The organism is Klebsiella sp. 1SOBk5mer (assembly GCF_046603115.1).
Lineage (GTDB): Bacteria > Pseudomonadota > Gammaproteobacteria > Enterobacterales > Enterobacteriaceae > Klebsiella > Klebsiella quasipneumoniae.
This window is the reverse complement of the sequence record NZ_JBKIUU010000009.1, coordinates 57,672-113,266: the sequence shown is the minus strand read 5'-3', so window position 1 is coordinate 113,266 and position 55,595 is coordinate 57,672. Positions and strand designations below refer to the sequence as shown.

The 55,595-nt window shown below is 58.2% G+C and carries 55 protein-coding genes (2 of these 55 cut by a window edge); 23 read left to right on the top strand and 32 right to left on the bottom strand.

The annotated features are described in order from the left end of the window. The 4 genes from ACLH1U_RS19505 to pmbA all read right to left on the bottom strand — a co-directional run. A protein-coding gene (locus tag ACLH1U_RS19505) for an SFCGS family glycine-rich protein (protein ID WP_032454653.1) crosses the window boundary here: on the bottom strand, positions 1–207 show its 5' portion. 156 nt of this gene lie to the left of the window's left edge; only the first 207 of its 363 coding nucleotides appear in the window; the start codon lies at positions 205–207; its stop codon lies off the left edge, out of view. A gap of 10 nt (positions 208–217) precedes the next feature. Then, on the bottom strand, positions 218–556 hold the full coding sequence (locus ACLH1U_RS19500; protein ID WP_004206500.1) for a PRD domain-containing protein: 339 nt from the start codon (positions 554–556) through the stop codon (positions 218–220). Between the two features lie 288 nt (positions 557–844). Next, positions 845–1,231, bottom strand: coding sequence for a cytochrome b562 (cybC, locus tag ACLH1U_RS19495; RefSeq protein WP_002886893.1), 387 nt, complete (start codon positions 1,229–1,231; stop codon positions 845–847). A gap of 36 nt (positions 1,232–1,267) precedes the next feature. Next, complete coding sequence (gene pmbA, locus ACLH1U_RS19490) at positions 1,268–2,620, bottom strand: metalloprotease PmbA (protein WP_032429082.1); 1,353 nt, start codon at positions 2,618–2,620, stop codon at positions 1,268–1,270. 95 nt (positions 2,621–2,715) lie between these two features. Here pmbA and yjgA point away from each other — a divergent pair, with 95 nt between their 5' ends. Beyond that, the gene (yjgA, locus tag ACLH1U_RS19485) at positions 2,716–3,267 is read left to right on the top strand and encodes a ribosome biogenesis factor YjgA (RefSeq protein WP_004206498.1); all 552 of its coding nucleotides are present in this window, start codon (positions 2,716–2,718) and stop codon (positions 3,265–3,267) included. Between the two features lie 970 nt (positions 3,268–4,237). After that, positions 4,238–5,446 (top strand): aldose 1-epimerase family protein, encoded by a 1,209-nt coding sequence (locus tag ACLH1U_RS19480; RefSeq protein ID WP_023291750.1) that lies wholly within the window; start codon positions 4,238–4,240, stop codon positions 5,444–5,446. 42 nt (positions 5,447–5,488) lie between these two features. On the opposite strand, the gene ACLH1U_RS19475 is transcribed toward ACLH1U_RS19480, so the two are convergent. Together ACLH1U_RS19475 and mpl are read right to left on the bottom strand one after the other, a co-directional pair. Next, a complete protein-coding gene (locus ACLH1U_RS19475) occupies positions 5,489–6,016 on the bottom strand; it encodes a GNAT family N-acetyltransferase (RefSeq protein ID WP_023291749.1) in 528 nt (175 codons plus the stop codon). A 66-nt stretch (positions 6,017–6,082) separates the two neighbouring features. Next, positions 6,083–7,456: a UDP-N-acetylmuramate:L-alanyl-gamma-D-glutamyl-meso-diaminopimelate ligase gene (gene mpl / locus ACLH1U_RS19470; protein ID WP_044525197.1), complete on the bottom strand. Its 1,374-nt coding sequence runs from the start codon at positions 7,454–7,456 to the stop codon at positions 6,083–6,085. Between the two features lie 175 nt (positions 7,457–7,631). Between mpl and fbp the strand changes: the two genes are divergently transcribed. Continuing rightward, the gene (gene fbp / locus ACLH1U_RS19465; protein ID WP_065882706.1) at positions 7,632–8,630 is read left to right on the top strand and encodes a class 1 fructose-bisphosphatase; all 999 of its coding nucleotides are present in this window, start codon (positions 7,632–7,634) and stop codon (positions 8,628–8,630) included. Positions 8,631–8,674: 44 nt separating this feature from the next. Here the strand turns inward: fbp and yjfF are convergent, their stop codons facing one another. The 4 genes from yjfF to ytfQ form a co-directional block, all read right to left on the bottom strand. Further along, the gene (yjfF, locus tag ACLH1U_RS19460; RefSeq protein ID WP_002886825.1) at positions 8,675–9,673 is read right to left on the bottom strand and encodes a galactofuranose ABC transporter, permease protein YjfF; all 999 of its coding nucleotides are present in this window, start codon (positions 9,671–9,673) and stop codon (positions 8,675–8,677) included. Beyond that, complete coding sequence (ytfT, locus tag ACLH1U_RS19455) at positions 9,660–10,685, bottom strand: galactofuranose ABC transporter, ATP-binding protein YtfT (protein WP_023291747.1); 1,026 nt, start codon at positions 10,683–10,685, stop codon at positions 9,660–9,662. The genes yjfF and ytfT overlap by 14 nt, the downstream gene beginning before the upstream one ends. A 10-nt stretch (positions 10,686–10,695) precedes the next feature. Then, entirely contained in the window at positions 10,696–12,198 is a 1,503-nt protein-coding gene (ytfR, locus tag ACLH1U_RS19450) for a galactofuranose ABC transporter, ATP-binding protein YtfR (RefSeq protein WP_008807146.1), read from the bottom strand. A gap of 123 nt (positions 12,199–12,321) precedes the next feature. Continuing rightward, the gene (ytfQ, locus tag ACLH1U_RS19445) at positions 12,322–13,278 is read right to left on the bottom strand and encodes a galactofuranose ABC transporter, galactofuranose-binding protein YtfQ (protein WP_002886769.1); all 957 of its coding nucleotides are present in this window, start codon (positions 13,276–13,278) and stop codon (positions 12,322–12,324) included. Between the two features lie 403 nt (positions 13,279–13,681). Between ytfQ and ppa the strand changes: the two genes are divergently transcribed. Together ppa and ACLH1U_RS19435 are read left to right on the top strand one after the other, a co-directional pair. Further along, positions 13,682–14,212 (top strand): inorganic diphosphatase, encoded by a 531-nt coding sequence (ppa, locus tag ACLH1U_RS19440; RefSeq protein ID WP_002886766.1) that lies wholly within the window; start codon positions 13,682–13,684, stop codon positions 14,210–14,212. A 74-nt stretch (positions 14,213–14,286) separates the two neighbouring features. Continuing rightward, a complete protein-coding gene (locus ACLH1U_RS19435; RefSeq protein WP_101862395.1) occupies positions 14,287–15,474 on the top strand; it encodes a hypothetical protein in 1,188 nt (395 codons plus the stop codon). Positions 15,475–15,618: 144 nt separating this feature from the next. On the opposite strand, the gene ACLH1U_RS19430 is transcribed toward ACLH1U_RS19435, so the two are convergent. The 3 genes from ACLH1U_RS19430 to tamA are packed head-to-tail and all read right to left on the bottom strand — an operon-like array spanning position 15,619 to position 21,472. After that, positions 15,619–15,963 carry a gamma-glutamylcyclotransferase gene (locus ACLH1U_RS19430; protein WP_002886724.1) on the bottom strand — a complete coding sequence of 115 codons (345 nt, stop codon included), beginning with the start codon at positions 15,961–15,963 and terminating at the stop codon, positions 15,619–15,621. Positions 15,964–15,965: 2 nt separating this feature from the next. Then, on the bottom strand, positions 15,966–19,742 hold the full coding sequence (gene tamB, locus ACLH1U_RS19425) for an autotransporter assembly complex protein TamB (RefSeq protein WP_368764170.1): 3,777 nt from the start codon (positions 19,740–19,742) through the stop codon (positions 15,966–15,968). Continuing rightward, positions 19,739–21,472 carry an autotransporter assembly complex protein TamA gene (gene tamA, locus ACLH1U_RS19420; RefSeq protein WP_032454648.1) on the bottom strand — a complete coding sequence of 578 codons (1,734 nt, stop codon included), beginning with the start codon at positions 21,470–21,472 and terminating at the stop codon, positions 19,739–19,741. Before tamA ends, tamB begins: the two co-directional genes overlap by 4 nt. Before the next feature lie 209 nt (positions 21,473–21,681). Here tamA and msrA point away from each other — a divergent pair, with 209 nt between their 5' ends. The 5 genes from msrA to araC all read left to right on the top strand — a co-directional run bounded on the left by msrA (position 21,682) and on the right by araC (position 28,202). Continuing rightward, positions 21,682–22,320 carry a peptide-methionine (S)-S-oxide reductase MsrA gene (gene msrA, locus ACLH1U_RS19415; RefSeq protein ID WP_085551697.1) on the top strand — a complete coding sequence of 213 codons (639 nt, stop codon included), beginning with the start codon at positions 21,682–21,684 and terminating at the stop codon, positions 22,318–22,320. 180 nt (positions 22,321–22,500) lie between these two features. Then, positions 22,501–23,838 carry a hemolysin family protein gene (locus ACLH1U_RS19410; protein ID WP_023291742.1) on the top strand — a complete coding sequence of 446 codons (1,338 nt, stop codon included), beginning with the start codon at positions 22,501–22,503 and terminating at the stop codon, positions 23,836–23,838. Positions 23,839–24,038: 200 nt separating this feature from the next. After that, entirely contained in the window at positions 24,039–25,271 is a 1,233-nt protein-coding gene (locus tag ACLH1U_RS19405; protein ID WP_032454642.1) for an oligosaccharide MFS transporter, read from the top strand. Between the two features lie 18 nt (positions 25,272–25,289). Further along, positions 25,290–27,299, top strand: coding sequence for a beta-galactosidase (locus ACLH1U_RS19400; protein WP_072421247.1), 2,010 nt, complete (start codon positions 25,290–25,292; stop codon positions 27,297–27,299). Between the two features lie 30 nt (positions 27,300–27,329). Next, a complete protein-coding gene (gene araC / locus ACLH1U_RS19395; RefSeq protein ID WP_023291739.1) occupies positions 27,330–28,202 on the top strand; it encodes an arabinose operon transcriptional regulator AraC in 873 nt (290 codons plus the stop codon). A 61-nt stretch (positions 28,203–28,263) separates the two neighbouring features. On the opposite strand, the gene ACLH1U_RS19390 is transcribed toward araC, so the two are convergent. After that, entirely contained in the window at positions 28,264–28,470 is a 207-nt protein-coding gene (locus ACLH1U_RS19390) for a DUF1107 domain-containing protein (protein WP_002886707.1), read from the bottom strand. Between the two features lie 323 nt (positions 28,471–28,793). On the opposite strand from ACLH1U_RS19390, the gene ACLH1U_RS19385 reads away from it, so the two are divergent. After that, positions 28,794–29,351: a YtfJ family protein gene (locus ACLH1U_RS19385; protein ID WP_105491310.1), complete on the top strand. Its 558-nt coding sequence runs from the start codon at positions 28,794–28,796 to the stop codon at positions 29,349–29,351. Here the strand turns inward: ACLH1U_RS19385 and cysQ are convergent. After that, entirely contained in the window at positions 29,341–30,084 is a 744-nt protein-coding gene (gene cysQ, locus ACLH1U_RS19380) for a 3'(2'),5'-bisphosphate nucleotidase CysQ (RefSeq protein WP_023291737.1), read from the bottom strand. The genes ACLH1U_RS19385 and cysQ overlap by 11 nt on opposite strands. Positions 30,085–30,276: 192 nt before the next feature. Here cysQ and cpdB point away from each other — a divergent pair, with 192 nt between their 5' ends. Continuing rightward, positions 30,277–32,220, top strand: coding sequence for a 2',3'-cyclic-nucleotide 2'-phosphodiesterase (gene cpdB, locus ACLH1U_RS19375; protein WP_374014407.1), 1,944 nt, complete (start codon positions 30,277–30,279; stop codon positions 32,218–32,220). Between the two features lie 128 nt (positions 32,221–32,348). Here the strand turns inward: cpdB and ACLH1U_RS19370 are convergent, their stop codons facing one another. Next, on the bottom strand, positions 32,349–32,720 hold the full coding sequence (locus tag ACLH1U_RS19370) for a winged helix-turn-helix transcriptional regulator (RefSeq protein WP_032429258.1): 372 nt from the start codon (positions 32,718–32,720) through the stop codon (positions 32,349–32,351). 90 nt (positions 32,721–32,810) lie between these two features. On the opposite strand from ACLH1U_RS19370, the gene ACLH1U_RS19365 reads away from it, so the two are divergent. The 4 genes from ACLH1U_RS19365 (at position 32,811) to ytfE (ending at position 36,354) form a co-directional block, all read left to right on the top strand. Then, positions 32,811–33,659: an SDR family oxidoreductase gene (locus tag ACLH1U_RS19365; RefSeq protein WP_032454639.1), complete on the top strand. Its 849-nt coding sequence runs from the start codon at positions 32,811–32,813 to the stop codon at positions 33,657–33,659. 78 nt (positions 33,660–33,737) lie between these two features. Then, a complete protein-coding gene (locus tag ACLH1U_RS19360) occupies positions 33,738–34,562 on the top strand; it encodes an AraC family transcriptional regulator (RefSeq protein ID WP_023291733.1) in 825 nt (274 codons plus the stop codon). A 75-nt stretch (positions 34,563–34,637) separates the two neighbouring features. Further along, entirely contained in the window at positions 34,638–35,609 is a 972-nt protein-coding gene (locus ACLH1U_RS19355) for a DMT family transporter (protein ID WP_032454638.1), read from the top strand. Between the two features lie 82 nt (positions 35,610–35,691). Further along, a complete protein-coding gene (ytfE, locus tag ACLH1U_RS19350; protein WP_032454637.1) occupies positions 35,692–36,354 on the top strand; it encodes an iron-sulfur cluster repair protein YtfE in 663 nt (220 codons plus the stop codon). A gap of 104 nt (positions 36,355–36,458) precedes the next feature. Here the strand turns inward: ytfE and cycA are convergent, their stop codons facing one another. Both cycA and fklB read right to left on the bottom strand, forming a co-directional pair. Continuing rightward, positions 36,459–37,862 (bottom strand): D-serine/D-alanine/glycine transporter, encoded by a 1,404-nt coding sequence (cycA, locus tag ACLH1U_RS19345; protein WP_023291730.1) that lies wholly within the window; start codon positions 37,860–37,862, stop codon positions 36,459–36,461. Between the two features lie 305 nt (positions 37,863–38,167). Then, a complete protein-coding gene (gene fklB, locus ACLH1U_RS19340) occupies positions 38,168–38,788 on the bottom strand; it encodes an FKBP-type peptidyl-prolyl cis-trans isomerase (RefSeq protein WP_002886687.1) in 621 nt (206 codons plus the stop codon). A 219-nt stretch (positions 38,789–39,007) separates the two neighbouring features. Between fklB and ACLH1U_RS19335 the strand changes: the two genes are divergently transcribed. After that, positions 39,008–39,682, top strand: a complete 675-nt coding sequence (locus ACLH1U_RS19335; RefSeq protein WP_072421242.1) for a LysM-like peptidoglycan-binding domain-containing protein — start codon at positions 39,008–39,010, stop codon at positions 39,680–39,682. 108 nt (positions 39,683–39,790) lie between these two features. Here ACLH1U_RS19335 and rplI read toward each other — a convergent pair whose 3' ends face one another. From rplI to rpsF, 4 genes are read right to left on the bottom strand one after another with little or no spacing between them, the layout of a single operon-like run. Continuing rightward, on the bottom strand, positions 39,791–40,240 hold the full coding sequence (gene rplI, locus ACLH1U_RS19330; RefSeq protein ID WP_004206464.1) for a 50S ribosomal protein L9: 450 nt from the start codon (positions 40,238–40,240) through the stop codon (positions 39,791–39,793). A 41-nt stretch (positions 40,241–40,281) separates the two neighbouring features. Then, on the bottom strand, positions 40,282–40,509 hold the full coding sequence (gene rpsR / locus ACLH1U_RS19325; RefSeq protein WP_000135199.1) for a 30S ribosomal protein S18: 228 nt from the start codon (positions 40,507–40,509) through the stop codon (positions 40,282–40,284). A 4-nt stretch (positions 40,510–40,513) separates the two neighbouring features. Further along, the gene (priB, locus tag ACLH1U_RS19320) at positions 40,514–40,828 is read right to left on the bottom strand and encodes a primosomal replication protein N (RefSeq protein ID WP_002885722.1); all 315 of its coding nucleotides are present in this window, start codon (positions 40,826–40,828) and stop codon (positions 40,514–40,516) included. A 5-nt stretch (positions 40,829–40,833) separates the two neighbouring features. After that, positions 40,834–41,229 (bottom strand): 30S ribosomal protein S6, encoded by a 396-nt coding sequence (gene rpsF / locus ACLH1U_RS19315; RefSeq protein WP_008807174.1) that lies wholly within the window; start codon positions 41,227–41,229, stop codon positions 40,834–40,836. A 341-nt stretch (positions 41,230–41,570) separates the two neighbouring features. Here rpsF and ACLH1U_RS19310 point away from each other — a divergent pair, with 341 nt between their 5' ends. Then, positions 41,571–41,846 (top strand): DUF1471 domain-containing protein, encoded by a 276-nt coding sequence (locus tag ACLH1U_RS19310; protein WP_004206463.1) that lies wholly within the window; start codon positions 41,571–41,573, stop codon positions 41,844–41,846. 149 nt (positions 41,847–41,995) lie between these two features. Continuing rightward, positions 41,996–43,189 carry an MFS transporter gene (locus tag ACLH1U_RS19305; protein WP_072421240.1) on the top strand — a complete coding sequence of 398 codons (1,194 nt, stop codon included), beginning with the start codon at positions 41,996–41,998 and terminating at the stop codon, positions 43,187–43,189. 63 nt (positions 43,190–43,252) lie between these two features. On the opposite strand, the gene ACLH1U_RS19300 is transcribed toward ACLH1U_RS19305, so the two are convergent. Genes ACLH1U_RS19300 through ulaA form a run of 6 tightly spaced genes read right to left on the bottom strand, consistent with a single transcriptional unit; the run spans position 43,253 to position 47,662 of the window. Next, positions 43,253–43,939 carry an L-ribulose-5-phosphate 4-epimerase gene (locus ACLH1U_RS19300; protein WP_085551705.1) on the bottom strand — a complete coding sequence of 229 codons (687 nt, stop codon included), beginning with the start codon at positions 43,937–43,939 and terminating at the stop codon, positions 43,253–43,255. After that, on the bottom strand, positions 43,939–44,793 hold the full coding sequence (locus tag ACLH1U_RS19295; RefSeq protein ID WP_048336491.1) for an L-ribulose-5-phosphate 3-epimerase: 855 nt from the start codon (positions 44,791–44,793) through the stop codon (positions 43,939–43,941). Before ACLH1U_RS19295 ends, ACLH1U_RS19300 begins: the two co-directional genes overlap by 1 nt. A 9-nt stretch (positions 44,794–44,802) precedes the next feature. After that, positions 44,803–45,453, bottom strand: coding sequence for a 3-keto-L-gulonate-6-phosphate decarboxylase UlaD (ulaD, locus tag ACLH1U_RS19290; RefSeq protein ID WP_023291725.1), 651 nt, complete (start codon positions 45,451–45,453; stop codon positions 44,803–44,805). Positions 45,454–45,466: 13 nt separating this feature from the next. Beyond that, positions 45,467–45,934 carry a PTS ascorbate transporter subunit IIA gene (ulaC, locus tag ACLH1U_RS19285; RefSeq protein WP_023319570.1) on the bottom strand — a complete coding sequence of 156 codons (468 nt, stop codon included), beginning with the start codon at positions 45,932–45,934 and terminating at the stop codon, positions 45,467–45,469. Positions 45,935–45,943: 9 nt separating this feature from the next. Further along, positions 45,944–46,249 (bottom strand): PTS ascorbate transporter subunit IIB, encoded by a 306-nt coding sequence (ulaB, locus tag ACLH1U_RS19280; RefSeq protein WP_023291723.1) that lies wholly within the window; start codon positions 46,247–46,249, stop codon positions 45,944–45,946. 12 nt (positions 46,250–46,261) lie between these two features. Beyond that, complete coding sequence (ulaA, locus tag ACLH1U_RS19275; protein WP_023291722.1) at positions 46,262–47,662, bottom strand: PTS ascorbate transporter subunit IIC; 1,401 nt, start codon at positions 47,660–47,662, stop codon at positions 46,262–46,264. 363 nt (positions 47,663–48,025) lie between these two features. On the opposite strand from ulaA, the gene ulaG reads away from it, so the two are divergent. Both ulaG and ulaR read left to right on the top strand, forming a co-directional pair. After that, a complete protein-coding gene (ulaG, locus tag ACLH1U_RS19270; protein ID WP_411299404.1) occupies positions 48,026–49,090 on the top strand; it encodes an L-ascorbate 6-phosphate lactonase in 1,065 nt (354 codons plus the stop codon). Between the two features lie 107 nt (positions 49,091–49,197). Further along, on the top strand, positions 49,198–49,953 hold the full coding sequence (gene ulaR, locus ACLH1U_RS19265; protein WP_004206453.1) for an HTH-type transcriptional regulator UlaR: 756 nt from the start codon (positions 49,198–49,200) through the stop codon (positions 49,951–49,953). Here ulaR and yjfP read toward each other — a convergent pair. After that, positions 49,950–50,666, bottom strand: coding sequence for an esterase (gene yjfP / locus ACLH1U_RS19260; protein WP_101862389.1), 717 nt, complete (start codon positions 50,664–50,666; stop codon positions 49,950–49,952). The two genes, ulaR and yjfP, sit on opposite strands and share 4 nt — an antisense overlap. Before the next feature lie 209 nt (positions 50,667–50,875). Here yjfP and bsmA point away from each other — a divergent pair, with 209 nt between their 5' ends. Beyond that, the gene (bsmA, locus tag ACLH1U_RS19255) at positions 50,876–51,184 is read left to right on the top strand and encodes a biofilm peroxide resistance protein BsmA (protein WP_023291718.1); all 309 of its coding nucleotides are present in this window, start codon (positions 50,876–50,878) and stop codon (positions 51,182–51,184) included. 137 nt (positions 51,185–51,321) lie between these two features. Then, the gene (gene yjfN, locus ACLH1U_RS19250; RefSeq protein WP_004206450.1) at positions 51,322–51,597 is read left to right on the top strand and encodes a DUF1471 family protease activator YjfN; all 276 of its coding nucleotides are present in this window, start codon (positions 51,322–51,324) and stop codon (positions 51,595–51,597) included. Here yjfN and ACLH1U_RS19245 read toward each other — a convergent pair. From ACLH1U_RS19245 to rnr, 3 genes are all read right to left on the bottom strand, one after another. Continuing rightward, positions 51,588–53,225: an isovaleryl-CoA dehydrogenase gene (locus tag ACLH1U_RS19245; protein ID WP_101862388.1), complete on the bottom strand. Its 1,638-nt coding sequence runs from the start codon at positions 53,223–53,225 to the stop codon at positions 51,588–51,590. The genes yjfN and ACLH1U_RS19245 overlap by 10 nt on opposite strands. A 124-nt stretch (positions 53,226–53,349) precedes the next feature. Then, positions 53,350–54,081: a 23S rRNA (guanosine(2251)-2'-O)-methyltransferase RlmB gene (rlmB, locus tag ACLH1U_RS19240; protein WP_002885669.1), complete on the bottom strand. Its 732-nt coding sequence runs from the start codon at positions 54,079–54,081 to the stop codon at positions 53,350–53,352. A gap of 79 nt (positions 54,082–54,160) precedes the next feature. Then, positions 54,161–55,595: the 3' portion of a ribonuclease R gene (gene rnr, locus ACLH1U_RS19235; RefSeq protein ID WP_411299403.1), read on the bottom strand. The gene runs 1,004 nt beyond the window's last position; 1,435 of the gene's 2,439 nt are visible here — the last part of the coding sequence; its start codon lies off the right edge, out of view; the stop codon is at positions 54,161–54,163.

Sequence of the window (55,595 nt, the reverse complement as noted above, 5' to 3'; positions counted from 1 at the left end):
GGTCTGGGCGGTGATGGCGCCGGCGCCGCCGCTGCCGCAGAAGGAGATGCCGAAGGTGGCGTTTTCCGCTTTCATCATGTCGCCAAGCTTCATGTCGGCAGCAACGCCAGGGACGACCACTGCACGTGCGCCGGCTTTCTCTGCGCCTGCGGCGACTTTTTGGCCTTTACCCAGACGGTCGCCAATAACTACGGTGATTTGTTCCATGTTTTGCTCCTTACAGGTTTTCTTTTGCGACTTCGAAATGGACGGAGAGCAGCCAGGCCTCTTCATCAGGCAGGTTGCCGAACTGCGCGACCACTTCGCGGGCCAACGTCATTGAATCTGGTGAAATCTCTTCGAACAGGCTGGCATCCACTTCCGGCAGCGGTTCCCCGCTGATTGACCGGTGGGCCATCGCCCGCACGTGGGAGGTCAGCATTTGCTCCTGAACGTCGTTAGGGACGATGCCGTGACGGCTTAACAGGGCAAAAACCTGCTGCAGCATCTTGTCAGCCAGGCGTTCGGTCTGCGCTGCCTGCTCCCCTACGTCGTGTATTACCGCTCCGTTATTCACTTCTGATACCCCGCTGATGTCTCTGGGAATCAAAGTAGCGCCGGGGGATGGGAGTTTGTAGCGAGTTGTTTTCCACTTCGAAGTGGAAAGGGAGACGGCAGGCGTGATCGACCCCACACATTCACTGGAAAAATGAAAAAACAGCAATTATGGCGTGAGACGTATCACAACAATGCGCGTGAATGTGCAGCCCGCGGCTGCGGAAAGGCCGGAAAAAGAGATCGAAAAGTGTGATATCGGTAGGCTTTCAGGCGGGAGACATCGGCTGATGCCTCCCGAAAACGGCAGTTAGCGGTACTTCTTATGGTAGGTGTTGCGGGTGGTTTTAAACTCCTCCGCGGCGGCCTGCGCCTCTTTCACCTTGCCTTCATTCGCCAGCTTCAGCGCGCCGTCGATCTGGCCGATCAGAATATCCAGACCGTGACGGTAATCTTTCATCTCAGCGCTGTCGGCCGCTTTGCCTTCCAGCTTCGGCGGCGTCTCTTTCTGGGCATCAACCGCGGCGGTACGCATCTTATTCAGCGCCGCTTTCAGTTCGCCGGCGTCGGAGGTTTTCTGTACCACTTGCAGATTTTCTGCCAGAGTGTCCATGTCTTCGCCCAGGTCGGCGAAGGCCGAGGCTGAACCGAGCGCAAAAGCAGAGACAGCCAGCATCGCTAACAGTTTTTTACGCATTGCTCACTTCCTTTTTATTATTTAAGCAAACAGGTGTTATTGCCCGGCGATTTTCATCTCCGGCAGCAGCACAGAACCGCACTGAATGTTGCTGCGCGTTTCAATATCATCGCCGATGGTCACGATATTACGCCACATTTCTTTCAGATTTCCTGCAATGGTGATCTCACTGACAGGATATTGAATTTCGCCATTTTCTACCCAGAAGCCGGATGCGCCGCGTGAGTAGTCGCCAGTGACGCCACTGACACCCTGCCCCATCAGTTCGGTAACCACAAGACCGGTGCCCATCTCTTTAAGCATCTTTGCAAAACTCAGGCCGCGGCCGTTGATGCGCCAGTTATGGATGCCGCCGGCGTGGCCGGTGCTTTTCATCCCCAGCTTGCGGGCGGAGTAGTTGGTCAGCAGCCACTGGGTCAGCACGCCGTCTTTGACGATATCGCGACGCTCAGTGCGCACGCCTTCGCTGTCGAACGGCGTGGAGGCCAGTCCTTTACGCAGGTGCGGATGCTCTTCAATGGTCAGCCACTCCGGCAAAATTTGTTTGCCCAGCGAATCGAGCAGGAAGGTGGATTTGCGGTATACCGAACCACCGGCAATCGCTCCGACCAGGTGGCCAAACAGCCCGGTCGCCACTTCATTGGCGAAAATCACCGGCGCCTTCATGGTCGACAGCTTACGCGGCGCGAGGCGCGACAGGGTGCGGCGGGCGCACTCTTCCCCGACCCATTCCGGGGACTGCAGATCCTCGATCGCCCGGCCAATGGTATAGGCGTAGTCGCGTTCCATGTCGCCGTCATCTTCCGCGATCACGCAGCTGGAAAGGGAGTGGCGAGTCGAACAGTAGCTCTGCAGCATGCCATGGCTGTTGCCGAACACTTTGATGCCGTAGTGGCTGTTAAAGCTGCCGCCTTCGGTGTTGGTGATGCGTTTATCGGCCTTCAGCGCCGCTTGCTCTGCGCGGGCGGCCAGTTCGATGGCCTCATCCGGGGAGACCTCCGCCGGGTGGAACAGGTCCAGATCCGGGGCGTCAAAGGCCAGCAGCTCTTTATCCGCCACGCCGGCGAAGGGATCCGGGGAGGTGTAGCGGGCGATATCCAGCGCCGCCTGCACGGTGCGGGCGATGGCGTCCGGGCTGAGATCGGTGGAAGAGGCGCTGCCCTTGCGGTTCTGGTGGTAAACCGTGATGCCTAACGCCCCATCGCTATTGAATTCTACATTCTCCACTTCGCCATAGCGGGTGCTGACGCCGATGCCCGTCGTCTTGCTGACGGAGACTTCCGCGCCATCGGATTTACCTGCCGCCAGTTCCAGCGCCGTGGTCACGGCCTCTTCCAGCGTCTTACGTTGCTGGGCAACTTGAGAGATCACTTTCATTGCTAATGCCATAATGTAAGAAGGAGTTAACTGAAGTCTAACAGAGAACCGTTTTTCAGTGCGCGCCTTAACTGGTAACATTAGCCTCTTTTTTTAAGGAGCCTGAGATGACAAAGCAGCCCGAAGACTGGCTCGACGACGTTCCCGGTGATGATATCGAGGATGAAGACGATGAAATTATCTGGGTCAGTAAGAGTGAAATTAAGCGCGACGCGGAAGAACTGAAGCGTCTTGGCGCGGAACTCGTTGACCTGGGGAAAAACGCGCTGGATAAAATTCCGCTGGATACTGACCTGCGCGACGCCATCGAACTCGCCCAGCGAATCAAAAAAGAGGGTCGCCGCCGCCAGCTGCAGCTTATCGGTAAGATGCTGCGCAATCGCGATGTCGATCCGATTCGTCAGGCGCTGGATAAGCTGAAAAACCGCCACAACCAGCAGGTTGCGCTGTTCCACAAGCTGGAGCAGATCCGTGACCGACTGATTGACGACGGGGATGACGCCGTAGCTGAAGTGCTGAACCTGTGGCCAGATGCTGACCGTCAGCAGCTGCGTTCCCTGATCCGCAATGCGAAGAAAGAGAAAGAAGGCAACAAACCGCCGAAATCCGCGCGCCTGATCTTCCAGTATCTGCGCGAACTGGCGGAAAACGAAGGCTAATTCCCGCCGCTTTTGCCGCACAAGTCACCCGGATGGCGGCGCGCTGCGCCTTATCCGGGCTACTCCGCTTTGTCTGGTGGCGGCTACGCCTTATCCGGCCTACGGAAGGCTGCTGAACCTGAGTTATCAAACAGTTGCTCGACTCTGTAGGCCCGCGCAAGCGCCGCGCCGCCGGGCAGGCTGTATCCTACGCTATTCCCGTTGTTGTGCCGGATGGCGGCCAGGCCTTATCCGGCCTACGGAAGGCTGCTGAACCTGAGTTATCAAACAGTTGTTCAACTCCGCAGGCCCGCGCAAGCGCCGCGCCGCGCCGCCGGGCAGGCTGTATCCTACGCCGTTCCCGTCGTTGTGCCGGATGGCGGCTACGCCTTATCCGGCCTACGGAAGGCTGCTGAACCTGAGTTATCAAACAGTTGCTCAACTCCGCAGGCCCGCGCAAGCGCCGCGCCGCCGGGCAGGCTGTATCCAACGCCGTTCCCGTCGTTGTGCCGGATGGCGGCTACGCCTTATCCGGCCTACGGAAGGCTGCTGAACCTGAGTTATCAAACAGTTGCTCGACTCTGTAGGCCCGCGCAAGCGCCGCGCCGCCAGGCAGGCTGTATCCGGCGCGTTCCCGTCGTTGTGCCGGATGGCGGCCAGGCCTTATCCGGCACACCTCCCCCTTCTTCAACGCAAGCATCGCGTCAGCAGGGGGTTCCCCGCTGCCTCCCCTGAGCCCCCAAGTCCACACAACGAGACTGTCGTTTATTGCCTTCTCTAAAGCTGAATCGTTAAAGCTAAAAGCAATGCAGATCACGTCTTGTGGTGATAATTAAGCATGGTTTATCACAATAATACGACGACTATCGCATTTAACATCTTAAAAACGGCCACTTTCTCACCAGGTGAGGCGCTTCACATTTTAATCACCCCCATGCCGGTAGATTTCACACGTCAATGACACAATCGATTCAGCAAAAAGGGAATAAAAATGAAAAAGACACTGGTTCTGACGGCTATCGCTCTGCTGGTTTCTGGCTCTGCCGCGGCAAAAACATGGGTGCTGACGAATGCTGAAGAGGGCATGGATAAAGGAAACTGGCAGATCGGCAGCGATCAGCTGAAGGTGAAAGACCATGCGTTCAGCATTGAGCAGAAAGTCCTGCACGGCGGCAAGCAGGAAGGCAGCAAAATCCTCACCATTCGCAGTAAAGACGGCCTGACCATCACCCTCAGCCCGACGCGCGGCATGAACTTGCTGCGAGTGGAAGGCTTCGGCAGCCGGATGGGTTGGGATTCGCCGGTCAAAGAGGTTGTTAACCCGGCGTTTATCAACCTGGAGAGTCGCAACGGGCTCGGCTGGCTGGAAGGGTTCAACGAAATGATGGTCCGCTGCGGCTATGAGTGGACCGGCCATCCGGTGACCGCGGACGGGCAAATTTATACCCTGCACGGCAAGGCAGGCAACACGCCGGCCTCTCTGGTGGAGGTAGAGGTGGCCGACAGCGCGCCGTATGAAATTCGCGTCCGCGGGCTGGTGAAAGAGAGCACCTTCAAAAAAGCCGATCTGCAAACCATGACCGAGCTGCGCTATATCCCGGGCAGCAACAGCTTCAGCCTGCACGATGTCTTAACCAATCACGCCGACTATCCGCATGATTACCAGATCATCTACCATAGCAACTTCGGCACCCCGATCCTGGAAGAAGGCGCGCGTTTCCTCGCCCCGATGTCCAGCATCAGCCCGTTCAATGATTACGCTAAGAGCGGATTAAAAACCTGGCAAACCTATCAGGGGCCGACCAAAGACTTTGACGAGATGGTGTTTAATATTCAGCCGCTGGCCGATGAAAATCACCAGACGCTGGCCGCCGTGGTCAACAAAGCGGGCGATAAAGGAGCTTCCATTCAGTTCGACACCCGCCAGCTGCCGGTCCTGACGCTGTGGAAAAACACCGACACCGTCAAACAGGGCTATGTCACCGGTATCGAGCCGGGGACCAGCTACGCCTATCCGGTGACCATTGAACGCGAGCAAAAACGCGTAAAACAGCTGCAGCCGGGCGCCAGCGCGCAGTTTGATCTGACCTACACCCTGCTGCATGACAGTGCCCAGGTGGCCGCCGTCGAGCAGAAAATCGCGCAGATTCAGGGCGACAATAAAGTGGCGGAGAACGACACGCCGATCGCCAAAGAGTAAAAATACCCCAGCCGAACGCCCGGAGCGGTACGCCGCGCCGGGCTACGCCCGCCCCATCACCTCGCGCCCGAGATCCCGGGCAAACTGCTGATACTGTCGCTCATCGATCGGCTGCGGGTAGCTCAGCACCAGCAGTTCATGATCCGCGATGCCCTGATGATAGGTCGGATGACGATGCGCCCAGGGGTTAGCGTGGAATCCCATCGACTGATAAAAGCGCAGCCGTTTATGGGCGATCTCGCTGCTCAGCGGATCGATTTCCAGAATGGTCAGCGGCGCGCGCGTCAGGATCTGCGCCAGCAGCTGTTTACCATAGCCGCGGGAGCGCAGCGTATCGTCGATCGCCAAATGTTCGACATAACAGTAGCCGGCAAACTGCCAGCAGCCGCTGAGGCCGATAAATACGTCCTCATCGAACCACGCCTCCAGCGCGTAGTGCGCGTTGCTCAGCGCCTGACGTTTGGCCTCGCTTTCGCGCTGCTCGTGCCACGGAAAGGCGCGCGCGTAGAGCGCGTCCAGCATGGCGAAATGGGGCGAGTCGGTAGAAAGTACGCTTTCGCGGGTCAGCATCACACCATCCCTGTTGGTAAAAACAAAACTGCCCTCACGCGGAGGGCAGTGACCGGAGGCGGGACGTTACTCTGTCGCGGCCGCTTTTTGCGCCAGTTTATCCAGCAGCTTTTGATGAATGCCGCCGAAGCCGCCGTTGCTCATCACCAGGATATGGTCGCCAGGATGGGCGGTTTTGACCACCATCTCCGCCAGGGTATCGACGTCGGCGCTCCAGTGAGCCGGCTGGACGCAGGCTTCCGCCACTTCCGCCACCTGCCACGGGATATGCTGCGGCTGCAGGAGGAACACCTCATCGGCGCGGCCAAGAGACGGCGCCAGATCGTCTTTGCAGACGCCCATTTTCATGGTGTTAGAGCGCGGCTCCAGCACGGCGAGAATGCGCGCGGTGCCGCCCACTTTGCCGCGCAGCGCCTGCAGCGTAGCGAGGATGGCCGTCGGATGATGAGCGAAATCGTCATACACGGTGACGCCGTTGGCTTCGCCGCGCAGCTCCAGGCGACGGCGGGCGTTGATAAAGCTGCCCAGCGCGTTCGCGGCATCCGCCGGCAGTACCCCGACGTGACGCGCCGCGGCAATGGCCATCAGGCCGTTATGCATATTATGCTCGCCGACCAGCGCCCACTTCACCTCGCCGACCTTTTCACCGTCGAACAGCACTTCCCACTGCGAGGCGTCAGCGTTCAGCTTCCTCGCCTGCCAGTGGCCCTGCTCGCCCACCAGCTCCTGCTCGCTCCAGCAACCCATCGCCATCACCTGCTTCAGGTTGATGTCGTTCTCCGGCAGGATAATTTTGCCTTTGCCCGGCACGATGCGCACCAGATGGTGGAACTGCTTCTGAATCGCCTTCAGGTCGTCAAAGATATCCGCGTGGTCGAACTCAAGGTTGTTGAGGATCAGCGTCCGCGGGCAGTAGTGAACAAATTTGGAGCGCTTGTCGAAGAAGGCGCAGTCGTATTCATCCGCTTCAATGACGAAGAACGGGCTGTCGCCCAGGCGCGCAGAGACGTCAAAATTGCCCGGCACGCCGCCGATCACGAAGCCCGGCTGGTAACCGCAGGCTTCAAGGATCCAGGTCGCCATGCCGGCGGTGGTGGTTTTGCCGTGGGTCCCGGCGACGGCCAGCACCCAGCGATCGCGCAGCACGAAGTCGTGCAGCCACTGCGGGCCGGACATATAGGGAATATTGTTTTCCAGCACCGCTTCAACGCACGGGTTGCCGCGAGTCATGGCGTTACCGATGATCACCAGATCCGGCCGGGGCTCCAGCTGGCTGGGGTCATAGCCCTGAATTAAATCAATCCCCTGGTTTTCCAGCAGGGTGCTCATCGGCGGATAGACGTTAGCATCCGACCCCGTTACCTCATGACCGAGGGAGCGCGCCAGCATGGCCAGGCCCCCCATAAACGTGCCACAGATTCCTAAAATATGAATGCGCATTCGTCATTTCCTTCTCTTATCCGGGGCACATTTTACCCATATCCCGGGCCCTGGCGAAATGCATTTCAGGCGAATCTGTATTTTGCTGGCGCGATTCACTAGTGCGCACTTTTTTGATTCTTTGTTAAGATTGTTGCGTTCGTTTTACTCAACATAAAAATGCAGGGAACGAGTTATGAAAACGTTAGGTGAGTTTATTGTTGAAAAGCAGCACGAGTTCTCCCACGCCACCGGTGAGCTGACTGCTTTGTTGTCAGCAATAAAGTTGGGCGCCAAGATCATCCACCGCGATATCAACAAGGCCGGTCTGGTCGATATCCTGGGTGCCAGCGGTGCTGAAAACGTTCAGGGCGAGGTGCAGCAAAAACTCGATCTGTTCGCGAATGAAAAATTAAAAGCCGCACTGCGAGCACGCGATATTGTTGCCGGGATCGCCTCTGAAGAAGAAGATGAGATTGTCGTCTTCGAAGGGTGTGAACACGCCAAATACGTGGTGCTGATGGACCCTCTGGATGGCTCCTCTAACATCGACGTTAACGTCTCTGTTGGTACGATCTTCTCTATCTACCGCCGCGTGACGCCTGTTGGCACGCCGGTGACAGAAGAAGACTTCCTGCAGCCGGGTAACCGCCAGGTCGCCGCCGGCTATGTGGTTTACGGTTCCTCGACGATGCTGGTGTATACCACCGGCTGCGGCGTCCACGCCTTCACCTACGACCCGTCCCTCGGCGTCTTCTGTCTGTGCCAGGAGCGCATGCGCTTCCCGGAGAAGGGCAATACCTACTCCATTAACGAAGGCAACTACATCAAATTCCCGCAGGGCGTGAAGAAGTACATTAAGTACTGCCAGGAAGAGGACAAAGCGACGCAGCGTCCTTATACCTCACGCTATATCGGCTCGCTGGTGGCGGACTTCCACCGCAACCTGCTGAAAGGCGGCATCTACCTCTATCCAAGCACCGCCAGCCACCCGGACGGCAAGCTGCGCCTGCTGTATGAATGCAACCCGATGGCCTTCCTCGCCGAACAGGCGGGCGGTAAGGCCAGCGATGGTAAAGAGCGTATTCTGGATATTGTTCCGGAAAGCCTGCACCAGCGCCGCTCCTTCTTCGTCGGCAACAACCACATGGTGGAAGACGTCGAGAACTTTATTAAGTCGTTCCCGGACGCCTAAGCGCCCTGCCCGCTCCTCCCGCGCCTGCGGGAGGAGCCTCTCTCTTAGCGACTCCCCGCCCCGCTCACCCGCGTGACCGCCGCATTCTGCCGGTTTTCCCACAGCACGGTCAGCCCACGCTGCAGCGCGATAAAGATAAACAGCAAAATGCCGATGGCGATTTTGGTCCACCATGAGCTGAGGGTGCCGTCGAAGTTGATATAGGTCTGAATCAGCCCCTGGATCGCCACCCCGAACAGGGTTCCCAGCACAGTGCCGACGCCGCCGCTGAGCAGCGTGCCGCCGATCACCACCGAGGCAATGGCGTCCAGCTCTACGCCGACGCCCGCCAGCGCATAGCCCGCCTGGGTATAAATGGAAAAGACGATCCCGGCCAGCGTCGCCAGCCCGGTGGAAAGCATATAGATACGGATCGTGGCGCTGCGGGTGGAAATCCCCATTAAATTCGCCGACGTCGCGTTGCCGCCAATGGCATACACCTGGTTGCCGAAGCGGGTGCGGTGGGCGACAAAAATACCGGCCACCACCACCAGCAGCATCAGCAGCCCCATGGCGCTGAGGCGTCCGCCGCCGGGAATAGTCCATGCCAGCCCGGACAGGGTGTCGTACACCGGGTGGTTAATTGGAATCGACTCCTCTGACACCAGATAGCTCACGCCGCGCAGGAAGAACATGCCGGCGAGGGTGATGATAAAGGCCGGGATCTTCAGGGCGTCAATCAGCAGCCCCATAAACGCGCCGAAGGCGCAGCCCATCACCAGCACCAGCGGAAACGCCACCAGCGGTGATATTCCCCAAAAGCCAATCGCTTTGGCGAGAAAGACGCCGGTAAAGGCGATCACCGACCCGACAGACAGATCGATCCCGCCGGAGAGGATCACGAAGGTCATGCCCACGGCGATGATCCCGAGGAAGGCGTTATCCGTCAGGATATTGCAGATCACCCGCGTCGAGGCAAAGCCGGGGAATTGCGTCAGGCAGTAGAGATAGCCCAGCACAAACACCGCGAGGGTGATCATCAACGGTAAATTACGTTTTATCATGGCCGCGTACCCCTTTCAGTAAACCGATAAAGCGCGGCGACTGGACAATCAGTACGCACAGCACCACCACCGCTTTCACCACCTGGTTGAGCTCCGGCGGGAAGCCGGAGAGCAAAATCCCGGTGTTCATTCCCTGGATAATCAGCGCCCCCACCACCGACAGCAGCAGGTTGAAGCGCCCGCCCATCAGCGAAGCGCCGCCGATGACCACCGCCAGAATGGCGTCCAGCTCAAGCCATAGCCCGGCGTTATTGGCATCCGCGCCGCGAATGTCCGCCGCCACGATGATCCCGGCGATCGCCGCGCAGACGCCGCTCAGGACATAGGCCAGCATCACCACGATGCGGGTATTGACGCCGGCGTTTTTCGCCGCGCGGATATTGATCCCTACCGCTTCGATAAACATGCCCAGCGCCGTTTTGCGGGTAAACAGCCAGAACAGCAGCAGGGTCGCGGCGGCGATGATCACCGGCGTCGGAAACAGGAGGAACGATCCGCTGCCGAGCCACGCCAGCGCCGGGGAATCAAAGGTGACGATCTGCCCGGCGGTGATCAACTGCGCCACCCCGCGTCCGGCCACCATCAGGATCAGCGTCGCCACAAAGGGCTGGATCTTAAGGACCGCCACGAGAATGCCGTTCCATAGCCCGGCCAGCGCGCCCGCCGCCAGCGAGGCCAGCAGCACCACCGGCAGGCTGTGACCGGCGACGGTCATCGAGGCGGCCGTCGCGCCGGCTATCGCCATCACCGCCCCCACCGACAGGTCGATGCCGCCGGTGGCGATCACCAGCGTCATGCCGATGGCCAGCAGCGCCACCGGGGCGGCGCGGTTGAGAATATCGATTGGGCTGCCAAACAGGCGGCCATCCTGGAGCACTACCTGATAAAAATGGGGCGCCACCAGGCTGTCGACCAGCAGAACCAGCAGCAGGGCAATGATCTGCGGGGTGCCCTTCGGCCAGGTGAAGCGTCGCTTCTCCGGGCCGGTTTGCGAAAGAGATCGAGGCATCATGGGTTACTCCTTATGCCGCAATTGCGTTCATGATCGCCGGTACAGAGAGCTCGGCGAGCGGGATCTCGGCCACCTGCCGGCGATCGCGCATGATAATGACCCGATCGGCGTAACCCACCAGCTCCTCCAGTTCAGAGGAGATGACCAGCAGCGCGAGGCCATCGGCGCAGAGGGTTTCAATCAGGCGAATGATTTCCGCATGGGCGCCGACGTCGATGCCGCGGGTCGGCTCATCGAGGATCAGGAACTGCGGTTTGGTCAGCAGCCAGCGGGAAAGCAGCACCTTCTGCTGGTTGCCGCCGGAGAGAAACTCGATCGGCTGCTCCGCGCTGGGGGTGCGGATCCCCAGCTGGCGAATAAAGCGCTCGGCGATCTCGTTCTGTTCGCGCCGGGGTATCGGCCGCAGCCAGCCGCGCTGCGCCTGCAGGGCGAGGACGATATTTTCCCGCACCGAGGCGGCGGCGATAATGCCGTCGGTTTTGCGATCCTCCGGACAGAAGCCGATCCCGAGGCAGGAGGCCTGATGCGGAGAACGCAGGGTTTGCGGTTTGCCTTTGATCCACGCCTTCCCGCTGTCCGCCGTTTTAATACCGAAGATCACCTCGGCGGTTTCCGTGCGGCCGGAACCCAACAGGCCGGCGAGGCCAACGATTTCGCCCGGACGCACCTGCAGGTCGAACGGGGCGATGGTGCCTTTTTTACCGTAGCCTTCAAATGCCGCCACCGGCTTATCGCTCAGCAGGGTTCGGCCCGCCCGCTGCAGGGCGTTGTGGTCCAGTTCGCGGCCCAGCATCATTTTCACCAGCTCAATCTGCGGCAGCTCGCGGGTCTCGCGGCAGCCGACGAAGCTGCCGTTGCGCAGCACGGTAATGCGGTCGCTGACCGCATAGACCTGGTCGAGAAAATGGGTGACGAAGATCAGGCTGACGCCGTTATCCCTGAGCTGGCGCATCAGGGTAAACAGCATCTCCACCTCCTGGGTATCGAGGCTGGCGGTGGGCTCGTCGAGGATCAGCACTTTGGCCGACAGGTCGATGGCCCGGCAGATAGCGACGATCTGCTGCATCGCCACTGAAAAGCGGTTCAGCGGCTCGCGCACATCGAGGGAAAAGCCGTAGGAGGCCATCAGCGCCGTCGCCCTGGCCTCCATCTCTTTCCGCCGCAGCAGGCCAAACCGCCGCGGCTCACGGCCGATGAACAGGTTATCCGCCACCGACATATTGGGCAGCAGGTTCACTTCCTGGTAGACAGTGCCGATCCCCAGCTGCTGGGCATGGGCGGTATTTTTCGGGGAAATGGCCTGGCCTTCCAGCCAGATAGTGCCGCGATCGGCATGGTAAACGCCGGTAAGCGCTTTGATCAGCGTCGATTTCCCGGCGCCGTTTTCGCCCAACAGGGCCATGATTTCGCCGCGCCGCAGGCTAAAGTTGACGTTATCCAGCGCCTTAACGCCGGGGAAGAATTTACTGAGTCCTTCGGTGCGAAGGATCTCCTGGTGTGCCTCGGCGCTCATAATCGATATCACCTTCAAATGATGTCAGGTTGCCCCGGTTCGCGCTGTGCTTGCCGGGGTTGCTGGAACGCTGCCTGTTACCCTCTCCGGCTGAGGAGAGGGGCGGGATGAGGGGCTATCCACTCAGTAGCCCATATTTTTCTTCTTCTCTAACTCTTCTTTCGCCGTATCCGGCAGATACAGCGTCGATTTGGTAATGGTCAGCTTCTCCGGCAGGGTGCCGTCTTTTTTGTATTTCTCCAGCGCATCAAACGCCGGGCCGGCCATATTTGGCGTCAGCTCGACGCTGGCGTTGGCTTCACCGGCGATCATCGCTTTATAGATATCCGGCACGCCGTCGATGGAGCCGGTCAGAATATCTTTGCCCGGCTTCAGGCCAGCTTCTTTAATGGCCTGGATGGCGCCGATGGCCATATCGTCGTTATGAGCGAATACCATGCAGATGTTTTTGCCGTTATTCTCAGCCTTGATAAAGCTCTCCATAACCTCTTTCCCTTTGCTGCGGGTGAAGTCGCCGGACTGAGAGCGGATGATTTTGATATTCGACGCTTTGGCGATGGCGTCAGCGAAGCCTTTCTTACGGTCGATGGCCACGCTGGCCCCGACGGTGCCCTGCAGTTCCACGACGTTACACGGCTTACCGTCGACGGTTTTCACCAGCCAGTCGCCAATCAGTTGACCTTCCAGCACGTTGTTGGCGGTCACGGTGGTCATGTAGAGATCTTTATCTTTCACATCAATGGAACGGTCGAGGAGGAAGACCGGGATTTTGGCCTCTTTCGCCTCTTTCAGCACCGGCTCCCAGCCGGTAGCCACCACCGGCGCAATGAAGATCGCGTCTACCCCCTGGGCGATAAAGGAGCGCACCGCTTTGATCTGGTTTTCCTGTTTTTGCTGACCATCGGCGATCTTCAGCGTGATACCGCGCTTGGCGGCTTCCTCTTTCGCGACGCTGGTTTCTGCCGCACGCCAGCCGGATTCAGAACCGACCTGCGAAAAACCTACGGTTAGCGGGGCAGCTATCGCCATAGACGACATAGCTGCGGAAACTGCTGTGACAAGAAGTAAGCGCTTCCACATAAGGGTATCCTCGTAGGGTTATTGTTGGTTAAAGTCTCACCTGCGGACAAACTATAGACAATCGGTGATGTAACTGAATGCGTTACATCACACTTCAAAAAAGTAAATGAGATGTTAATGACGGCCCCATTGCCCAGCGGAGAGCCGATAAGGCTTCGCAGGGAGCGCGGCTGTTGCGGTTTATGACGTTTTTTTAAGCGGTTTGATAAATCAATCACATGCAATGAAAACGGTTACATAAATTTATTCATGATGTGGCTATGTTTATGGATTTTCATGCCATTATTGCGCGCAAAATTCAGAGCACTCCACGGCGAGATCGGGAAAAAGAAGCGAAGACATTCGATGTGAGTTGGCTATAATACCGAGCACTTGTTTGCCATACATTTTAAAGGAAACAGACATGAGCTTACTCAACGTACCTGCGGGCAAAGATCTGCCGGAAGACATCTACGTCGTGATCGAGATCCCGGCGAACGCAGATCCCATCAAATACGAAGTCGACAAAGAGAGCGGTGCACTGTTCGTTGACCGTTTCATGTCCACAGCGATGTTCTATCCGTGCAACTACGGCTACATCAACCACACCCTGTCCCTGGACGGCGACCCGGTTGACGTGCTGGTCCCGACCCCGTACCCGCTGCAGCCGGGCTCCGTGATCCGCTGCCGTCCGGTTGGCGTTCTGAAGATGACCGACGAATCCGGTGAAGATGCGAAACTGGTTGCGGTACCGCACACCAAGCTGAGCAAAGAATACGATCACATCAACGATGTGAACGACCTGCCGGAACTGCTGAAAGCCCAGATCACTCACTTCTTTGAGCACTACAAAGATCTGGAAAAAGGCAAGTGGGTTAAAGTCGACGGTTGGGACAACGCAGAAGCGGCGAAAGCTGAAATCGTTGCCTCTTTCGAGCGCGCTAAGCAGAAGTAATTCTGTCTCAGGCAGGGTCATACCCTGCCTGATTGCGGCACGGATAGCCGCGATAACACCATGGAGGGTGTCCCGTGAAAAGCGTTCGCTATTTCACTCTTAACTTTTCTGGCTTCACAACCGCCGCCTCTGAAAAACAGGGGTATCTGCGCCTTATCGCCGGCGACCATGTCTTTTATACCGATAAACGCTATTTTAACGCCCCCTCGCTTTTTGACCGCCTGAAGACCCATCAGCCTCTGTATCTCGGCGCCCGCCGCCTGGACAACGGCAGTTACTGGATCCACTGGCTCAGCGATGGCGAAACGCTCCTTGAGCCCAGTCAACGCGTCAAGCGCTGGGCCCGGCCGCTGCTGATTATCAGCCTGCTGACACTCATCGTCTCCCTTATTCCGCTCCTGGTGAGCGCCTCAGAATGGGCAAAGTTCGGCTGCGGCATTATCGCGGTACTGGCCTTCATCGCGCTGTTAACCGGGCTCTGCGAGCGGCTGTTCCACCCGGCGCTAAAACGGCACCCCGCCATGCGCGATCTGCTGGCGAAGATGGCGCAGGCCCGTCGCCGCGACTTTTCTTTTTGCCAGCCGCTACCCGCAACGCCGCGGGCCGTCCGCCGGTCGGCGATGCCTTTTACGCATGCCCTGCCGGAACGCTATGCGGCTAAGACAGACATCATCACCGATACCCACTTTAAGAAGTGGTATGCGGGCAATCCTACGCGGGAATATCACGGCCTCGGGATACAATGCGGTGCCCTGCCGCTGGCCTTCTGGTGGCAGGCAGGCTGCGCTAATTTCGCGCTGCATCCTGTTCTCTATCGTCGTCAGCCACCGTTTCTAGCCACTGGCGATCGTATCGTCGCCGTATACGAGCGCGACAGCCGGGCGATCCATGCGCTATACAATGCCAGCGACGGCGCGGCTTATGTAAAAAACCATCCGCTCTATCCTGGACGCAGACAGCTGTCGCTGCTTTATTACCTGTTTTACGGCCTCGCGCTGGTGATGTATCTGCTATTTCTCGGGGTAGAAATCATCAGCGCCCTTCAGTCTGGCCGGCGCGTCTGGTGGCAGGTTCAGGATTCACTGGACATGCTGTCCTTACTGTTACTCTGCTTTGGCGGGATACTGGCGGTACTGGAGCTGATTGGCCCAACGGCCTGGTTATTGTCACACCGGGTGGCTGACTGGCTGAAGCTGCGATCGGCGATGCGGCGTTACCTGCGGGAGGCAGCCCCCCAAACCACGCCCGAGGAGGTCATGTAATGTTCAGCACCCCAACACGACGATTATTATTCCTCGCGCTGACGACGCTGGCTTCCACGATGTGGCTGGCGAGAGATTATCTGCCGCTCTGGTAAGAGGCGGGCGCAGAAAAAACAACGCCACCCGAAGGTGGCGCTGTCGTGGTTAATACTGGTCGCGATCCAACCAGTTGCCGTTCGCTATCAACGTACAACCCTCAACGGAACGTTGATAGACATACATCCATGCGCTGCCGTAAGGCGTCTGAATCAGGTGGCGCGCATACTCGCCCCCCTTGGTGCGGAGCGCATCCAGTTCGGCCAGCGTCGATGCATCAATACGATAAACTTCACCATGTACTGTGCCTTCGCCGGGCACCGCGCCTGGATAGTGGCCCAGGCTGTACAGCTGATAATCGTCGACACTATGAGCGCCCAGCCACTGGGCGTTGGTCATCCAGTGGCTGTTGCCTTGTTTGCGTCGTAAACTGCCGTAAACAAATATTCGCATTGCTAAAACTCAAACTGATAGAGCAAATCGAGCGCCTGGTCGATGCCAGACACCGCTTCCACATATAGCTTAGGCATCAGGCGATAACGTAAAGTCAGCGTCGCCAGGGAATCGAAGATACCGACCCCGTATTTTACCTGCAGACCCGGCAGTACATAGCCGCTGACCACCACCTGGGAAGAGTCGCCTACCCCTTCGGTGTCCAACGCCAAATTGCTTACGCCAAACGTCTCGCCGATTTTACCCACAACCTGACCACTTTGTGCAACCCCCATACCAATAAGCATTGAGGTCATCGCGGCGCTATCGCTCTGTCCGCTGCTCAAACCCTGGCCGCGCAGCAGATAAGAGAGCGCTTCCTGCTGGGACATAACCGGGTCGGAGAAGATCTCCGCTTTCGGCTGATCGGCGGAGCCGGTGACGCGAACGCCGGCGATCACGTCGTCTTCGGTGGCATCCGGGTTACGAATCGCTTCGATATTCAGCAACGGCTGATCCGGCGGACCGGAGAACAGCAGCTCCCCTTTGCGCACAATCAAATCCTGGCCATAGGCGTGGAAGCGGCCGTCCGGAATATTGATCTGCCCGTTGAGTCCCAGCCCCTGCTTATCCTGCGCCACTTTCAGATCGCCGGTCAGACGCGCTTTCAGACCGAAGGCTTCCAGACGAACGTTGTTGCCGACGTGGATCGTCAGGTTGCTGTTGATCGGGATCCCGGCGCTCTGCTGCTTAATCGGCTTGAGGTTTTTGTCGAGCATCACTTCGTCCGACGACACGCCGACCGCGCTCTCCGGCACCTCGTTGACCACGATCCGCGCCCAGGGCACATCCACCTTGCCATCGAGGTTGAACAGGCTTGGCGTGGCGGTAAACACCACGTCCGGCGATACATCAAGACGGACCATCGGCGGCACAGTGATCCGCACCCGGCTGCCTTTCGCCGCAATCTGCGCCCGCCAGTTATCGATCTGCGTCCAGTCGGCGTCCCCGCTAAGGGCGATTTGCCCCTGACGGGTGTTCACCGTCCCCTGCAGGGTCGAGCGCGTGCCGTTGAAGTTCATCGCCAGCTGGCTCGGCTGCATATCAAACGGCATAAAGTTGCCGTCGATATCCACCCCGCTTAGCTGCATCTGGCCGAACAGCTGCGGACTTTTCACGTTGCCGCCCAGGCGCAGACGGGCGTTGAGCCGTCCCTCCGCCTTTTCACCGCGGGCGAAAATCGGGTTGATCATCGCCAGCGAGAAGTTGCTGATATTGACGTCGCCGCCGAGGTTACGCCGCCCCTGCGGGTCGGTGACCTGCACCTGCCCATCCAGCTGGCCATTGTTGGTCAGGCGGATAAGCCAGCCCAGCTCCGCGCGATTGTTATGCAGGTCGGCGCTGAGGTTCAGCGTATCGAACGCCACCGGCAGCGGGGCGTCATTGACCACCTGGGTCACTTTGACGTTGCGCCCGCTGAGGGTCACTTTGCCCTGCGGCAGCCCCTCTTTAGTGGTGTCCCAGCTGACATCGGCATTACCGGTAAACACGCCGCTGGCCTGGGTCGCCTCCGGCATAAACGGCTTAAGCATCGCCAGGTCGAAGCGGTTGAGATTCACCCGCGCCCGCCCGCTGGCGCCCGCGTCAATGGTCTCAGGCACGCAGAGTTCGGCGTTCGGGTTGGTCCAGCAGTGTGGCCCGATGCTGATTTTCTGCTCCTGGTTACGGTAGTCCAGCGCAATACTGCGCGTCAGCGCTACCGGCCCCACCGGCGTCTGGAAGCGGGTATCGCTTAGCGCGCCTCTCCAGCGCTCGGCCTGACGATCGAAGCTGCCCGCCAGCGCCAGCTGGCCGGAAACCGGATCGCCCTGCACCCGCAGCCGCAGCTCATGTTGCTTCTCAGTGCCTTTGGCATTGAGCTGCACCAGGCTGATATTCACCCCCGGCTGGCTGATGCGATCCACCCGCACGTCCAGGTTGCCGCCAATCTGATCGGTGGATTTCACATCCCCTTTGACGTTGACCTGGGCGATGCTCAGCTCCTGCCAGCGCAGCGCCCGGGCGGTGATGTCCGCCAGCAGCTGCGGCGCATCGACAGTGCCGCGCACTTTCACCAGCCCCTTCGCCGTCCCGCCGAGCCCCGGCAGCGCATTATCCAGGTGCGGCGCATCGATGGTGGCGTCGAGATTCAGATCCTTCACCCCCAGCTCGCCTTTGATATCGGCGCTGTTCGGGCCTAACGCCAGATGCAGCCCCGGGATCTTCCACTGCAGATAGCTGTTGCCCTGCAGCGAGCCGGAGACATCCACCTTGTTCTGTTTCACGTTGCCGGTAATTTTCAGCTCCGGCACCGACATCTGCCAGCTGCCGCCGTACAGGCTGCCCTGGGTCTTGATCCTGCCGTTGAGCTTCGACGGCCAGTCCGGCACCTCTTTGGCGGTGTTGATGCCATCGAGGGTCAGCTCGCCGCGCCAGCTGATCGCCTGCTGCCAGTCGAGGAGCGCCTTCAGCTCGGTTTTCCCTTCCAGGGCATTGACCGTCAGCTTGTCGAGATTGATCTGCCGCTCATTGCCTTTGGCGTTGAGGGCGATTTTCGCCGGCGGCAGCGACTGGCCTTTCACCGCGGTGGAGAAGGCCAGCGCGTAGTCGGTCATTTTGCCGCTGAACTTCAGCTGGACGTCGTCGGCCTGGAACTGCTTCTCGCCGCTGAACGGCCAGGCGAGCTGCTTGCTCTTCAGCTCCATATTGAGCGGCAGCCCGGCCTCCGCCAGCTGCGCGTCCGCCCGCAGCGTGGCCGCTACCGGCCCGCTTAAGTCCACCCCGACCTTAAGCGTTTTACGTATCTCGCCGCCCACCTTCAGCTGCACTTTCTCCCCTTTCATCGGGTCGACGTTCAGCGTTCCGGCGAGGGTGATGTCTACCGGCCAGTTATCCTGCAGCTGGGCGCTGCCCGAGGCGGTGACTTTGCCCTGATCGGAGTCGATATCGAGGGCGTCGAGCTTCATCTGCCCGTCGATACTGCTGACTTTCAGCAGCAGGTTATACACGGTGATATCGGTATCGCCGGTGAGGCGCAGCTGCTCGCCGCGGAACGCCTCAATATTGAGGTTCAGCGGCAGATGGACGTCGGTCATCGCCGGCAGCACCGGCTGCGAGAAGAGGTCGGTCATCGTCTCGCCGAGCGGTTTTTCCTGCGGCTGCGGGTTGTCGATTTTCGGTTCAACCACCTGCTCCTGCGCCACTTTCGCCACCTTCGGCAGGGCGATCAGCAGCCCCTGCAGCGAGGTCGGCGTCAGGGTCAGGTTTTTCTCCTGCCAGTTCAGGCCGGTGGAAAAATCGCGCACAGAGACCGCGGTATCGTCGATTTTGACGTTGACGTTATGCAGCGCGACGCGGCTGAGGGCGATCGGATAAGGGGTGGAGAGATTCAGCGGCCCGCTGTCCTCTTCCTCGACCGGCGCAGAGGGCGGCATCTTCTTCGTATCGACGGCGACGTAAATATCGCGCAGCGAGATGTCGTTTACGCACAGACTGCTGTCCCACAGGCAGCGCAACCTGACGCTAAGATGAAACTGGCCGGCGGTGACCGCCACGCCGGGCTGCTCATAGCGGACATTATCGAGGGTTAAATCACGCCAGCCGCCGGTCACTTTGCCGATTTCCAGCCCCGGTACCCAGCGATCCGCCGCTTTGAACACCAGATGCAAGCCGGTGGTGGTGCCCACCAGGAACCCGACGGTGCCCAGCAGGAGGACCAACACGATTAAGACGCCGAGGCTTATCTTCTTCCATAAACTCATAATTCAGGCCCCAGACCGATGTAAAACTGTAAACCATGCTCTTCTTTGTCGCCGATTGGCCGGGCGATATCCAGCTTGATCGGCCCCACCGGCGACTGCCAGCGCACGCCCACCCCGGCGCCGGTTTTAAAATCACTTTCGCGAATATCGCTGACCGCTTCGCCGCTATCGACAAACACGGCGCCCCACCATTTGCCGCTGACGTTGTACTGATATTCCAGCGAGCCGGTGGCCAGCTTCGAGGCCCCGATCAGCTTGCCGTCATCGTCCTTCGGCGAGATGGATTTGTATTTATAGCCGCGAATACTGCGATCGCCCCCGGCGAAAAAGCGCAGGTCCGGCGGCACCTTGTCAAAGTTGTCCGCTTCGATCCAGCCCAGGTTGCCGCGCACCACAAAGCGGTGGCGGTCATAAAGGGTACGGATCCAGACGTCCTGGGCCTGCATCACGATGAAGTTGATGTCCGAGCCCCACATGGTGTTGGAGTAGTCCACCGAGTAGCGCTGGGAATCGCCCCAGGTGGGCATCAGGCCGCCGCGGGAGCGAGTGCGGTTCACCGAGACCCCGGGGTAAATCAGCATGGTGGTGTTGGTGACGTTCGCCTGGGTAAAGTGGTCCAGGCTCCAGCGCAGGTTGATCGCCCGCTGCCAGCCGCTCGACATCTCCCAGAAACGCGACAACCCAAGGGTGGTGGAGTCAGCCTGGGTGTCATTGAGATCGGTACGCTTAAAGCCGCCCTGCATCAGATAGTACTGCTCGAGCGGGCTCTTGAGCAGCGGGACTTTATAGGTGAAGTCGAACTGCTGCTCCGGTGCGGAGAGGCTGACGCTGGAGGTCAGGCTGTGGCCATAGGAGTTCATCCACGGTTTTTTCCACGTGGCTTTTACCCGCGGACCGACGTCTGTGGAGTACCCTACCCCGGTTTCCACGGTGTTCTCTTTGCGTGGCGAGACAACGCCCTGCAGAGGCAGCACCTTGGTTTTCCGTGACTTAGCAAAATCAGGCGCCACCACCACCGAACTGAACCACCCGGTCGCCGCCAGGCGGCGGTTTAGCTCGGCCAGGTCCTGAGAGGTGTAGTAGTCGCCCTCTTTAAACGGCACGAGGTTTTGCAGGTATTCATCACGGATTTGCGATCCGGAGAAGGTGACGTGGCCAAAGCGATAGCGTTCGCCGCTGTCGTAATCGATATCCCAGAACGCCTGATGGCGGTCGAGGGAGACCCCCAGCTGGCTTTTAATGAACTCGCTGTCAAAGTAGCCTTTGCGCAGGGCGACGCGGGTCAGGGAGCTCTTGAAACCGTCGTAATCGCCGTGGTTGAGCACCGTCCCGATGGCTGGGCGGGTTTTCAACAGCGCCAGATAGTCGCTGTCGGTGCGGGCGCCGCCGCGCAGAATCACCTCGGTGCCGCCAATGCGCACCGGCTCACCCGGGGTCACTTTGGCGATCAGCACCTGACGGCCCCTTTTCGGCGGCGGACGAAGATCAAATTCAATCGTCGGCTCGTAATACCCCAGCGCTTTCAGACCTTCGCGAATGGCGTCATCGACGCGCGCGCGAAAGCGACGATCCGGCGTGACCTCATCACTCTGGATGGTGGAAAGCTGGGCGCGAACGTTTTTCTCCAGCTCCCCGGATAATCCTTCAACCTGCAAACGCACATTCGCTGCGCTGGCGATCCCGCTGACCAGCAAAAGGCTGGTGACACATAACTGGCGGATTTTTAGCACATTTTCTCCTGAATATCCCTGTTTCCCCCTACAGGAAACACTGGCGCCGCTCCACGGCTTAACAAAACCCTAACAACGTAGGGTTGAAAAAGTGGCAATAACCCAAATAATTCTTATGTATTAATCTAGACGTATTACGCGTATTTATTGTGTTAAAAGACACGCTTCGTTACAACCTTAACGACGATTTCTGTATTGAGAGGCCCACCGTGAGTCTATTTGATAAAACGCATCTTGTCGCCCAGGCGGATGCGCTGCCTGGACGCAATACCCCGATGCCAGTGGCGACGCTCCACGCAGTTAACGGCCACTCGATGACCAACGTCCCGGCGGGGATGGAAGTCGCGCTGTTCGCCATGGGCTGCTTCTGGGGAGTTGAACGTCTGTTCTGGCAATTGCCGGGGGTTTACAGCACCGCCGCCGGCTACACTGGCGGCTATACGCCCAATCCGACCTATCGCGAAGTGTGCAGCGGCCAGACCGGTCACGCGGAAGCGGTGCGCGTGGTCTACGATCCGCAGGTCATCAGCTATGAGCAGTTATTGCAGGTGTTCTGGGAAAATCACGACCCGGCGCAGGGAATGAGACAGGGTAACGACCACGGCACCCAGTACCGCTCGGCGATTTACCCGTTGACGCCGGAACAGGCGGAAGCGGCAAAGGCCAGCCTCGCGCGCTTCCAGGCGGCGATGAACGACGCGCACGATACCCGGCACATCACCACCGAGATCGCCACCGCCAAACCGTTCTACTATGCCGAGGACGATCACCAGCAGTATCTGTATAAGAACCCGCACGGCTATTGCGGCATCGGCGGCATTGGCGTCTGCCTGCCGCCTCAGGCGTAATTCTGATTTCCGCCTCAACAGCGAGGCGGTTAATGAACGCTCTGGCGGCTTTACATTCCCTTACGCTATACTACCCAGTGTGACAGCCGGTCCAGCGCCTTCGGACCGGTTTTTTATGTATTCCACATTTGAGTTATCAACTTCCCTTCCGAGGATCTGACCTCAACGGTCAGAAAAGATATGTTAAACAGTATTTTAGTAATACTCTGTCTGATAGCCGTCAGTGCCTTTTTTTCGATATCGGAAATCTCACTGGCCGCCTCACGTAAAATCAAACTGAAACTGCTGGCCGATGAAGGCAACGTCAACGCACAGCGGGTGCTGAAGATGCAGGAGAACCCGGGCACCTTCTTTACCGTTGTGCAGATTGGCCTTAACGCCGTCGCCATTCTGGGCGGTATCGTGGGCGACGCGGCCTTCTCCCCGGCGTTTTATAGCCTGCTCAGCGGGTATATGTCACCGGAGCTCTCCGAGCAGCTGAGCTTCATCATCTCTTTTACCCTGGTCACCAGCTTGTTCATTCTGTTTGCTGACCTGACTCCGAAACGCATCGGTATGATTGCGCCCGAAACCGTGGCCCTGCGCATCATCAACCCGATGCGCTTCTGCCTGTTAGTCTTCCGCCCGCTGGTGTGGTTGTTTAACGGCATGGCTAATATGATCTTCCGCATCTTCAAACTGCCGATGGTGCGGAAAGACGATATCACCTCCGACGATATCTATGCCGTGGTCGAGGCCGGCGCGCTGGCCGGGGTGCTGCGCAAGCAGGAGCATGAGCTGATTGAGAACGTGTTCGAGCTGGAGTCCCGCACCGTTCCTTCCTCCATGACCCCGCGTGAAAGCGTCATTTGGTTTGATTTACATGAAGACGAGCAGAGCCTGAAGAATAAAGTGGCCGAGCATCCGCACTCGAAGTTCCTCGTCTGTAATGAAGATATCGACCATATTATCGGCTACGTCGATTCCAAAGATCTGCTGAACCGCGTGCTGGCGAACCAGAGCCTGGTGCTGACCGGCGGCGTGCAGATCCGCAACACGCTGATCGTCCCGGATACCCTGACCCTCTCCGAAGCGCTGGAAAGCTTCAAAACCGCCGGGGAAGACTTCGCGGTGATCATGAATGAATATGCGCTGGTGGTCGGGATCATCACCCTTAACGACGTGATGACGACTTTGATGGGCGACCTCGTCGGCCAGGGGCTGGAAGAGCAGATCGTCGCTCGCGATGAAAACTCGTGGCTGATCGATGGCGGTACGCCGATTGATGACGTGATGCGCGTGCTGGATATCGACGAGTTTCCGCAGTCCGGGAACTACGAGACCATCGGCGGCTTTATGATGTTTATGCTGCGTAAAATCCCCAAGCGCACCGACGCGGTGAAGTTCTCCGGCTATAAGTTCGAGGTCGTGGATATCGACAACTACCGTATCGACCAGCTGCTGGTGACCCGCATCGATAACAAGCCAACGGTGCTGGTGCCCAAGCAGTCGGAAGCGGCGGAAAGCCAGAACGCCTGAGCGTCATCTTTTCTCTCTCTTAAGGGCGGATGATCATCCGCCCTTTTTATTGCCCGAATGTGAAGCGGCTCACGCCCCTCTGCCGATAGCAGATTATTACTGCTCCATAGCGAAACGTTCATGACTCCCCCGTGCGCAAAAAGGTAACGTTGCTCGCGTCTACACGATCATATTCCTGAATAAAGGAAGCGAGGGTTACCATGATAACGTCGAATAAAAATTACTTTATCAGCTGTCTGTTTTTCCTGTTTTTCTTTATAGGCTGGGGATGCTGCTACCCCTATTTATCACTGTGGTTAACGGAAACCATCGGTATTAACTACACGGACGTCGGTCTGGTTTATTCTTTCACCGCCATTGTGGCCGTCTGCGTTCAGCCATTATTCGGTTTTATATCGGATAAGCTGGTGTATCGTAAGAATTTGATGTGGATGCTGGCGATCATTATCACCTTATTCGCCCCATACTGGATCTATGTCTTCGCGCCTCTGTTAAAAATAAATGTGTTCCTCGGCGCACTGGCTGGCGGCCTCTATATTGGCATGGCCTACGGCGCAGGCTGCGGGATTTGCGAAGCCTACATCGATAAGGTCAGCCGCGCCTCCGGCTTCGAATTTGGTCGGGCGAGGATGTTCGGCGGCATCGGCGCCGCGATCGGCACCTTTGCGGCAGGAAAGCTCTACGGCATCGATCAGAACATGATTTTCTGGCTGGCCAGCGCGGCAGGTGTCTGCCTGCTGGTGATTGTCTGGAAAATGCAGATCAGCACCCATCAGCAGCAGGGGCTACTGTCTGGCAAAACGTCTCCGGTCACCCTCCGCGATGCCGCCTCGCTGCTGAAAATTAAAAAATTCTGGTTCTTCGCGCTCTATGTGATTGGCGTGGGCGCGGTCTATGAAACCTATGACCAGCAGTTCGCTATCTACTACAGCCACTTTTTTGAGAGTAAAGCCCGGGGCGCAGAAGTCTTCGGTTATTTAACGACAGGACAGATTTTCCTTGATGCCGTCGTCATGTTCTTTGCGCCGTGGTTTGTGAATAAAATCGGCCCCAAAAATGCGCTGTTATACTGCGGGCTGATTATGAGCTTGCGCATTATCGGTTCCGCGTGGGCTATTGGCCCGATATCCATCAGCCTGATTAAACTTCTCCATGGATTTGAAAGCTCGGTGTTACTCGTCGCGGCGCTTAAATATATTACCGCTAACTTTAACCCCCTGCTTTCAGCGACGGTTTACTTAATTGGCTTTCAGTTTTCAAAAAGCTTTAGCTCTATTTTCCTCTCCACCGGCATCGGCCATATGTACCAGAGAATGGGCTTTACCAGCAGCTATATCGTGCTGGGAAGTATCGCCCTGTGCTTCACGCTCATTTCGTTTATCACGCTGGATAAAGCGCGCGTGTTCTCTTCACAACCTGTGCCCGCGAATTAATGTCAGGAGGTAGTCTGCATGTCTCAGTTATTTTATGGCGTGGCGTATTACGATGAATATATGCCGGAAGATCGGCTGGCCAAGGATATTGCCTTAATGCGCGAAACCGGCATTAACGTGGTGCGTATCGCCGAGTCCACATGGAGTACGCTGGAGCCCGAAGAGGGTCAGTACAATTTCTACCATATCGACCGGGTGCTGGCGGCGATGCATGAGGCCGGCATCGCGGTCATCGTCGGGACGCCGACCTACGCGGTCCCGGCCTGGCTGGCGGCGAAACATCCCGATATTCTGGTCACCACCGTCACAGGGCAGCAAAAGTATGGCCCACGGCAGATCATGGATATCGTCAACCCGACCTTTCGCCGCTATGCCGAAAAAATTATCCGCACGCTGATGGCGCATGTGCAGCACCATCCGGCAATTATCGGCTGGCAACTGGATAACGAAACCAAGCATTACGACAATATCGGCCGCTATATGCAGGAGGGCTTTGTGCGCAGCCTGCAGGAGAAATATCCTGACCTCCGGCAGCTAAATCACGATTTCGGTCTGGATTACTGGAGCAACCGCATTGACCGCTGGCAGGATTTTCCGCCGGTGGAAAATACCATCAACGCCAGCCTCGCCTGCGCCTTTTTCCGTTATCAGCGCCAGCAGGTCACCGAGTATCTGGCCTGGCAGGCGGAGATCGTGCGCGAGTACGCCCAGCCGCATCAGTTCGTCACCCACAACTTCGATTTTGAATGGCGCGGTTACTCTTACGGCGTGCAGCCGCGGGTCGACCATTTTGCGGCAGCGCAGGCACTGGATATCGCCGGTGTTGATATCTATCACCCGAGCCAGGCGCACCTGACCGGGCGGGAAATCGCCTTCGGCGGCGCCATCACCCGCTCGCTTAAGCCGGGCCAGAACTACTTCGTGCTGGAAACGCAGGCGCAGGGTTTCGCCCAGTGGACTCCCTTCCCGGGGCAGCTGCGCCTGCAGGCGTTCAGCCATATCGCCTCCGGCGCCGCCATGGTCTCCTACTGGCATTGGCATTCAATTCATAACGCCTTCGAAACCTACTGGAAGGGGCTGCTCAGCCACGACTTCTCGCGTAATCCGACCTGGCAGGAGGCCACCACTATCGGGGCTGACTTTGCCCGCCTGTCGCCGCAGCTGGCGGAGCTGAAGGCCGAAAACGACGTTGCGCTGCTGATAAGCAATGAGGCAATGGACGCCCTTAACCAGTTCCGCCCCAGCGACGCCGAGGGCAATATTTATAACGATATTTTCCGCCGCTTCCACGATGCGCTGTATGACCACAATATCAGCCTCGATATCATCCACGACGTCAACGAGGAGACCTCTCGCTACCGGGTGCTGATCGTTCCCGGCCTGTACGCTGCCGATGATGGCCTGCTGGCGCGTATCAACCACTATATCGCCGAGGGCGGCAGAGCGCTTATCGGCTTTAAATCGGGCTTTAGCGATGAAAACGTCAAAGTGCGCCGCAGCGCGCAGCCTGGGATCCTGCGGCAGAGCTGCGGCGTCAGCTACAGCCAGTTCACCCTGCCGGAAGGGACAACGGTAAGCTCATGCTGCGCGGATATTGATTGCCGCAACGACAATCAGGCGGAGCTGTGGATGGAGCTGCTGACGCCCGATGCCGGGACCCGCACTCTGCTGCGCTATCAGCATCCGGCATGGGGCGAGTACGCGGCCGCCACCGAAGCGGATTATGGCCGGGGACGATCGATGTACGTTGGCTTCCTGCCGCAGAAGCGATTGATTAGCCAGCTGTTTGATGTACTCACTGCCGATCTCGCATTGCGCTCGCGCACTTCCGCCTATCGCTACCCATTAGTGGTCAAAAAGATGCGTAATCGCGCCGGGAAAACCATCCACTTCCTGTTCAATTACTCTGGCGAGACGCTCGATTTCGGTAGCGAAACGGCGGGGAACGACCTGCTGAGCGGGGAAACAGTGCGCAGCGGCCAGCCGTTGCGCCTCAGGGCATGGGAATTTACTATCATCGAAAGGTAATGACGCTGCGACGCTCAGGTGGGAGAGAGAATGGAACTTGATATCAATGAGCTACTCAATTTCTCGCCATTGATGAAAACCTTTACCTTCAATGCCTGGGTTGTCGCGGGCTTCACGCCGATAACCCGCGGCTCCAAACTGGACTACTACATTAATCGTCCGCAGGGGATGAAAGGTTACATCATCAATCTGACCCTGCGTGGCCAGGCGCGGGCGAAAGCGGGCGATGGCTTTCTTCTGTGTCGGGAAAACGATCTGCTGCTGTTTCCCCCCGGCGTGCCTCATCATTACGGCAGAGACGAACACAGCGAGTATTGGGACCATCTCTGGATCTACTTTATTCCCCGCCCCTACTGGATAGACTGGCTAAAATGGGACCAAACCACACACGGCATCGGCAAAACGACCGTTGCTGACCCCGACCAGCTCCAGCACCTGCGCGATCTGTTCCATGAAGTGATACGCCACCACTCGGCCTCCGCGCCGCTGTCGGAAGCGCTGGCGATGAACGCCCTGGAAAGGTTGATCCTCCGCTGTTTTCAGCAACAGCCCATCAGCAACCGCCACGCCCACGATCCGCGAATTAACGCCGTCTGCGACTACCTTAACGCCCATATCGCGCAAGAGGTAAAAATCGAGACCCTGGCGGCGATGGTATTTATCTCTCCTTCACGTCTGGCGCACCTTTTCAAAAATGAGCTGGGGCAGACGGTTTACGCTTGGCGGGAAGCTCAGCGCATCAACCGCGCCAGGTGGCTCATTCAGAGCACCACACTCCCGCTTAACAAGATTGCCTTATCGGTGGGTTACAGCGATCCGGTCTATTTCACCCGCTTGTTCCGTAAACATAACGGCATTCCACCGGGGGAGTATCGCAAACGCTATGCGGAGATGAAGGGCTGAAAACATCAACGGCCCCCATCGGGAGCCGTCTTTTACCTACTACGTACTGCTACGTGTCAGGTTATGCCATCTCAGTTTGCAGACGCAACACCTGACGATTGACTTCGGACATCACTGACAGATGCAGCTTGTCCTTGACCTTCGGGATAAGGATTTTGCCCTTATCAAATTCAAATGCGCCAACGTCCTTGATGTACAACCGTCCACGAAACAGGATCTTCACGTACTTCGCCACTTGCAGCGGATTGTAGCGTTGGAAAATTTTCATTCTTCTCTCCTGCCAGGGTTACGCTCCTGTGGTGCCACAGTTAGCCCACGTATCGGGAGCGCAAATTTTAATGCCCTAAAACTATAGTCCAGAATCTCAGAGGGACCCAGTGTGTATAAGTTTATTTACCGTTTGATGACAATAATTCAGAATTTTCGTTTCGGACATACGATGAAGTAAGTATAAGTCGCCGTTTTTCGACTAATTTGTGCGTCAACACGCAAACTGGCATCCTCATTGCGGGTAATCGTCGCCAATCGCACTTATCATTAAACGAGACCAAGTGGTCGGATCACCTGCACAAAAATGATTAAGGATTCCGCATGACCCTACGTAGCATACTGGCCGCCTCGTTACTCCTCTTCCCGCTGCTGGCCTCAGCGCATAACTTTGTCGACGGCCAGCGCGTGGCGCCGGTCGGCGTCGCGGATCGGGGCGAACTTATTCTGGATAATGATAAGTTTAACTATAAAAACTGGAATAGCTCGCAGCTGGTGGGAAAAGTGCGAGTCATCCAGCACATCGCTGGACGCTCGTCAGCAAAAGAGAAAAATGCCAACCTGATCGAGGCGATTAAAGCGGCGAGCTTCCCACACGATCGCTATCAGACCACCACCATTGTCAATACCGACGATGCCATCCCGGGCACCGGCATGTTCGTGCGCAACAGTATCGAGAGTAATAAACAGCTCTTCCCGTGGTCGCAATTTATCGTCGACAGCAACGGGCTGGTGCGGAAAGCCTGGCAGCTGGACGAGAAGAGCTCCGCGATTGTGGTGCTGGATAAGAGCGGGCGCGTACAGTGGGCCAAAGACGGCGCGCTCACCCAGCAGGAGGTGCAGCAGGTGATCGACCTGCTGCGTAAGCTGCTTAATAAATAGAGACCCGGAAGCCGGGGTTGAGGAAGGATTCACGCGGCGTGTAGTCGAGGGTTTTCCCCTGCCAGTCGTGAACATGCGCCCCGGCGGCGACCGCGACCGCATGGCCGGCGGCGGTGTCCCAGGTGCTGGTCGGCCCGAAGCGCGGATAGAGCTGGGCCTGACCTTCCGCCACCAGGCAGAACTTCAGCGAGGAGCCGATAGAGGTGGTCTGGTGCTCGCCCAGCTGCTCAAGGTACTCCTGCAGCTCCGGATCGTTGCCATGGGAGCGGCTGATCACCACCAGCGGCGGACGGGCATCGCGGACCTGGATCTGCTTGCGCACGCCGCACTCTTCTTTCCAGGCTTTGCCTTTTTCCGCGCTGTACATCACCTTCATCACCGGCGCGTAGACCACGCCCAGCGTCGGCTTGCCGTTTTCAATCAGCGCGATATTGACAGTGAACTCGCCGTTACGCTTAATAAATTCTTTGGTGCCGTCCAGCGGGTCGACCAGCCAGTAGCGCTGCCAGTGCTGACGCACTTCCCAGGCCGGCGGGTCCTCTTCCGACAAAACAGGAATGGTGGCATCCAGCGCCTGCAGGCCGCTGACAATGACTTTATGCGCCGCGATATCCGCCGCCGTGACCGGAGAATCATCTTTCTTGCTGGCGACGTTGATCGGTTGGTTTCCATCGTAAACTTCCATGATGGCATCGCCCGCGTTCCGTGCAAGCTGACATACTTGTTCTAACATTCTCCACCTCGTCTGGTTACAGTGGCGTTAACTCGTTGTTTTATTTATATCGCATCACCGCAAGTTCCGCTATCTGTGATAACGATGGCGGTTTCGCTGCCCACTTTTCTGGCAAGATTCACATTTCTGTAAGCAACAGAATATAAATACATTTTCTTCTGTGCTATCGCTCATAAAAAAAGGACGCCTCTGATGATTAAGTTTAGCGCAACGCTCCTGGCCACGCTGATCGCCGCCAGCGTCAGCGCCGCAACGGTCGACCTGCGGATCATGGAAACCACCGATCTGCACAGCAATATGATGGACTTTGACTATTACAAAGATGCCGCCACGGAGAAATTCGGCCTGGTGCGTACCGCCACCCTGATCGAACAGGCGCGGGCAGAAGCGAAAAACAGCGTACTGGTAGATAACGGGGATGTGATCCAGGGGAGCCCGCTGGGCGACTACATGGCCGCTAAGGGGCTGAAAGAGGGCGATGTTCATCCAGTGTATAAGGCGATGAACACCCTGAATTATGCCGTCGGCAACCTGGGCAACCATGAATTCAACTACGGCCTCGACTTCCTGCACAAAGCGCTGGCCGGGGCGAAATTCCCCTACGTGAACGCCAATATCATCGATGCCAAAACCGGCAAACCGCTGTTCACCCCCTACCTGATCCAGGACACCCCGGTTCAGGACAGCGACGGTCAATCCCACACCCTGCGCATCGGCTATATCGGCTTTGTGCCGCCGCAGATCATGACCTGGGATAAAGCCAATCTTAGCGGCAAAGTGACGGTCAACGACATTACCGAAACCGCGCGCAAATATATCCCGGAGATGCGGGCGAAAGGCGCTGACGTGGTCGTGGTGGTCGCGCACTCCGGCCTCTCCGCCGACCCGTATCAGGCGATGGCCGAGAACTCGGTCTACTACTTAAGCCAGGTGCCCGGCGTTGACGCCATCATGTTCGGCCACGCCCACGCGGTGTTCCCCGGCAAAGACTTCGCCAACATTAAAGGCGCGGATATCGCCAGAGGGACGCTGAACGGCGTGCCGGCGGTAATGCCGGGAATGTGGGGCGATCACCTCGGGGTGGTCGATCTGGTGCTGAACAACGACAGCGGAAAATGGCAGGTGACTCAGAGTAAAGCGGAAGCGCGGCCAATCTACGACGCGGTGGCGAAGAAATCGCTGGCGGCGGAAGACGGCAAGCTGGTGGAGGTGCTGAAAGCCGATCACGACGCCACTCGCGAGTTCGTCAGTCAGCCGATCGGCAAGTCCGCCGACAACATGTACAGCTATCTGGCGCTGGTGCAGGACGACCCGACGGTGCAGGTGGTCAACATGGCGCAAAAAGCCTACGTCGAACACTACATTCAGGGCGACCCGGACCTGGCGAAACTGCCGGTGCTCTCCGCCGCCGCGCCGTTTAAAGTCGGCGGGCGTAAAAACGATCCGGCGAGCTTCGTGGAAGTGGAAAAAGGCCAGCTCACCTTCCGCAACGCCGCCGACCTCTATCTCTACCCCAACACCCTGGTGGTGATGAAGGTCAGCGGGAAGGAGGTCAAGGAGTGGCTGGAGTGCTCCGCCGGGCAGTTTAACCAGATAGACCCGGCCAGCAGCAAGCCGCAGTCGCTGATCAACTGGGACGGCTTCCGCACCTATAACTTCGACGTGATTGACGGGGTGAACTACCAGATCGACGTCAGCCAGCCGGCCCGCTACGACGGCGAGTGCCAGATGATCCATCCGCAGGCAGAGCGCATCAAGGGCCTGACCTTCAATGGCAAACCGGTCGATCCGCAGGCCACTTTTCTGGTCGCCACCAATAACTATCGCGCTTACGGCGGTAAATTCGCCGGCACCGGCGAAAGCCATATCGCCTTTGCCTCACCGGATGAAAACCGTTCGGTGCTGGCGGCGTGGATTGGCGCGCAATCGAAGAAGGATGGCGCGATCCATCCGGCGGCGGATAACAACTGGCGCCTGGCGCCGATCCACAGTAAGACACCGCTGGATATTCGTTTTGAGACCTCGCCTGGCGACAAAGCCGCGGCGTTTATCAAAGAGAAAGCCCAGTATCCGATGCGCCAGGTGGCCGCCGATGATATCGGCTTCGCCATTTATCAGCTGGATTTGAGTCAGTAATGCCTGTTCCCCGGTGGCGCTGCGCTTACCGGGGCTACAAACCGGAGCTGACGGGTAGCCCGGATAAGGCGCCAGCCGCTATCCGGGTACATCTCCCCGGTGGCGGGGCTACAGGGAGTGATACATTTTCACTCCCCGTGGCTCGCCAGCACCGCGGGCAGATTAACCTCGATCCAGTCCGCCAGGGCGGCCACCTTATCGCTCACCTGCAGACCGAGCGGCGTCAGGCTATATTCAACGTGCGGCGGCACCACCGGATAAGAGACGCGGTCGATAAAACCATCCTGCTCCAGGGCCTGCAGCGACTGCGCCAGCATCTTTTCGCTGACCCCGCCCATTTTGCGCCGCAGATCGCTGAAGCGATGGGTCCCCTCGCGCAGCGCCACCAGAATCAACACGCCCCAACGGCTGGTGACATGTTTAAGCACATCGCGCGACGGGCACTGTTCCGCAAACAGATTGCCGTTGCGCAGTTTATCGCTCAGCGTCGGTTCGGCCATTTTCATACTTACCTTTTTGTACGTACTTACTAAAAGTTAGTTAAGGTGTTAGCTTACCACAACTGCCAATAAACACGAAGGAGAAGCCCCATGATCGCCCTTACCGGTGCCACCGGCCAGCTTGGCCACTACGTTCTGCAAGACCTGCTTAAAACCGTTCCTGCCAGCCAGATTGTGGCGATTGTCCGCAACCCGGCCAAAGCCCAGGCGCTCAGCCAGCAGGGCGTCGTCGTCCGCCAGGCCGACTATAGCGACGAAGCGGCATTGACCGCCGCGCTGCAGGGCGTGAATAAACTGCTGTTAATCTCCTCCAGCGAAGTCGGCCAGCGTGCCGTACAGCACCGCAACGTCATCAACGCCGCCAAAGCCGCTGGGGTGAAATTTATCGCCTACACCAGCCTGCTGCACGCCGACACCTCGCCGCTGGGCCTGGCCGGTGAACACATTGAAACCGAGCAGATGCTGGCCGACTCTGGCATCGCTTACGCCCTGCTGCGCAATGGCTGGTATACCGAAAACTATCTGGCCAGCGCGCCGCCGGCGCTGGAGCACGGCGTGTTTATCGGCGCCGCCGGCGAAGGTAAAATTGCCTCCGCTACCCGCGCGGATTATGCCGCCGCGGCCGCCCGCGTTATCGCCGGTGAAGGCCATGCAGGGAAAGTTTACGAACTGGCGGGCGATAACGCCTGGACGCTGAGCGACCTGGCTGCCGAGCTGAGCACGCACAGCGGGAAAAACGTGGTCTATCAGAACCTCAGCGAAGCCGACTTCGCCGCCGCGCTGAAAAGCGTCGGCCTGCCGGCGGGTCTGGCGGATATGCTGGCGGACTCCGACGTCGGCGCCTCGAAAGGCGGGCTGTTTGACGACAGCCACACCCTGAGTACATTGATTGGCCGTCCGACCACTTCCCTTGCCGAAAGCGTGAAAGGCATGCTGTAACCGCCCCTCTCAGCTTTTGCGGTTGCGTCCCGGCGGTTCCTCTCTCATATTGAAGAGATCAACCGTCGGGAGGCAGGCATGCAGGGCGTACCACCCCAATTTAGTGATGAAAAAGATCGTGCGCGCTTTCGCCATCTCGAACAGCTGCCCGGGGTGGAGCTTTACCACGCCCATATCTCCCGCTACGCCTTTGAACCCCATACTCACGAAGCCTTCGGCATCGGCGTGATTGAGCAAGGCGCCGAGCGCTTTCGCTACCGTGGCAGCCAGCATATCGCCGCCGCCAACGCTATTGTCACCATGAATCCCGACGAGCTGCACACCGGCGAAGCGGAAACCGCCGACGGCTGGCGCTACCGGATGATTTATCTGGAGCCGGACCGTCTGGAGGCTATCACCGGGGTGCGCGACTGGTGGTTCAGCGAGGTGGTCCGCGAGGATCCCCTGCGGTCCCGGCGGATTGGCCAGCTAATATATGGCCTGTGGCACAGCGACGATGCGCTGGCCCAGCAGGGAATGCTGCTCGACCTCATCGACACCTTCCGCCCTCTGGCCCACCATGCCTCGGCGCAGGGCGAGACAGGACATCGCTTCGACCGCGTGCGCGACTACCTGCACGATAACTATATGCGCCCCATCACCCTCGACGAGCTGGCTCAGGTGGCGGCGCTTAGCCCGTACCACTTTCAGCGCCAGTTTAAAGCCCACTATCATGTGACGCCCCATCAGATGTTGATGGCCATCCGCCTGTGGCGCGCCAAGGCGTTTCTCACCCACGGCATGCCCGCCGCCGAAGTGGCGATAGCCGTCGGCCTTACCGACCAGTCTCACCTGACCCGCGCCTTCACCCAGCGTTACGGCATTACGCCGGTACGCTATCAGAAGCAGGTCGCCAGGCGCTGATGCGCAATCTCATACAATATTCCCGCCCGCCCTCCTTCTACACTGCAGATAACCGTGATGACAATGGATGCAATGATGATTAGTGGTGTGTTGTACGCCCTGCTGGCGGGGCTGATGTGGGGATTAATCTTTGTCGGGCCTTTGCTGGTGCCCGAGTATCCGGCGATGCTCCAGTCGATGGGACGCTATCTGGCGCTGGGTCTGATCGCCCTGCCGCTGGCATGGCTCGGGCGCGCGCGTTTGCGCCAGCTGAGCCGGAACGACTGGTGGACCGCGCTGGGTCTGACGATGATGGGAAATCTTATCTATTACGTCTGTCTGGCCAGCGCCATTCAGCGCACCGGGGCGCCGGTCTCCACCATGATTATCGGCACGCTGCCGGTGGTATTGCCGGTCTTCGCCAATCTGCTCTACAGCCAGCGCGACGGAAAGCTGCCGTGGCGGCGCCTGTTTCCGGCGCTGGTCTGCATCGCCGTCGGCCTGATCTGCGTTAACGTCGCGGAACTGCGCCAGGGGTTGCCTGATTTTAGTCCGTGGCGCTACGGCTCCGGCATTGCGCTGGCGCTGGGGTCGGTGGTCTGCTGGGCCTGGTATGCGCTGCGCAACGCCCGCTGGCTGCGGGAGAATCCGCATCAACCGCCGATGATGTGGGCTACCGCTCAGGCGCTGGTGACGCTTCCGGTTTCGCTGGCCGGTTATCTCGCCGCCTGCGCCTGGCTGCACGGTCAGCAGGCCGGGTTCCCCCTGCCCTTCGGCCCGCGCCCGGCGGTGTTCATTACGCTGATGCTGGCCATCGCGGTGCTCTGCTCATGGGTCGGCGCGCTGTGCTGGAATATTGCCAGTCAACGGTTGCCGACGGTGATCCTCGGGCCGCTTATCGTTTTCGAAACCCTGGCCGGGCTCCTGTATACCTTTCTGTTGCGGCAAAGTTTACCACCGCTGCTGACCCTGAGCGGTATCCTGCTGCTGGTGCTCGGCGTGGTCTCCGCCGTACGCGCCAGGCCGGACAAACCGACGTTGCAACCGCTGACGGACGAAAAAAAGTAGCCAGGCCTCCTTAAGGGGTATTCCCTCGCCAAAAAGATGCATTTAAAATACATCTTATATTCCTGATGACGAGGTAACTGCTATGGCTTTCCGTGACCAACCTTTAGGCGAGCTGGCGCTGACCATCCCGCGCGCCTCCGCCCTGTTCCGTCAATACGATATGGACTACTGCTGCGGCGGCAAACAGACGCTGGCGCGCGCCGCATCGCGTAAAGCGCTGGATGTCGCGGTGATCGAAGCCGAGCTGGCGAAACTGGCCGAGCAGCCCGTCACCCACGACTGGCGCGCGGCGCCTCTCGCGGAGATTATCGACCATATCATCGTTCGCTATCATGATCGGCACCGCGAACAGCTGCCAGAGCTGATCCTGCAGGCCACCAAGGTGGAACGGGTCCATGCCGATAAACCGAACGTGCCGAAAGGGCTGACGAAGTACCTGACCATGCTGCAGCAGGAGCTCTCCAGCCATATGATGAAAGAGGAGCAGATCCTGTTCCCGATGATCAAACAGGGGATGGGCGCCCAGGCCGGGGGCCCCATCAGCGTGATGGAAAGCGAGCATGACGAAGCGGGTGAACTGCTGGAGGTGATCAAACATATCACCCATAACGTGACGCCGCCGCCGGAAGCGTGCACCACATGGAAAGCGATGTATAACGGTATCAACGAGATGATTGACGATCTGATGGAGCACATCAGCCTGGAAAATAACGTGCTGTTCCCGCGTGCCCTCGCAGGAGAATAACGAAAAAGGCGCCCGCAGGCGCCCTCGACATTGTCCGTCTTATTTGGCCACTCCGGGTGGCCTTTTTTATGACGGTCCGTTGCAAGCAACGTTAAAATGCTCTTTTATTTCGCCAGACGTTTTTTGCCGGCAAACAGCCAGCCCGCACCCAGCAGAACGAACCACAGCGGGGTGACCATCAGCGCTTCACGGGTGTCATCTTCGAGGGTCAACAGCACCAGTACGAAGACGAAGAAGGCCATGCACACCCAGCACATTAATTTGCCCAGCGGCATCTTATATTTGGACTTCTCGTGCAGCTGCGGACGCTTTTTACGGTAGACCAGATAAGAGCAAAGGATAATGGTCCAGACGAACATGAACAGGATCGCCGACACCGTGGTGATCATGGTGAACGCGGCGATCACGCTCGGGTTGACCATCAGCATCACCACACCGCCCAGCAGGCACATGCAGGAGAAGGTTAAGCCCTTCGCCGGCACCGCACGCTTCGACAGCTTGGCGAACATCTTCGGCGCCTGACCATCCTGCGCCAGACCGAACAGCATACGGCTGGTGGAGAAGACACCGCTGTTGGCCGATGAGGCTGCGGAAGTCAGCACCACGAAGTTAATCAGGCTCGCCGCCGCCGGCAGACCGACCAGCACGAACAGCTCAACGAACGGGCTCTTGCTCGGCACCACAGAGCTCCACGGCGTCACCGACATAATCACAATCAGCGCGAAGACGTAGAACATAATGATACGCAGCGGGATGGAGTTAATCGCCCGCGGCAGGGATTTTTCCGGGTCTTTGGTTTCGGCCGCGGTGGTACCGACCAGCTCAATCCCCACGAAGGCGAATACCGCAATCTGGAAGCCGGCGAAGAAGCCGCTCAGCCCTTTCGGGAACCAGCCGCCGTCATTCCACAGATGCGCGAAAGAGGCTTCGACGCCGGTCGGCGATTTGAAATGCATCATGACCATCACCAGGCCGACCACGATCAGCGCCACGATGGCGACGATTTTGATCATCGCGAACCAGAACTCCATTTCGCCAAACATTTTGACGGTGGCAAGGTTCAGGCCCAGCAGCAGCAGGATCACCGCCAGCGACGCGACCCAGTCGGAGAGTCCGGGAAACCAGAACTGCGCGTAGGCGGTGATCGCCACCACGTCCGCCATCCCCGTCACCACCCAGCAGAACCAATAGGTCCAGCCGGTAAAGTAGCCCGCCCAGGGGCCCAGCAGATCGGCCGCAAAGTCGCTGAAGGATTTATATTCGAGGTTCGACAGCAGTAATTCGCCCATGGCTCGCATAACGAAAAACAGCATAAAACCGATAATCATATAAACAAAAATAATGGATGGCCCGGCAAGGCTGATGGTTTTGCCAGAACCCATAAATAATCCAGTGCCGATCGCCCCGCCAATTGCAATCAGCTGAATATGTCGGTTTGTGAGATTTCGCCGTAGCGATTGTTCAGTCGGCTCCTGCTCGACAGCAGCGACTTTAACCTGATCTACCATGTGATTTCTTCCTGTTGTACCTGTCTGTGTTGTTCAGGCTCTGATGGCCTGTCGTCTGTCATTAACCCCAGCAAGGGCTAGTCGATATTAGGTAAGAATCGGAGGGATGAATACTATGATTTAGATATAATGTTAATTTTATGTTTAAAGTGAGTGTTATATCACTCATCTAACGCGAAATAGCTCACAAAAATACACCCATACGCGATGAATGCAAAACATAATTCCAATTAATTTTTAACTTAAGGATTTTACGCTATTTTTGTGGCTTCCCCCGCCGCCGGGGAAGAGGAAGCCTCTGCTGTTTAGATAATATCCAGCAGTTCAACTTCGAAGATCAGGGTGCTGAACGGAGGGATCGACGCGCCAGCGCCGCGCTCGCCGTAGGCGAGGTTGTGCGGGATGGTCAGTTCCCATTTGGAACCTACCGGCATCAGGGTCAGCGCTTCAATCCAGCCGCCGATTACGCCGGTCACCGGGAACTCTGCCGGTTCGCCGCGAGCGACGGAGCTGTCGAAGACGGTGCCGTCGATCAGTTTCCCGGTGTAGTGCACGCGTACGCGGTCGGTACGGGCCGGGATCGGACCTTCGCCCTGGGTCAGCACGCGGAACTGCAGACCGGACTCGGTGCTGTTCACACCCTCTTTCTCGCGGTTTTCATCAAGGTATTTCTGGCCGTCAGCGGCCATCGCCTGGAAACGCTCGCGACGCACGGCGTCGGCGCGCTCGTGGATTTCACGCAGCGCACGGTGGACGGCTTCTACCGGCACCTGCGGCTGGTTACCTTCCAGCGCATCGGCGATACCCGCCACCAACGCTTCCGGCAGCAGCCCCTGCAGGCCGGATTCGCTCAGCTGTTGTCCAACCTGCAAGCCGATACCGTAACTTGCCTGCGCTTCGATAGTGTCAAAAGTTGGGGTTGCCATCTTTGTTCCTTTTTTGGGTGATAAACATCAAGAGAAAAGCGTCCGGAAGCATAACAGCCATAGCGAAATGGGTAAAACTTTGTCGGCGGATGATGACAAATCTCAGCGAAAAAGAAACAATAGGCGGCATCAGGTTAACTTCACTTTGTTCCGGTCATCAGGACGTTAGCCATCTATACTCATAGGCAGGATAAAAATATGCGGAGCAGGAGGAAAGCCATGCCCGGGCGCTTTGAACTGACATCTACCCTGGCGAAAATCTGGCACGCCCCGGATCATTTTCGCCTCCTGGACCCACTGCCCCCGATGCACCGCCGGGGAATTATTGTTGGCTTCCTGTTGGTGATTATCGGCATTCTGCTTCCCTCAGACGATAGCCAAAACCCGGCGTCCACCAGCCGTGAAGCAAACCTGAATCTGCAGTCGCAGTCCCAACCGCAAGCTGGCGGCAATCAGGCCGTTCCGCTGCCGCCGATCACCAATACGCCTACCGTGAGCGATGCCGACCAGATGGCGCCGGTCGCCCCGGAGCCGATTCAGGATGAGCAGCCGGATCAGGCGCAGACGCAGCAGCCCGCAGCCTCCCAGCCCTATCAATCCTCATCGCAGCAGTCCGCGCCGGGTATTGAACAGCAATGGCGGACCTATCGCATCGAGTCAGGCAAAACCCTGGCCCAGCTGTTCCGCGATCATGGGCTGCCGGCCACCGACGTTTACGCCATGGCGCAGGTTGAAGGCGCAGGTAAACCATTAAGCACGTTGCAGAGCGGACAGACGGTGCAGATTCGGCAGAACGCCAACGGCGTGGTCACCGGGCTCACTATTGATACCGGCAACGGCCAGCAGGTGCTGTTTACCCGCCAGTCGAACGGCAGCTTTGTGCGTGCGCGCTAGCAGCGAAGACGACAGCGAGCGTTACGCCGCCGCAAAATGAAAGGCGCTAAAAAGCAAAACGCCGGCACAAGGCCGGCGATTTGTTGTTACCAGAACGTCAGAGGCCGATTACTCAGCAACCACGTTGATGATAACTTTAGCGAAAACTTCGCTGTGAACCTGGAAGTCCACTTCGTGCTCGCCAACGTTACGCAGAACGCCGTTCGGCAGGCGAACTTCGCTCTTAGCAACTTTAACGCCTGCTGCAGTGACAGCGTCAGCGATGTCGCGAGTACCGATGGAACCGAACAGTTTACCTTCGTCGCCAGCTTTAGACGCGATGGTTACGGATTCCAGGGCGTTGATCTGCGCAGCACGAGCTTCAGCAGCTGCCAGAACGTCAGCCAGTTTGGCTTCCAGTTCAGCGCGACGTGCTTCGAAGAATTCAACGTTTTTCTTGGTAGCAGGAACAGCTTTACCCTGCGGGACCAGGAAGTTACGAGCATAGCCCGCTTTAACGTTAACCTGATCACCCAGGCTACCCAGGTTTGCTACTTTATCAAGCAGAATAACTTGCATTACCTTATCCTCTCAAAGTCGTATTAATGGACCGTGACCGATTACTGATGACGATCAGTGTACGGCAGCAGGGACAGGTAGCGAGCGCGTTTGATAGCGCGAGCCAGCTGACGCTGGTATTTTGCACGGGTACCGGTGATACGGCTCGGGACAATCTTACCGCTTTCGGTGATGTAGTTTTTCAGCGTAGCGATATCTTTATAGTCGATCTCTTGAACGCCTTCCGCGGTGAAACGGCAGAACTTGCGACGACGGAAATAACGTGCCATATGGCTAGTCTCCAGAATCTATCAATTCAATCTGCTCGGCATGCAGAACCATTTTGCTCAAGCCGTTCTTTGCCTTATGGCAAGAGATGAACCCTCGAACGGTTACTGCGCTACCGACCGTTATACTGTGAGTAATGGCCTGGTTCTCGTGACCGCTAATAATAACGGGCATTTGACACCATGCCTGCCGGTGAAAACCGGCTTCCTCCTGCACTGAACGATGCTCAAGCACGAACTGGCAGTGAGGAATTCCTGACGGGCTGACCTTACGAAGTGGAGTCCTGCAAATAATGCCGGACAGCTCCAGACGGTTGGTCATCAGGATTACTCTTCAGAATCCCCAGCTTCAGAATCATCTGCGGTTTCGTTGGCGAAATCTTCGCGACGCTCACGGCGCTCGTCTTTCGCTTTAACCATCGGAGATGCTTCGGTAACAGCGTGCTTAGTACGCATTACCATGCTGCGGATAACGGCGTCGTTGAAGCGGAAGTTAGTTTCCAGCTCATCGATCGCTTCCTGCGGCGCTTCAACGTTCAGCAGAACGTAGTGAGCTTTGTGCAGTTTGTTGATCGGATAAGCCAGCTGACGGCGGCCCCAGTCTTCCAGACGGTGGATCGTACCTGCTGCTGCAGTGATTGCACCAGTGTAACGTTCGATCATGCCCGGAACCTGTTCGCTCTGGTCAGGATGGACCATAAAAACGATTTCGTAATGACGCATCGAATTGCTCCTTACGGATTATTCAGCCTCCTGTCTGGGTCAGCCGCGGCCCATGGAGGCAAGGAACGTGTTAAAGGGCGGCTGAAAAATTGACGCATCATTCTAATGGCGACCCCCCAGGAACACAAGCGCATTTGCACAAATAATTCGCACTAAGCGCCAAGTGGCGCTAAGTGGGTGATTTAAAATTAACCAGCAAAGGAAGCGGCATTTTTTTGAACAACTGCATCAGAAAAGGTCGCGATACGCCGTTCAATCAGCGATTACACTTAAATCAGAAACCCAATGACCACAGGAGAGCCCCGAGTCAGCGTCAGGACTGTCAGTCAGGAGCGTAGTATATGAAACTGAAAATCATCGCCATGATGGCTGCGCTTTTCTTCAGCGCCAACGCGTTGGCAGCTATCCAAATCACCGAACGACAGGCCCGCAACATGGACGATGTGCAGAGCCTCGGCGTTATCTATATCAATCACAATATGGCCACTGAGCACGAGGCCGAACAGGCCCTTAGCCAGTTGAGCGATGCGCAGGGGGCGAAATATTTTCAGCCCATCCTGATGCACGAACCAGAAACCAACGGCCCGCTTCGCGCCAGCGCGGTGATTTACCGCTAATGTCGGGCCCATTCTTCGCCTCTCCTCGCGAGGGGCGAAGCAAGGCCAGTGGCTAAACGCAATTGAGAATAATTTTATAAATCAACTTATCAGCGTCATCGCAACCTGATTTAATCATCAGTCTATTTTTTGATAATCAGGAGTAATGGATGGTTCCGCGTTTCGCCACCTTAGGCCGCATCCCCAAAGGCGTTTGGGTACTCGGCGGCGTCAGCCTGCTGATGGATGTGTCGTCCGAGATGATCCACAGTCTCTTACCGCTGTTTATGGCCACCACCCTCGGCGCCAGCGTGATTATCATCGGTCTTATTGAGGGGCTGGCGGAAGCCACCGCCCTGATCCTGAAAATCTTCTCCGGCGCGATCAGCGACTACGTCGGTAAGCGCAAAGGGCTGGCGCTGCTGGGCTACGGCCTGGGCGCGCTCAGCAAGCCGCTGTTTGCCATCGCCCCGACCGCCGGCGTGGTGTTTAGCGCCCGCATGATCGACCGCGTAGGCAAAGGCATTCGCGGCGCGCCGCGCGACGCGCTGGTCGCCGACGTCACCCCACCGGAGATCCGCGGCGCCGCCTACGGGCTACGTCAGGCGCTGGATACCGTTGGCGCCTTTCTCGGCCCGCTGCTGGCGGTGCTGCTGATGTTTATGTGGGCCAACGATTTTCACGCTATATTCTGGGTGGCGGTTATTCCCGCCGTGCTCTCTATTCTCCTGCTGGGTTTTGGCCTGCAGGAGCCAAAATCCGCCATCGACCATCAACGCAGTAATCCGCTGAAGCGCGAAAATCTGCAAAAGCTCTCCGCCGCCTACTGGTGGGTGGTCGCCATCGGCAGCATCTTCACCCTCGCCCGCTTCAGCGAAGCCTTTCTGGTGCTGCGCGCCCAGCAGATGGAGATCCCGCTGTTTACCATTCCGCTGGTGATGGTGGCGATGAACCTGGTCTACAGCGTTACGGCCTACCCGTTCGGCAAGCTCTCTGACAGCATGAGCCACAGCAAACTGCTGCAGTGGGGACTGCTGGTGCTGATCCTCGCCGATATCGTGCTGGCCCTCAGCGCCCACTGGAGCACGCTGCTGGTCGGGGTCGCGCTGTGGGGAATTCACATGGGGATGACCCAGGGGCTGCTGGCGGCGATGGTCGCCCATACGGCGCCGCCGGCGCTACGCGGCACGGCGTTCGGTATGTTCAACCTGATGAGCGGTCTGGCGCTGTTGCTGGCCAGTACCGGCGCAGGCGTGCTGTGGGAAACCTTCGGCGCCGCTTCGACGTTTTACGCTGGCGCGATAATTTGCGTGGTCACGCTCATCGGCATGCGCGCTATGCCGTCGGCTTATCGTCAGGGCTAAAAAACGGCTCCGGGGCCAGACCAGTTGCTTCACCGTGACGGTGAAAGCCCCGGAGCGCGTCGTTTACTTCTGCCCGTAGTAGGCGTTCGGCCCGTGTTTACGCAGAAAATGTTTTTCCATCAGCCAGCTGTCAATCGGCTGCAGCCGCGGATTAATGCCGCGGGCAATCCACGCCATGCGTGCCACCTCTTCCATCACAACCGCATTGTGCACCGCCTCGTGGGCGTCTTTCCCCCAGGAGAACGGCCCGTGCTGATAGACGACGATCGCCGGCGTATGCAACGGGTTTGCCTCGCCCAGGGTTTCGATAATCACCTTCCCGGTGTTCAGCTCGTAGGCCTCATCCACCTCCTGCGCGCTAAGCGCCCGGGTGCAAGGGATATCACCGAAAAAGTAGTCCGCATGGGTGGTGCCGAGCGCCGGGATCGCCAGCCCCGCCTGCGCCCAGGCGGTAGCGTGCGTCGAATGGGTATGCACCACCCCGCCAAGGCCGGGATAACGGCGATAGAGCGCCAGATGGGTAGCGGTATCAGAGGAGGGACGCCAGCGCCCTTCCACCACGTTGCCCTGCAGATCGACCACCGTCATGTCATCGACGGTCATGGCGTCGTAGGCCACGCCGCTGGGTTTGATCACCACCAGCCCGCGCTGCCGGTCAATCGCGCTGACATTGCCCCAGGTGAAGGTCACCAGGCCGTATCGGGGCAGATCCCTGTTGGCCTCGAACACCTGCTGTTTCAGTTGTTGCATTACGCCGCCTCCATCAGTCCGGCGCGGACCATCCGCGCTTTCACCCAGTCGCGCGCCTTCGCCACTTCCGCTAGCGGATCCGCGCTGGTTTCGCTCCACATCTCAATCAGATACGGGCCGCAGTAGCCGGTCTGTTTGAGAGTTTCGAAGCAGCGTTCAAAATCGACGACCCCTTCGCCGAACGGCACGTTTTTAAAGACGCCGGGCCGGGTATCTTTGACGTGCACCGCCACGATGTGCCCCATGCCGGCCTGCAGCTCCATCTGGACGTCGTTATCCCACGCCGACAGATTGCCGATGTCGGGATAAAGCTGGAACCACGGATTATTCAGGTAATGGGCGTAGCCCAGCGCTTTGCTGATCGAGTTCATCAGCGGGTAGTCCATAATTTCCATCGCCAGGGTTACCTGGGCCCGGCTGGCCAGTTCGACGCTCTCTTTCAGACCATCGCGAAAGCGACGCCGCGTCTCATCGTTCGCCTGCTGGTAATAGACGTCGTAACCTGCCAGCTGGATCACCCGGATCCCGACATCCTGCGCCAGCTGGATGGCTTTGCGCATGATTTCCAGCCCCTGACGACGCACCGCGTCGTCTTCGCTACCCAGAGGAAAACGGCGATGGGCGCTCAGGCACATTGATGGCACCCGGACGCCGGTTTCGGCCACCGCCTTGACCAGCGCCAGACGCTGCTCCGGGCTCCAGTCCAGCCGCGCAAGACGAGCGTCCGTTTCATCGAGAGACATTTCCACAAAATCAAAGCCTAGCGCTTTCGCCAGCTGCAGCCGCTCCAGCCAGCACTCCCCGGCGGGGAGCGCTTTTTCATAGATGCCGAGCGGAATTTGTTTCGCCAACATAGCCGCTCCTTAACCCCACAGCTGGGCGATAGAGCGTTTAAACTGGCGCGCCGCTTCCACCGGTGAAGCGGCATCGCGGATGCTACGCCCGGCAATAAAGACGTGGATGGGGATGCCGGCGAACAGCGGCAGGTCTTCCAGCGCCAGGCCGCCGGTGACGGTTACTTTGAAGCCCATATCGGACAGACGCTTAATCGCGCTGATATCCGCCTCGCTCCACGCCACGCCCGCCGCCTGCGCGTCGCGGCTGCGGTGGTAAACTACCTGCTGAATGCCCGCCTCGCGCCATGCCTGCGCCTGCTCCCAGGTCCAGAAGCCGGTTAGCTCAATTTGCACATCGCCGTTGAACTCTTTGGCGACATCCAGCGCCCCTTTGGCGGTGTTGATATCGGCGCAGCAGATCACCGTGACCCAGTCGGCGTTGGCTTCAAAGCACATCCGCGACAGGATCTTGCCGGCGTCGGCGATTTTGGCGTCCGCCAGCACGATTTTATGCGGATACAGCGCTTTCAGATCGCGCACCGCGCGCACGCCTTCCCCGACGCAAAGGATAGTGCCGACTTCAATGATATCCACCTCTTCGGCGATCAGACGGGTGGACTCGTAGGCGCTGGCCAGCGTTTGGTTGTCCAGTGCGACCTGCAACATAGGTAATGACATGATAGTGTTCCTTTTAAACAGCCGCCGCGGTGGCGTTTTTAATTAAATCCAGCACTTCCTGCTCGCTGCGGCAGGCGCGTAAACGGTCGAAATTGGCTTCATCATCAAACAGGTTAACGATCTGCATGATCCCCACCTCCTGGTGGGTGGTGGCGTCAACCGCCGCCATGGTGATCAGAATGTCGACCGGGTCGTTATCTTCATGGTTGAAAATCAGCGGTTTTTTCAGGGTCACCAGCGCAAAACCGGTTTTCCTGACGCCCTCTTCCGGCCGCCCGTGCGGCATCGCCAGCCCGGGGGCGATCACAAAATAGGGGCCGTGCTCGGCCACGCCGTCGAGAATGGCCTGGTAATAGCGCGGTTCCACGACGTCGGCGGCCACCAGCAGATCGACGCCGATTTTTACCGCCTCCTGCCAGGTTTCCGCTTCCGCCTGCAGGCGGATGGAGTGGTTCTGCGCCAGCGATTCATGGAGTTTCATGGCCGCTCCTTATTTCACGTCCTGCGGGAAGTGAGTTTTAATCACCTCCAGCAGCTTGGGACCGAAATCCGCCGGCGAAAGCATGTTACGCACGCCCACCACATGTTTATTACCGGAGACGGTAATCTCCCCCGCGATATGGGTTGAAGCGATGATGATATCCGCGCCGTTCAGCTCGCTTTTGTATTCACCTACCGCGCAGCTATTTACCGTGTGGTCGATGTTGGATTGCGTCAGGAACTGGTCCACCTTCATTTTCATGATCATGGAACTGCCTTGCCCGTTACCACACACAGCCAGAATACGTACGGTCATAATCAGAACTCCTTATTGGGCAGAGGCCTCTGCCAGTTGTTTTTCCGCGTCTTCCTCGGCACGCAGCGCGCGGCCGGCGAAGAACATATAAGCCAGTGCAATCAGGATGATGACGGCCATAAACGCCAGTCCGACGGTGGCGAAGCCCTGCATCATCGGCGGCGCCAGAATCGACCAGTCCGCCATTCCCATCCAGGCGCTCATGCCGGTGAGCTTCACTGCCCATACGCAACCGAAAATTTCAATCATGCCCATCACCAGGCAGATCTTGAGCGCCGCGCGCCAGCCGCCAAAGTGGTTGGCAAAGACGCCAATCGTCGCGTTGGAGAAGAACATCGGGATAAAGCCTGGAATAATCAGAATCGGGGAGCCGACGCCGACCAGAATGCCGACGGCAATCAACTGACCGATGGTGCCCCACATAAAGCCCCACACCACCGCATTCGGCGCGAAGCTATAGATGGCGGCGCAGTCGATCGCCAGCACCGCCCCAGGGATCAGGCGCTGCGAGATACCGTTGAAGGCTTCGGACAGCTCGGCGACGAACATCCGCACGCCCTGAGTGATGATGAAAATCGCCACCGCGAAGGAGAAACCGGTTTGCAGGATATAGACCGTCCAGTGGGTTTTACCCGCCATCGCCTGCACCACGTCAATGCCGAAAGAGAGCAGGATCGCACCAAAGAAGACGGTCATCACAATCGCGGTGGAAACGATGTTGTCGTGGAAGATGTTCAGCCAGCCAGGTAGCTTGAGGTCTTCGACGCTCTCCTCTTTTTTCCCCAGCCAGGGCGCCACTTTGTAGGCTATCCACGAGGCGAACTGCTGCTGGTGCCCGATAGAGAAGCCGCAGCCGTCGGTGACCAGCTGAGTAGGCTTGTACATCATATTGGAGGTAATGCCCCAGTAGAGTGACACCAGCACCGCCGTGCAGATGATGGTGGTCCACATGGAGTAGCCGAAGATAAACAACGAGACCGCAATCAGCCCCGCCTGCTGAAACATGATATGGCCCGTCAGCATGATGGTGCGGATGCCGGTAATCCGGCGCAGCAGGACGTAACAGATGTTTAGGGCCAGCGCCAGCAGCACCGCGTAGCCCACCCAGCTATAGGCCTCGCCCATCCGGTCGATGGTCGCCATCATCGAGGCATAGGTGTCAGAGATGGCGCCGTTAATGCCGTACACCTCTGACATTTTCGCCACCACCGGTTTAAAGGTGCTGGTGAGGATGCCGGAGCCGGCTTGTAACAGCATGAAACCGATAATGGTTTTGATGGTGCCTTTGATAATCACGCTGACGCTTTTACGCAGCAGGATATAGCCCAGGCAGGTCACGATACCCAACAGCAGCGGGGCATTGGTCATCACCTGATTAAAGAAAACGGTAAAGATGTTGTAGAGGATTGCCATAACACACTCCCGATGGTGAAGGCGCTGAACGCGCCTTACGCTCAGCATTTCTCGTCGCCCACTCTAATAATCAAAAATAATCACAACAAGATTGAATTTGATTAAATGTGACGCACGCCGCAATAAACCTTTCCTTCACTCAGGTTATTTCTATTCATTTATATCGAAACACAAATAAACATTTCAAATCATAGAGATAAACATTAAATCAAGGCGCGTAAGCTGCGGAAAAGGCGGGAGAATATGCGCGTCAGCTCGCAAAACCAATGGAAAACATGATTGCAATCCTGGAAAGACAGTGACAACATAAATCAAAATAAATCAAATACTGATTACTTTTGAAAATGCATGAGGAAGACCGCGATGAGTAAAGTACAGACCATCACCCGTGAATCCTGGATCCTGAACACCTTTCCGGAATGGGGCAGCTGGCTGAATGAAAAGATTGAGCAGGAGCAGGTTGCGCCCGGCACCTTCGCCATGTGGTGGCTGGGCTGTACCGGCATCTGGTTGAAATCCGAAGGCGGCGCCAACGTCTGCGTCGATTTCTGGTGCGGCACCGGCAAGCAGAGCCACGGCAATCCGCTGATGAAAACCGGCCATCAGATGCAGCGGATGGCAGGGGTGAAGAAGCTCCAGCCCAATCTGCGTACCACCCCGTTCGTGCTCGATCCGTTCGCCATTCGCCAGATTGACGCGGTCCTTGCGACCCACGATCACAACGATCATATTGACGTCAACGTCGCCGCCGCCGTCATGCAGAACTGCCCGGCCGATGTGCCATTTATCGGCCCGAAAACCTGCGTCGATATGTGGATCGGCTGGGGCGTGCCGAAAGCGCGCTGTATCGTCATGAAGCCCGGCGATGTCGTGAAAATTAAGGACATCGAGATCCACGCGCTCGACGCATTCGACCGTACCGCGCTGATCACCCTCCCGGCGGATCAAAAAGCCGCCGGCGTGCTGCCGGACGGGATGGACCAGCGCGCGGTCAACTATCTGTTTAAAACACCGGGCGGCAACCTGTACCACAGCGGCGATTCCCACTACTCCAACTACTACGCGAAGCATGGCAACGAGCATCAGATTGACGTCGCCCTCGGCTCGTATGGCGAGAACCCGCGCGGGATCACCGACAAAATGACCAGCGCCGATATCCTGCGCATGGCAGAGTCGCTCAACGCGAAGGTGGTGATCCCGTTCCACCATGATATCTGGTCGAACTTTCAGGCCGATCCGCAGGAGATCCGCGTCCTGTGGGAGATGAAAAAAGATCGTCTGAAGTACGGCTTCAAGCCGTTTATCTGGCAGGTCGGCGGCAAATTTACCTGGCCGCTGGATAAAGACAATTTCGAATATCACTACCCGCGCGGCTTCGACGACTGCTTCACCATCGAGCCGGATCTGCCGTTCAAATCCTTCCTGTAAACCGCCTCCGGCAGGCCCTGCCTGCCGGAAATACCCCGCCTGAGGGTTAGTATTTTCACATGATTTCAAATATCATCTTTGCCGTTCACTTTTAATCGGATTCGCTCATGACGGAAGCGCAAAGGCACCAAATTCTGCTGGATCTGCTCGCCCAAACGGGGTTTGTTACCGTAGAGCAGGTGATGTCGCGGCTCGGGATCTCACCCGCAACGGCCCGACGTGATATCAACAAGCTGGATGAAAGCGGCAAACTGAAAAAGGTACGCAATGGCGCGGAAGCCATTAGCGAGCAGCGCCCCCGCTGGACGCCGATGAACATCCACCAGGCGCAGAATCTGGATGAAAAAGTGCGTATTGCGCGCGCCGCTTCGCAGCTGATCGCCCCGGGTGAGAGCATCGTCATCAACTGCGGTTCCACCGCCTTTCTGCTGGGGCGCGAACTGTGCGGCAAACCGGTGCAGATCATCACTAACTATCTGCCGCTGGCCAACTACCTGATCGACCAGGAACACGACAGCGTGATTATCATGGGCGGGCAGTACAACCGCAGCCACGCCATCACCCTCAGCCCCCACGGCAGCGAAAACAGCCTCTATGCCGGGCACTGGATGTTCACCAGCGGCAAGGGGTTAACCGCCGAGGGGTTATACAAAACCGATATGTTGACCGCCATGGCCGAGCAGAAAATGCTCAGCGTGGTCGGCAAGCTGGCGGTGCTGGTCGACAGTAGCAAGATCGGCGAGCGCGCCGGGATGTTATTCAGCCAGGCCGGGCAAATTGACGTAGTGATCACCGGCAAACAGGCCGATGCCGCGATCCTCAAGCAGCTTGAGGACCAGGGCGTCAGCGTGATCCGCGTTTAAAGATGCTGCTGGAAAAAGGCGACCGTCGTGGCCAGCGCCTCCGGGGTGATGCGATGGCGGACGCCTTTCTGCCAGACGCAGGTCAGCCTGGCGGCAAGATCGCTCTGCCTGAGCGCCTGCTCAAGCCGGAAGGTCTCTGCCGGCGGCACCACGTCGTCGGCATCGCCATGCCAGAGCAGCAGCGGCCGCCGGGCGAGCGACGCCAGCTGATGACTGACATCCCACTCGCTGAGGCTGTCGCCATCAAAGCCAGGCGAGGGAAACAGGGTTTGCGACAGCGAACGAAAATAGCCCGACCCCATCAGGCAGGCGACGCTGTTCAACTCGGTATGATGCGTCATGATACCCAGGGCCGTCATTCCCCCCATCGACGCCCCCGCCACCGCCAGTCGCTCTCCTTCCAGCCAGCCTTCGGTGATAATCGCCTCGCGCAGCGCGGGAAACTCTCTGAAATTCTGCTGCAGGATCGGCCAGAAGCGCTGCATCCGCCCGGTCTCATCACCGTGATGGCGCGCGCCATGCTCCGGCGCGTCCGGCATAATCACCCGGAAACCCGCCTGGGCCAGCGCCACCGCAAAGTAGCTGTAAACCAGTTTTGACGAGGTAAAGCCATGATAAAAGACGATACAGGGCAGTGGCTTATCCAGACTCTCCTGCGGGCAGGCATGCAAAATTTCGCCACCGCCGAGGTTGCGCATTTCGAGTGCAATCATTTATCGTCTCCCTTCTCTATTGTGGTTAGGCGGCATGGGAAAATGCATTCACCAGGCAACCCCGTTTGCTACGATTCATAATGTTGAGAACCCGGTTACGCTTTCACAACATTTTCATTCGAAAATCGCGTCAGAGATAACAGTTCGGGAACATTCCCCGGAAATCCTGTTAAGGCTACCACTACACTATCACTATCAGGAAACGAGATATGGTTATGCGCAGGTTTTGTCCGTGGTTACTGGCTATCGTCCTCAGCGGGTGTAGCGCTCTGCAGGGAACGCCGGAAGCCCCGCCGCCCGCCACCGACCATCCGCAGGAGATCCAGCGCAACCAGACGGCTGGCCTGCAGAAAATGGCCACGGTGAGCGTACTGATGTACGGTTCGCCGATGGATGTCGAAGCGGCGCTGAAGGCCAAAGCAGAAGCGGCCAAAGCCGATTACTACGTCATCATTATGATCGATGACACCATGGTACCCGGCCAGTGGTATTCGCAGGCGATCCTCTATCGTCGATGACGAGACGGCGTCTTTAAATCTGCTTTACACAGCTTTGCGTCCATTCACGTTCTCCTGTGCATAATAACGTTCGGCCAGCCACCTGGCAGGACGTTAGCAACGGACTGCCCTTGGGACTACGTGAAATGGAGCTGACGATGAAACGATCTTTTACCCTATCCAGCCTGCTGTTAACCACTGCGACGGCCAACACCTCCGCGCAGTCAGCCGAATTCGCCAGCGCGGATTGCGTCACCGGCCTGAATGAAATCGGTCTGATCTCCGTCGCTAATCTTTCCGGCAGCCAACAGGATGTGGAGCACGCCATTGCCCGCAAAGCGGACGAGCAAGGCGCCTCCTGGTATCGCATTATTCAGATGTACGAGGAACAACAGCCGGACAGCTGGCGCGTGCAGGCCATTCTCTACGCCTGAGGCGCCTGGCGCCCCCGCCCCATGGCCCGCAGCAGCAGGTCGTCGAGGGTCGGCGCGTCAAGACGTATGCCGCCGCGCGTGTCGAGCATCATCCGGCACCAGGCTTCGGCCAGCGGCGGCGAAGCGAAACGCAACATCTGCGCTCCCGCCCCCAGACGATAGACCAGCCGGGCAATCTCTCTGCCCTGCTCTTCTGCGGGTCGTTTCAGCAATTGCTGCAGCTGACGCCATGCGCGGTCGAGATGGCGGTTCTGTCCTTTCACCTCCGCACACTCCGCGGCCAGCAGCTCCATCGCCGCCGGCTGCTTGCTCAGCACCCGCATCACATCGAGGCACATAATATTGCCGGAGCCTTCCCAGATGCTGTTGACCGGCATCTCGCGATACAACCGCGGTAGCTCACTCTCCTCGCAATAGCCGATCCCTCCCAGGACTTCCATCGCCTCAGCGACGAACGGGATGCCGGCCTTGCAGATGGCAAACTTGGCCGCAGGCGTAAACAGACGCGCCCAGGCGCTTTCCCGGGCATCATCCCGACAGTCCCAGGCCCGCGCCAGACGAAACAGGAACGCGGTTTGTCCTTCAAGACGGAGCGCCATTTGCCCCAGCAGCTGGCGCATCATCGGTTGATCGACCAGATTTTTACCGAACGCCTGGCGCTGTAACGCATGATACAGCGCCACCGAGAAGGCCCGGCGCATCAGGGCATGGCTACCCAGCGCGCAGTCAAAGCGGGTCAGGCCGCCCATCCTGAGGATCTGCCGCACGCCGTCGCCCTCGTCGCCCACCAGCCAGCCGCAGGCGTCATAAAACTCCACTTCGCTACTGGCGTTGGAGCGGTTGCCGAGCTTTTCTTTTAAGCGCTCCAGCCGCACGCCGTTGCGCTGTCCGTCGGGCAGCAGGCGCGGCACAAAGAAGCACGACAGGCCCGCAGGCGCCTGGGCCAGCACCAGGTGGGCATCGCTCTGCGGCACCGAGAAGAACCATTTGTGTCCCACCAACCGGTAAAACCCTTCCGCCGTTTTCTCCGCGCGGGTGGTATTGCTCAGCACATCGGAGCCCCCTTGCTTCTCGGTCATCCCCATGCCAATCAGCAGGCCGCGCTTCTGGCCGCCCGGCGCGAGGTGGGGATCGTAACGGTCGCTCAGCAGCGGCGACAGCCAGTCGCCAAAAGGCGCAGGCAGGGCGTGCTGCAGCAGGGGCGTCGCGGCGAAGGTCATGGTAATCGGGCACAGCGTTCCGGCCTCTACCTGGGCGTGGAGCAGAAAGCGAGCGGCGCGCGCGACAAACGCGCCTTCACGGGCCTCCTCCTGCCAGGCGAGATTATGCACCCGGTTCGCGCACAGTCCCTGCATCAGCAGGTGCCAGGCGGGGTGGAAGCGAACGTCATCCAGTCGGGCGCCGGTGGCGTCATAGCGCAGCAGCTCCGGCGGGTTGCTGTTGGCCAGGCGTCCCAGCTCCAGCGATTCTGCGGTCCCCAGCTGCTGGCCAATGCTGGCGAGCAGATCGCCATCCCAGCCGGCGCCTTCACGGACCACCGCTTCACGCAGGGCGGTATCAGACAGGAACAGATTGCTGTTATTCAGCGGGGTCGGTTGATTAAAAACGGTGTGCGTTTGCCAGTGCATCGTGTCTCCCTCCATCAATGGCGATAACCATAAGTATGGTTATCCAGGGAGATACTCGCCCGCGAGAGCGGTCACAAAAAAGCCATCCCGGAGGATGGCTTTTCAGTTCCGTCAGCGGATCAGCTTAGCTGCGCTGGCGTACCGCCTCAAACAGGCAGATGCCAGTGGCCACCGAGACGTTCAGCGAGGAAACGCTGCCCGCCATCGGGATGCTGATCAGCTCATCACAGTGCTCGCGGGTCAGGCGGCGCATACCTTCGCCTTCCGCGCCCATCACCAGCGCCATCGGCCCGGTCATTTTGCTCTGGAACAGCGTATGGTCGGCTTCACCTGCGGTTCCGACGATCCAGACGTTCTCCTCCTGCAGCAGGCGCATGGTGCGCGCCAGGTTGGTGACGCGGATCAGCGGGACGTTCTCCGCCGCGCCGCAGGCCACTTTCTTCGCCGTCGCATTCAGCTGCGCGGAACGATCTTTCGGCACAATCACCGCGTGCACGCCGGCAGCATCGGCGCTGCGCAGGCAGGCGCCGAGGTTATGCGGATCGGTCACGCCGTCAAGGATCAACAGGAACGGCTGATCGAGCTGCGCCAGCAGATCCGGCAGATCGTTCTCCTGATACTGACGCCCCGGCTTCACGCGGGCAATGATCCCCTGGTGTACCGCGCCTTCGCTCTTCTCATCGAGGAACTGGCGGTTGGCCAGCTGAATCACCACGCCCTGCGCTTCCAGCGCGTGGATCAGCGGCAGCAGGCGCTTATCCTCACGGCCTTTCAGAATATAAACTTCCTGAAAACGCTCAGGTGCGCGCTCCAGCAGTGCCTGCACCGCATGGATGCCGTAAATCATTTCACTCATTGATGTACTCGTTTTAGGTTCTGTTATCCGCCCTTCACCCCGTCCTGCGTCAGCAGACTTCAGAGTGAAGGGTGGTCAATCACTCGGCGCTCTTCTTCTTTGCCGCGCGCTTGGCTTTGGTCGCGGCGGCGATTTTCTGCGTTTTCGCCGACGGTTTTTTCGCTTTCTTCTCGCCTTTCGGCTTCGCTTTCGCCTGGTCTTTTTCTTTGCGGAACGCGATGTCCGGCTCGAAGTTCACCTGCTTACCAACCTGACGACGACGGCCGCCCGGTTTGCCGGAGGTGCTCTTTTTCGCTTTCTCACGGGCGGTTTTGCCGACATTACGCGGCGCGCGCTCGCTGGAGATGAGGGTAAAGTCGATTTTACGCTCGTCCATGTTGACCGCTTCCACACGGACTTCCACGCGGTCGCCCAGGCGATAGGTCTGCCCGCCGGACTCGCCGATCAGACGCTGCCCCACCTGGTCGAAACGATAGTAGTCGTTATCCAGGGAGGAAACATGCACCAGGCCGTCGATAAACAGATCGTTGAGACGAACAAAGAAGCCAAAGCCGGTCACGCTGGCGATAACCCCGGAGAAGATATTGCCTACCTGATCCTGCATGAAGTCACACTTCAGCCAGTCGGAGACTTCGCGTGTCGCTTCATCGGCGCGACGTTCGGTCATCGAGCAGTGCTCGCCCAGCTGCAGCATCTCTTCCATGCTGTAGTGCCAGCCGCCGGTCTCCGTGCTATTGCCTTTATGCCCCTGCTCTTTAGCCAGCAGATATTTGATGGCGCGGTGCAGCGACAGATCCGGGTAACGACGGATCGGCGAGGTGAAGTGGGCATAGGACTGCAGCGCGAGGCCAAAGTGGCCGCGGTTTTCCGGATCGTAGACCGCCTGCTTCATCGACCGCAGGAGCATCGTCTGCAGCATTTCCGCATCCGGGCGATCGGCGATGGAGGTCAGCAGTTCGGCGTAATCGCGCGGCTCCGGCTTGTTGCCGCCCGGCAGTTCCAGACCCAGCTCCGCCAGCACGCTGCGGAACGCGGTAATCGCCTCGGTGCTCGGCTTATCGTGAATACGGAACAGCGCCGGCTCCTGCGCCTTCTCAACGAAGCGCGCAGCGGAGATGTTCGCCAGGATCATGCACTCTTCAATCAGCTTGTGCGCATCGTTACGCTGGGTCTGTTCGATACGCTCGATACGGCGCTCGGCGTTGAAGATGAATTTAGCTTCTTCACTTTCAAATGAGATACCGCCGCGCTCTTCGCGGGCGCCATCCAGCACCTTGTAGAGGTTATGCAGTTCTTCAATATGCTTCACCAGCGGCGCGTAGTGCTCACGCAGCTCCTGGTCGCCCTGCAGCATATGCCACACCTTGGTATAGGTCAGGCGAGCATGTGAACTCATCACCGCTTCATAGAATTTATAACCGGTCAGACGGCCTTTTGACGAAATCGTCATCTCGCACACCATGCACAGGCGATCGACCTGCGGGTTCAGCGAGCACAGACCGTTAGACAGCACT

What these genes read in the sequence shown, in the direction of transcription:
- cybC (WP_002886893.1), bottom strand. Translation starts at nt 1,231, where the DNA reads ATGCGTAAAAAACTGTTAGCGATGCTGGCTGTCTCTGCTTTTGCGCTC.
- pmbA (WP_032429082.1), bottom strand. Translation starts at nt 2,620, where the DNA reads ATGGCATTAGCAATGAAAGTGATCTCTCAAGTTGCCCAGCAACGTAAG.
- yjgA (WP_004206498.1), top strand. Translation starts at nt 2,716, where the DNA reads ATGACAAAGCAGCCCGAAGACTGGCTCGACGACGTTCCCGGTGATGAT.
- ACLH1U_RS19480 (WP_023291750.1), top strand. Translation starts at nt 4,238, where the DNA reads ATGAAAAAGACACTGGTTCTGACGGCTATCGCTCTGCTGGTTTCTGGC.
- ACLH1U_RS19475 (WP_023291749.1), bottom strand. Translation starts at nt 6,016, where the DNA reads ATGCTGACCCGCGAAAGCGTACTTTCTACCGACTCGCCCCATTTCGCC.
- mpl (WP_044525197.1), bottom strand. Translation starts at nt 7,456, where the DNA reads ATGCGCATTCATATTTTAGGAATCTGTGGCACGTTTATGGGGGGCCTG.
- fbp (WP_065882706.1), top strand. Translation starts at nt 7,632, where the DNA reads ATGAAAACGTTAGGTGAGTTTATTGTTGAAAAGCAGCACGAGTTCTCC.
- yjfF (WP_002886825.1), bottom strand. Translation starts at nt 9,673, where the DNA reads ATGATAAAACGTAATTTACCGTTGATGATCACCCTCGCGGTGTTTGTG.
- ytfT (WP_023291747.1), bottom strand. Translation starts at nt 10,685, where the DNA reads ATGATGCCTCGATCTCTTTCGCAAACCGGCCCGGAGAAGCGACGCTTC.
- ytfR (WP_008807146.1), bottom strand. Translation starts at nt 12,198, where the DNA reads ATGAGCGCCGAGGCACACCAGGAGATCCTTCGCACCGAAGGACTCAGT.
- ytfQ (WP_002886769.1), bottom strand. Translation starts at nt 13,278, where the DNA reads ATGTGGAAGCGCTTACTTCTTGTCACAGCAGTTTCCGCAGCTATGTCG.
- ppa (WP_002886766.1), top strand. Translation starts at nt 13,682, where the DNA reads ATGAGCTTACTCAACGTACCTGCGGGCAAAGATCTGCCGGAAGACATC.
- ACLH1U_RS19430 (WP_002886724.1), bottom strand. Translation starts at nt 15,963, where the DNA reads ATGCGAATATTTGTTTACGGCAGTTTACGACGCAAACAAGGCAACAGC.
- tamB (WP_368764170.1), bottom strand. Translation starts at nt 19,742, where the DNA reads ATGAGTTTATGGAAGAAGATAAGCCTCGGCGTCTTAATCGTGTTGGTC.
- ACLH1U_RS19410 (WP_023291742.1), top strand. Translation starts at nt 22,501, where the DNA reads ATGTTAAACAGTATTTTAGTAATACTCTGTCTGATAGCCGTCAGTGCC.
- ACLH1U_RS19405 (WP_032454642.1), top strand. Translation starts at nt 24,039, where the DNA reads ATGATAACGTCGAATAAAAATTACTTTATCAGCTGTCTGTTTTTCCTG.
- ACLH1U_RS19400 (WP_072421247.1), top strand. Translation starts at nt 25,290, where the DNA reads ATGTCTCAGTTATTTTATGGCGTGGCGTATTACGATGAATATATGCCG.
- araC (WP_023291739.1), top strand. Translation starts at nt 27,330, where the DNA reads ATGGAACTTGATATCAATGAGCTACTCAATTTCTCGCCATTGATGAAA.
- ACLH1U_RS19390 (WP_002886707.1), bottom strand. Translation starts at nt 28,470, where the DNA reads ATGAAAATTTTCCAACGCTACAATCCGCTGCAAGTGGCGAAGTACGTG.
- ACLH1U_RS19385 (WP_105491310.1), top strand. Translation starts at nt 28,794, where the DNA reads ATGACCCTACGTAGCATACTGGCCGCCTCGTTACTCCTCTTCCCGCTG.
- cysQ (WP_023291737.1), bottom strand. Translation starts at nt 30,084, where the DNA reads ATGTTAGAACAAGTATGTCAGCTTGCACGGAACGCGGGCGATGCCATC.
- cpdB (WP_374014407.1), top strand. Translation starts at nt 30,277, where the DNA reads ATGATTAAGTTTAGCGCAACGCTCCTGGCCACGCTGATCGCCGCCAGC.
- ACLH1U_RS19370 (WP_032429258.1), bottom strand. Translation starts at nt 32,720, where the DNA reads ATGGCCGAACCGACGCTGAGCGATAAACTGCGCAACGGCAATCTGTTT.
- ACLH1U_RS19365 (WP_032454639.1), top strand. Translation starts at nt 32,811, where the DNA reads ATGATCGCCCTTACCGGTGCCACCGGCCAGCTTGGCCACTACGTTCTG.
- ACLH1U_RS19360 (WP_023291733.1), top strand. Translation starts at nt 33,738, where the DNA reads ATGCAGGGCGTACCACCCCAATTTAGTGATGAAAAAGATCGTGCGCGC.
- ACLH1U_RS19355 (WP_032454638.1), top strand. Translation starts at nt 34,638, where the DNA reads ATGATTAGTGGTGTGTTGTACGCCCTGCTGGCGGGGCTGATGTGGGGA.
- ytfE (WP_032454637.1), top strand. Translation starts at nt 35,692, where the DNA reads ATGGCTTTCCGTGACCAACCTTTAGGCGAGCTGGCGCTGACCATCCCG.
- cycA (WP_023291730.1), bottom strand. Translation starts at nt 37,862, where the DNA reads ATGGTAGATCAGGTTAAAGTCGCTGCTGTCGAGCAGGAGCCGACTGAA.
- fklB (WP_002886687.1), bottom strand. Translation starts at nt 38,788, where the DNA reads ATGGCAACCCCAACTTTTGACACTATCGAAGCGCAGGCAAGTTACGGT.
- ACLH1U_RS19335 (WP_072421242.1), top strand. Translation starts at nt 39,008, where the DNA reads ATGCCCGGGCGCTTTGAACTGACATCTACCCTGGCGAAAATCTGGCAC.
- rplI (WP_004206464.1), bottom strand. Translation starts at nt 40,240, where the DNA reads ATGCAAGTTATTCTGCTTGATAAAGTAGCAAACCTGGGTAGCCTGGGT.
- rpsR (WP_000135199.1), bottom strand. Translation starts at nt 40,509, where the DNA reads ATGGCACGTTATTTCCGTCGTCGCAAGTTCTGCCGTTTCACCGCGGAA.
- priB (WP_002885722.1), bottom strand. Translation starts at nt 40,828, where the DNA reads ATGACCAACCGTCTGGAGCTGTCCGGCATTATTTGCAGGACTCCACTT.
- rpsF (WP_008807174.1), bottom strand. Translation starts at nt 41,229, where the DNA reads ATGCGTCATTACGAAATCGTTTTTATGGTCCATCCTGACCAGAGCGAA.
- ACLH1U_RS19310 (WP_004206463.1), top strand. Translation starts at nt 41,571, where the DNA reads ATGAAACTGAAAATCATCGCCATGATGGCTGCGCTTTTCTTCAGCGCC.
- ACLH1U_RS19305 (WP_072421240.1), top strand. Translation starts at nt 41,996, where the DNA reads ATGGTTCCGCGTTTCGCCACCTTAGGCCGCATCCCCAAAGGCGTTTGG.
- ACLH1U_RS19300 (WP_085551705.1), bottom strand. Translation starts at nt 43,939, where the DNA reads ATGCAACAACTGAAACAGCAGGTGTTCGAGGCCAACAGGGATCTGCCC.
- ACLH1U_RS19295 (WP_048336491.1), bottom strand. Translation starts at nt 44,793, where the DNA reads ATGTTGGCGAAACAAATTCCGCTCGGCATCTATGAAAAAGCGCTCCCC.
- ulaD (WP_023291725.1), bottom strand. Translation starts at nt 45,453, where the DNA reads ATGTCATTACCTATGTTGCAGGTCGCACTGGACAACCAAACGCTGGCC.
- ulaC (WP_023319570.1), bottom strand. Translation starts at nt 45,934, where the DNA reads ATGAAACTCCATGAATCGCTGGCGCAGAACCACTCCATCCGCCTGCAG.
- ulaB (WP_023291723.1), bottom strand. Translation starts at nt 46,249, where the DNA reads ATGACCGTACGTATTCTGGCTGTGTGTGGTAACGGGCAAGGCAGTTCC.
- ulaA (WP_023291722.1), bottom strand. Translation starts at nt 47,662, where the DNA reads ATGGCAATCCTCTACAACATCTTTACCGTTTTCTTTAATCAGGTGATG.
- ulaG (WP_411299404.1), top strand. Translation starts at nt 48,026, where the DNA reads ATGAGTAAAGTACAGACCATCACCCGTGAATCCTGGATCCTGAACACC.
- ulaR (WP_004206453.1), top strand. Translation starts at nt 49,198, where the DNA reads ATGACGGAAGCGCAAAGGCACCAAATTCTGCTGGATCTGCTCGCCCAA.
- yjfP (WP_101862389.1), bottom strand. Translation starts at nt 50,666, where the DNA reads ATGATTGCACTCGAAATGCGCAACCTCGGCGGTGGCGAAATTTTGCAT.
- bsmA (WP_023291718.1), top strand. Translation starts at nt 50,876, where the DNA reads ATGGTTATGCGCAGGTTTTGTCCGTGGTTACTGGCTATCGTCCTCAGC.
- yjfN (WP_004206450.1), top strand. Translation starts at nt 51,322, where the DNA reads ATGAAACGATCTTTTACCCTATCCAGCCTGCTGTTAACCACTGCGACG.
- ACLH1U_RS19245 (WP_101862388.1), bottom strand. Translation starts at nt 53,225, where the DNA reads ATGCACTGGCAAACGCACACCGTTTTTAATCAACCGACCCCGCTGAAT.
- rlmB (WP_002885669.1), bottom strand. Translation starts at nt 54,081, where the DNA reads ATGAGTGAAATGATTTACGGCATCCATGCGGTGCAGGCACTGCTGGAG.